Annotated in this window: 42 protein-coding genes and 1 tRNA gene (2 of these 43 running past the window's edge); 31 read left to right on the forward strand and 12 right to left on the reverse strand. The window is 63.9% G+C overall.

Annotated features, from left to right (window positions below):
• The 3 genes from cutA to ACYQ2I_RS01230 all read left to right on the forward strand — a co-directional run.
• Window positions 1-162, forward strand: partial view of a divalent-cation tolerance protein CutA gene (gene cutA, locus ACYQ2I_RS01220; protein ID WP_460165162.1) — the 3' end only. Its footprint begins 171 nt before the window's first position; only the last 162 of its 333 coding nucleotides appear in the window; the start codon falls outside the window, past its left edge; its stop codon occupies window positions 160-162.
• 346 nt (window positions 163-508) lie between these two features.
• Window positions 509-2,551, forward strand: a complete 2,043-nt coding sequence (gene tkt / locus ACYQ2I_RS01225) for a transketolase (protein WP_460168390.1) — start codon at window positions 509-511, stop codon at window positions 2,549-2,551.
• Window positions 2,552-2,779: 228 nt separating this feature from the next.
• The gene (locus tag ACYQ2I_RS01230; protein WP_460165163.1) at window positions 2,780-4,591 is read left to right on the forward strand and encodes a DUF5060 domain-containing protein; all 1,812 of its coding nucleotides are present in this window, start codon (window positions 2,780-2,782) and stop codon (window positions 4,589-4,591) included.
• Window positions 4,592-4,735: 144 nt separating this feature from the next.
• Here ACYQ2I_RS01230 and ACYQ2I_RS01235 read toward each other — a convergent pair whose 3' ends face one another.
• Window positions 4,736-5,602 (reverse strand): carbohydrate porin, encoded by an 867-nt coding sequence (locus tag ACYQ2I_RS01235; protein ID WP_460165164.1) that lies wholly within the window; start codon window positions 5,600-5,602, stop codon window positions 4,736-4,738.
• A gap of 1,065 nt (window positions 5,603-6,667) precedes the next feature.
• Between ACYQ2I_RS01235 and ACYQ2I_RS01240 the strand changes: the two genes are divergently transcribed.
• Window positions 6,668-8,593, forward strand: a complete 1,926-nt coding sequence (locus ACYQ2I_RS01240) for an ABC-F family ATP-binding cassette domain-containing protein (RefSeq protein ID WP_460165165.1) — start codon at window positions 6,668-6,670, stop codon at window positions 8,591-8,593.
• A gap of 170 nt (window positions 8,594-8,763) precedes the next feature.
• Window positions 8,764-12,363, forward strand: a complete 3,600-nt coding sequence (locus ACYQ2I_RS01245) for a mechanosensitive ion channel domain-containing protein (RefSeq protein WP_460165166.1) — start codon at window positions 8,764-8,766, stop codon at window positions 12,361-12,363.
• 27 nt (window positions 12,364-12,390) lie between these two features.
• Here ACYQ2I_RS01245 and ACYQ2I_RS01250 read toward each other — a convergent pair whose 3' ends face one another.
• Window positions 12,391-15,228 carry a DUF6259 domain-containing protein gene (locus tag ACYQ2I_RS01250; RefSeq protein WP_460165167.1) on the reverse strand — a complete coding sequence of 946 codons (2,838 nt, stop codon included), beginning with the start codon at window positions 15,226-15,228 and terminating at the stop codon, window positions 12,391-12,393.
• Between the two features lie 140 nt (window positions 15,229-15,368).
• Between ACYQ2I_RS01250 and ACYQ2I_RS01255 the strand changes: the two genes are divergently transcribed.
• Window positions 15,369-16,319 (forward strand): alpha/beta hydrolase, encoded by a 951-nt coding sequence (locus ACYQ2I_RS01255; RefSeq protein ID WP_460165168.1) that lies wholly within the window; start codon window positions 15,369-15,371, stop codon window positions 16,317-16,319.
• Window positions 16,320-16,590: 271 nt separating this feature from the next.
• The gene (locus tag ACYQ2I_RS01260; protein WP_460165169.1) at window positions 16,591-20,628 is read left to right on the forward strand and encodes a family 10 glycosylhydrolase; all 4,038 of its coding nucleotides are present in this window, start codon (window positions 16,591-16,593) and stop codon (window positions 20,626-20,628) included.
• 61 nt (window positions 20,629-20,689) lie between these two features.
• Here the strand turns inward: ACYQ2I_RS01260 and ACYQ2I_RS01265 are convergent, their stop codons facing one another.
• The 4 genes from ACYQ2I_RS01265 to ACYQ2I_RS01280 form a co-directional block, all read right to left on the reverse strand.
• Window positions 20,690-23,725 (reverse strand): GH116 family glycosyl hydrolase, encoded by a 3,036-nt coding sequence (locus ACYQ2I_RS01265; RefSeq protein WP_460165170.1) that lies wholly within the window; start codon window positions 23,723-23,725, stop codon window positions 20,690-20,692.
• 292 nt (window positions 23,726-24,017) lie between these two features.
• On the reverse strand, window positions 24,018-25,070 hold the full coding sequence (locus ACYQ2I_RS01270; RefSeq protein ID WP_460165171.1) for an aldo/keto reductase: 1,053 nt from the start codon (window positions 25,068-25,070) through the stop codon (window positions 24,018-24,020).
• A gap of 212 nt (window positions 25,071-25,282) precedes the next feature.
• Window positions 25,283-26,662, reverse strand: coding sequence for a sigma-54-dependent transcriptional regulator (locus ACYQ2I_RS01275; RefSeq protein ID WP_460168391.1), 1,380 nt, complete (start codon window positions 26,660-26,662; stop codon window positions 25,283-25,285).
• 4 nt (window positions 26,663-26,666) lie between these two features.
• Complete coding sequence (locus ACYQ2I_RS01280; RefSeq protein WP_460165172.1) at window positions 26,667-28,292, reverse strand: sensor histidine kinase; 1,626 nt, start codon at window positions 28,290-28,292, stop codon at window positions 26,667-26,669.
• A 341-nt stretch (window positions 28,293-28,633) separates the two neighbouring features.
• Between ACYQ2I_RS01280 and ACYQ2I_RS01285 the strand changes: the two genes are divergently transcribed.
• From ACYQ2I_RS01285 to ACYQ2I_RS01300, 4 genes are all read left to right on the forward strand, one after another.
• A complete protein-coding gene (locus ACYQ2I_RS01285) occupies window positions 28,634-30,010 on the forward strand; it encodes a S41 family peptidase (protein WP_460165173.1) in 1,377 nt (458 codons plus the stop codon).
• A 422-nt stretch (window positions 30,011-30,432) separates the two neighbouring features.
• A tRNA-Gly gene (locus ACYQ2I_RS01290) sits at window positions 30,433-30,505 on the forward strand.
• A gap of 50 nt (window positions 30,506-30,555) precedes the next feature.
• Window positions 30,556-32,145, forward strand: coding sequence for a trigger factor (gene tig / locus ACYQ2I_RS01295; RefSeq protein ID WP_460165174.1), 1,590 nt, complete (start codon window positions 30,556-30,558; stop codon window positions 32,143-32,145).
• 561 nt (window positions 32,146-32,706) lie between these two features.
• Entirely contained in the window at window positions 32,707-33,876 is a 1,170-nt protein-coding gene (locus ACYQ2I_RS01300; protein ID WP_460165175.1) for a hypothetical protein, read from the forward strand.
• 45 nt (window positions 33,877-33,921) lie between these two features.
• Here ACYQ2I_RS01300 and ACYQ2I_RS01305 read toward each other — a convergent pair whose 3' ends face one another.
• The gene (locus ACYQ2I_RS01305) at window positions 33,922-35,190 is read right to left on the reverse strand and encodes a glycoside hydrolase family 117 protein (RefSeq protein WP_460165176.1); all 1,269 of its coding nucleotides are present in this window, start codon (window positions 35,188-35,190) and stop codon (window positions 33,922-33,924) included.
• A gap of 723 nt (window positions 35,191-35,913) precedes the next feature.
• On the opposite strand from ACYQ2I_RS01305, the gene ACYQ2I_RS01310 reads away from it, so the two are divergent.
• From ACYQ2I_RS01310 to ACYQ2I_RS01400, 19 genes are all read left to right on the forward strand, one after another.
• Complete coding sequence (locus ACYQ2I_RS01310) at window positions 35,914-36,378, forward strand: hypothetical protein (RefSeq protein WP_460165177.1); 465 nt, start codon at window positions 35,914-35,916, stop codon at window positions 36,376-36,378.
• Complete coding sequence (locus ACYQ2I_RS01315; RefSeq protein WP_460165178.1) at window positions 36,375-37,025, forward strand: hypothetical protein; 651 nt, start codon at window positions 36,375-36,377, stop codon at window positions 37,023-37,025. Before ACYQ2I_RS01310 ends, ACYQ2I_RS01315 begins: the two co-directional genes overlap by 4 nt.
• A 36-nt stretch (window positions 37,026-37,061) precedes the next feature.
• Window positions 37,062-38,312: a S1 family peptidase gene (locus ACYQ2I_RS01320; RefSeq protein ID WP_460165179.1), complete on the forward strand. Its 1,251-nt coding sequence runs from the start codon at window positions 37,062-37,064 to the stop codon at window positions 38,310-38,312.
• Window positions 38,309-38,569 (forward strand): hypothetical protein, encoded by a 261-nt coding sequence (locus ACYQ2I_RS01325; RefSeq protein ID WP_460165180.1) that lies wholly within the window; start codon window positions 38,309-38,311, stop codon window positions 38,567-38,569. Before ACYQ2I_RS01320 ends, ACYQ2I_RS01325 begins: the two co-directional genes overlap by 4 nt.
• Window positions 38,570-38,595: 26 nt before the next feature.
• Window positions 38,596-39,036, forward strand: coding sequence for a ParB N-terminal domain-containing protein (locus ACYQ2I_RS01330; RefSeq protein WP_460165181.1), 441 nt, complete (start codon window positions 38,596-38,598; stop codon window positions 39,034-39,036).
• Window positions 39,015-40,229, forward strand: coding sequence for a GNAT family N-acetyltransferase (locus tag ACYQ2I_RS01335; protein ID WP_460165182.1), 1,215 nt, complete (start codon window positions 39,015-39,017; stop codon window positions 40,227-40,229). Before ACYQ2I_RS01330 ends, ACYQ2I_RS01335 begins: the two co-directional genes overlap by 22 nt.
• Before the next feature lie 2 nt (window positions 40,230-40,231).
• The gene (locus tag ACYQ2I_RS01340; RefSeq protein WP_460165183.1) at window positions 40,232-40,690 is read left to right on the forward strand and encodes a hypothetical protein; all 459 of its coding nucleotides are present in this window, start codon (window positions 40,232-40,234) and stop codon (window positions 40,688-40,690) included.
• A 61-nt stretch (window positions 40,691-40,751) separates the two neighbouring features.
• Window positions 40,752-42,335 (forward strand): phage terminase large subunit family protein, encoded by a 1,584-nt coding sequence (locus ACYQ2I_RS01345; RefSeq protein WP_460165184.1) that lies wholly within the window; start codon window positions 40,752-40,754, stop codon window positions 42,333-42,335.
• 49 nt (window positions 42,336-42,384) lie between these two features.
• On the forward strand, window positions 42,385-43,662 hold the full coding sequence (locus ACYQ2I_RS01350; protein WP_460165185.1) for a phage portal protein: 1,278 nt from the start codon (window positions 42,385-42,387) through the stop codon (window positions 43,660-43,662).
• A 45-nt stretch (window positions 43,663-43,707) separates the two neighbouring features.
• Window positions 43,708-44,358: a hypothetical protein gene (locus tag ACYQ2I_RS01355; RefSeq protein WP_460165186.1), complete on the forward strand. Its 651-nt coding sequence runs from the start codon at window positions 43,708-43,710 to the stop codon at window positions 44,356-44,358.
• Between the two features lie 62 nt (window positions 44,359-44,420).
• On the forward strand, window positions 44,421-44,882 hold the full coding sequence (locus tag ACYQ2I_RS01360; RefSeq protein ID WP_460165187.1) for a capsid cement protein: 462 nt from the start codon (window positions 44,421-44,423) through the stop codon (window positions 44,880-44,882).
• Between the two features lie 56 nt (window positions 44,883-44,938).
• Window positions 44,939-46,105, forward strand: coding sequence for a phage major capsid protein (locus ACYQ2I_RS01365; RefSeq protein ID WP_460165188.1), 1,167 nt, complete (start codon window positions 44,939-44,941; stop codon window positions 46,103-46,105).
• Window positions 46,106-46,140: 35 nt separating this feature from the next.
• Window positions 46,141-46,959 carry a LamG domain-containing protein gene (locus ACYQ2I_RS01370; RefSeq protein WP_460165189.1) on the forward strand — a complete coding sequence of 273 codons (819 nt, stop codon included), beginning with the start codon at window positions 46,141-46,143 and terminating at the stop codon, window positions 46,957-46,959.
• Window positions 46,960-46,986: 27 nt separating this feature from the next.
• Window positions 46,987-47,385, forward strand: coding sequence for a hypothetical protein (locus tag ACYQ2I_RS01375; RefSeq protein ID WP_460165190.1), 399 nt, complete (start codon window positions 46,987-46,989; stop codon window positions 47,383-47,385).
• A gap of 33 nt (window positions 47,386-47,418) precedes the next feature.
• Window positions 47,419-47,631: an OTU domain-containing protein gene (locus ACYQ2I_RS01380; RefSeq protein ID WP_460165191.1), complete on the forward strand. Its 213-nt coding sequence runs from the start codon at window positions 47,419-47,421 to the stop codon at window positions 47,629-47,631.
• A 13-nt stretch (window positions 47,632-47,644) separates the two neighbouring features.
• Window positions 47,645-48,277 (forward strand): hypothetical protein, encoded by a 633-nt coding sequence (locus ACYQ2I_RS01385; protein WP_460165192.1) that lies wholly within the window; start codon window positions 47,645-47,647, stop codon window positions 48,275-48,277.
• Window positions 48,278-48,340: 63 nt separating this feature from the next.
• The gene (locus ACYQ2I_RS01390) at window positions 48,341-48,739 is read left to right on the forward strand and encodes a hypothetical protein (protein WP_460165193.1); all 399 of its coding nucleotides are present in this window, start codon (window positions 48,341-48,343) and stop codon (window positions 48,737-48,739) included.
• 11 nt (window positions 48,740-48,750) lie between these two features.
• Window positions 48,751-49,260 (forward strand): hypothetical protein, encoded by a 510-nt coding sequence (locus ACYQ2I_RS01395; protein WP_460165194.1) that lies wholly within the window; start codon window positions 48,751-48,753, stop codon window positions 49,258-49,260.
• A 27-nt stretch (window positions 49,261-49,287) separates the two neighbouring features.
• Window positions 49,288-50,130, forward strand: a complete 843-nt coding sequence (locus ACYQ2I_RS01400; RefSeq protein ID WP_460165195.1) for a hypothetical protein — start codon at window positions 49,288-49,290, stop codon at window positions 50,128-50,130.
• 4 nt (window positions 50,131-50,134) lie between these two features.
• Here ACYQ2I_RS01400 and ACYQ2I_RS01405 read toward each other — a convergent pair whose 3' ends face one another.
• Window positions 50,135-50,983, reverse strand: a complete 849-nt coding sequence (locus tag ACYQ2I_RS01405; protein WP_460165196.1) for a PEGA domain-containing protein — start codon at window positions 50,981-50,983, stop codon at window positions 50,135-50,137.
• 469 nt (window positions 50,984-51,452) lie between these two features.
• Here ACYQ2I_RS01405 and ACYQ2I_RS01410 point away from each other — a divergent pair, with 469 nt between their 5' ends.
• Window positions 51,453-52,730 (forward strand): PP2C family protein-serine/threonine phosphatase, encoded by a 1,278-nt coding sequence (locus ACYQ2I_RS01410; RefSeq protein WP_460165197.1) that lies wholly within the window; start codon window positions 51,453-51,455, stop codon window positions 52,728-52,730.
• 44 nt (window positions 52,731-52,774) lie between these two features.
• On the opposite strand, the gene ACYQ2I_RS01415 is transcribed toward ACYQ2I_RS01410, so the two are convergent.
• From ACYQ2I_RS01415 to ACYQ2I_RS01430, 4 genes are all read right to left on the reverse strand, one after another.
• The gene (locus tag ACYQ2I_RS01415; RefSeq protein ID WP_460165198.1) at window positions 52,775-54,748 is read right to left on the reverse strand and encodes a VWA domain-containing protein; all 1,974 of its coding nucleotides are present in this window, start codon (window positions 54,746-54,748) and stop codon (window positions 52,775-52,777) included.
• Entirely contained in the window at window positions 54,748-55,632 is an 885-nt protein-coding gene (locus ACYQ2I_RS01420; RefSeq protein WP_460165199.1) for a DUF58 domain-containing protein, read from the reverse strand. Before ACYQ2I_RS01420 ends, ACYQ2I_RS01415 begins: the two co-directional genes overlap by 1 nt.
• A 73-nt stretch (window positions 55,633-55,705) precedes the next feature.
• Window positions 55,706-56,704 (reverse strand): AAA family ATPase, encoded by a 999-nt coding sequence (locus tag ACYQ2I_RS01425; protein ID WP_460165200.1) that lies wholly within the window; start codon window positions 56,702-56,704, stop codon window positions 55,706-55,708.
• Window positions 56,705-56,766: 62 nt separating this feature from the next.
• Window positions 56,767-57,671: the 3' end of a VWA domain-containing protein gene (locus tag ACYQ2I_RS01430; RefSeq protein WP_460165201.1), read on the reverse strand. The gene runs 2,125 nt beyond the window's last position; only the last 905 of its 3,030 coding nucleotides appear in the window; its start codon lies off the right edge, out of view — the gene reads right to left on this strand; its stop codon occupies window positions 56,767-56,769.

Consider the following 57,671-nt stretch of genomic DNA (forward strand, 5'->3'; position numbering starts at 1 on the left):
CTGATCAAGACGCAAAAGGCCCTTTACCCGGCGCTGGAGGCATTCGTGCGGGAACACCATGCTTACGAGGTTCCCGAGGTGATTCTCTTGGACATTGCGGCGGGTCTCCCGGATTATCTTTCCTGGATTTCCCAGCATACCCAAGCTCCTAGGGACGATTGACGGGCTCGGCCGCCCGCGCTACATTGAACGATTCCGTTATCGTGCGCAAGGGGTATGCGCAGCCGCCGCCTTCGGTTCCGGGAGGATGCACCGCGGAGGGACTTCGTGGTACGGCTGCGTTCGATCGGCCGTTTGCGATTCGCGCGGCCGTCAAGGATCGCCTCCGCCGTAGCGCTGCGCCGAAACCGTCTTTCGATCCCGACATACGGCGACCGTCTCGGGAGGGAACACGGGGGCCGAAAGATCGACGGAACTGCTAGGCAGTCGATGAGTTGACGAAAACCGTCGCCGTTCGCAAGACACACCCGTTCCAAAGCATGCAGGAGAGACAACCGTGGCACTGAACATGACCGACATCGAACGTCTGGCCGTCGACACGATTCGCACGCTGTCGATGGATGCCGTCCAGGCGGCCAACAGCGGGCATCCGGGCACGCCGATGGCCCTCGCTCCGGTCGCCTACAGCCTGTTCCAAAAGCAGATGCGCTACGCGCCGACGCAACCCGCCTGGCCGAATCGCGACCGCTTCATTCTTTCGTGCGGCCACGCCTCGATGTTGCTCTATTCGATCCTGCATTTGGCCCAGGTGAAGCAGCTCGATGCGCAAGGCAATCCGACCGATGAACCGGCCGTTCCGTTGGAACACATCAAGCTGTTCCGGCAGTTGGAAAGCCGGTGCCCCGGGCATCCCGAGTATCGCCACACCAGCGGCGTCGAGATGACCACCGGGCCGTTGGGCCAAGGCGTGGCGACCAGCGTGGGCATGGCGATCGCCGGCAAGTGGCTGGCCGCTCGGTACAATCGTCCCGGCTTCGACCTGTTCGATTATCGCGTGTTCGTGCTGTGCAGCGACGGCGACCTGATGGAAGGCGTCAGCGCCGAAGCGGCCTCGCTGGTCGGGCATCTCAAGCTCGACAACCTGTGCTGGATCTACGACGACAACAAGATCACCATCGAAGGCGACACGAACCTGGCCTTCAGCGAGGATGTCCGCAAACGCTTCGAGGCCTGCGGGTGGAACGTGCTCGAAGTGGACGACGTGAACGACCTGCCCGCTTTGAACGCGGCGATCGAATCGTCCCGCTCGGCCGACCGGCCCACGTTGGTGATCGTTCACAGCGTCATCGCCTGGGGCGCGCCGAATAAACAGAACACGCACGGCGCGCACGGTGCACCGTTGGGCGAGGACGAAATTCGGCTGACGAAAGAAGCCTACGGCTGGCCTGCCGACGAGAAGTTCCGCGTGCCGGAGGAAGTCGTCGCCCACTTCCGAGAAGGCGTCGTCGCTCGCGGTGAAGCGCTCTTCGCCGAGTGGCGATCGCTGCGGGAAGAATACGCGAAACAGTATCCGCAGGAAGCCGCCGAACTGGACGCGATCGCGCAAGGCGGTCTGCCGGAAGGTTGGGACGCCGAGATCCCCGAATTTCCCGCCGATGCCAAGGGGATGGCGACCCGCGCGTCTTCGGGCAAGGTACTCAATGCGATCGCCAAGAACCTGCCGTGGCTGGTGGGCGGTTCGGCCGATTTGGCGCCTTCGAACAACACCGAGCTGAAGTTCGAAGAGGCCGGGCACTTCTCGGCCGAAAACCGCGCCGGACGCAACCTGCACTTCGGCATCCGCGAACACGTGATGGGCTCGATCGCCAACGGGATGGCCTTGTGCGGCTTGAAGGCGTACACCGGCACGTTCTTTGTCTTCAGCGACTACATGCGTCCGCCGATGCGACTGGCGGCCCTGATGGAATTGCCGGTCGTCTACATCTTCACGCACGATTCGATCGGCGTCGGGGAAGACGGTCCCACGCATCAGCCGGTCGAACATCTGGCGGCGTTGCGGGCGATTCCGAACCTGACGGTCATCCGACCTGCCGATGCCAACGAGGTCGCCGAGGCCTATCGTGTCGCGATTCGCTCGACCCGAACGCCGACCGCCCTGGTGCTCACGCGTCAGGCGTTACCCACGGTCGATCGCGGAGAACTCGCCCCGGCTTCGGAGTTGGCCAAGGGTGCCTACGTGCTGAAAGACGCCCCCGACGGCAACCCGGCGGTCGTGCTCATCGGCACCGGAAGCGAGGTCGCCGCCTGCCTGGCCGCCCAAGAGCAGCTTGCCGGCAAAGGGATTGCGGCGCGAGTCGTCAGTATGCCCAGCTGGGAATTGTTCGACGCACAGGATGCCGCCTATAAAGCGTCGGTGCTTCCGCCGGAGGTTCCCCGCGTGGCCGTCGAAGCGGGGATCGACCAAGGTTGGCACAAGTACATCGGCGAGCATGGCGCGTTTGTCGGCATGCAGGGCTTCGGAGCCTCGGCCCCGGCCGCCGAATTGTTCGCCCATTTCGGCATCACGGCCGAACGCATCGCCGCCGAGGCCGAACGCTTGCTCGGCAAGTGATCGTGCCGTCGCCCCGAGGCGAGACCTCGGCTCGATCGGCGCTTGATGCCCTTGCGTAGACCCGTTCCGGGAAAATCGGGTGGCCTTTCTTGACAACGCACAAATGAAAGGCCACCCTCTAAGGGCCGGGTTATACCGGTTATGCGCGGGGGCAGGCGATATTCTCCCCCAATCGGAACCGAATTCTTCCCGCTTTGTGCTTCACAACTCCCGTCGAGGAGAACGATCATGCGCGTGCGTCGGCTGTTGCTTGCCGGAGTGGCTGCGGCCTGGTGCTTGCTTTACTCGCCCGTTTGGGCGACCGAAGCGAAGCTGTCGGGCGAATTGAAGAAGTGGCACTGCGTGACGCTGTCGGTCGAAGGGCCCCAGGCGTCGGAAACGGGAGATCCGAACCCGTTCCGCGATTACCGGATGGAGGTCCTCTTCACGCACGGCGACCGCGAGATCGTCGTTCCCGGCTTTTTTGCCGCCGACGGCAACGCCGCCGAAACGAGTGCGACCGAGGGTAACTGCTGGCAAGCTCGATTCACGCCCGACGCCGAAGGGGAATGGACGTACCATGTTCGTTTTCGGGCGGGTACGAACGTGGCGATCAGCGACGATCCCCACGCGGGCAAGGCGATTTCGCCCGACGGGCTGGAAGGTTCCTTCCGCATCGGCCCCAGCGACAAGCAGGCCCCCGACTTTCGTGCGACCGGCATGTTGCAATACGTGGGCGAGCGTTACCTCAAGTTCGCCGAGACGGGCACGTACTTTCTCAAGTGCGGTGCCGACAGCCCGGAGAACTTCCTCGCGTACTACGAGTTCGACGGCCAGCCTTCCGAAGTCGCCGTCGCACGCAAACGACGCGAAGGCGAAGCCCGTTCGACCAGGCCCCATCGCTATCAACCGCACGTCGCCGACTGGCAGCCCGGTGATCCGACCTGGCAAGGCGGCAAGGGCAAAGGCATCATCGGCGGATTGAACTATCTGGCTTCTGCGGGCGTGAACAGCGTGTACTTTCTGACGATGAACGTCGCCGGCGACGGGAACGACGTGTGGCCGTGGGTCGATCCCGACACCCGCGACCGCTTCGACGTCTCGAAGCTCGACCAGTGGGAGATCGTCTTCTCGCACATGACCGCCAAGGGCATTCAGTTGCACGTGATCCTCCAAGAGACCGAGAACGACCAGCTTCTCGACGGCGGGGCATTGGGCGAGCTGCGCAAGCTGTATCTTCGCGAATTGATCGCCCGTTTTGCGCATCATCCGGCGCTCATGTGGAACCTCGGCGAGGAGAACACGAACACCGACGCCCAGCGAAAAGAATTCGCCGAATACATCGTGTCGCTCGATCCGTGGGATCATCCGGTTGTGGTACACACCTTCCCGAACAAGCAGGAGGAGGTCTATCGACCGCTGTTGGGCTTCCCCTATCTGCACGGGGTGTCGTTGCAATTGCCGCCGGAACGAACGCACGAGGAAACGAAGAAGTGGGTTCTCGAATCGACCAAGGCCGGCCATCGATGGGTGGTTGATCTGGACGAGATCGGTCCGGCCGATACGGGGGTCAAGCCCGATGCCGACGACCCCACGCACGACTTCGTCCGCAGCCGCGTGCTGTGGGCGAACCTGTGCGGCGGAGGCGGCGGGTGCGAGTGGTACTTCGGCTACAAGTACGCCCACAACGACTTGAACTGCGAAGACTGGCGCAGTCGGGCGAACATGTGGAAGCAAACGCGGTTGGCCGTCGACTTCTTCCAAGAGTACGTTCCCTTCCACGAGATGCTCCCCGCCGACGAGCTGATCGGCGATGCCGACGCCTACTGTTTCGCGTCGCCCGGCAAGGTGTACGTCGTCTACATGCCGCCGGGCAGCGGCGAGATCGAGATTCGCCTGGCCGACGGCCGGTATACCGTCGCCTGGTTCAATCCGCGCGAAGGCGGCGGGTTGCAGCAAGGCAGCGTTCCGGCGGTCACAGGGCCCGGTCCGCGGGCGTTGGGGATGCCGCCCCGCGATCCGAAGGCCGATTGGGTCGTCCTGCTGCGGCGCGAACATTGAGCGGCTTCGAGCGCGAGCCGTGTTCGCCCTGACGGATCGGTATCGTGCGGGCCGAAACGAACGAAGCGCATCGTCCGAAGGAGGCTTGTCGGGCGATGCGCTTTCTTTCGGCAGGTACGTTTCTCGACCGCCTGCGTCGCGTCGTCACAAGACGAGTTCGAACCGCAGTCCGGCCACGAAGGCATCGTCATATTCACCGCTGGGGGCGATGATGTATTGCAGGTCGGGTTGCACGGCGATGTACGATCCGATGCGGGCCTTGTAGAACAGTTCCAACGCGGTTTCGGCCGAGCGGGTGGTCGTGCCGTCGGCGAACTCGGCGTAGGCAGCGCCGAAGCCGAGCGTGTCTTCGTCGCGTCCTTCGAACAGGCCCTTGTACACGACTCCGGCCCCGATGTAGTTGGGCACTTCGTTCACGTCTTCCGCCGCCCAACTGTACTGGAAGAAGGCCGCCAGTCCCTGCACGTCTTCCGTCTCCCAGGGCTCACGGTAGATTTGTTGCTCGAAGCCCATGTACACGCCGTGTGTTCCCTCGTGTGCGCCGGGGGCCAATGTTCGGAAGGGACTCGGACGGCTCCAGCTTTGCAGGAACTGGAAGACCGGATTCCCACCGGACGGTGCCAAGGGCGGCTCGAATTCGCCGTTGTGATACCACAAACCCACGTGGGCATCGCCGGGCAGACCGCCGCACAACTCCCAGGTTCGCTTGAACTCGAAGATCGAGAACAACGTGCCGGTGTTCGAAACGCCCCAGGTTCGCCCGTCGGCCGCACCGTCGAACAGGCCGAACTTGAACGACAATTGATCGGTGATGTTGAAAAAGGCGATCAAGCCGAGTGATGGATCGGGATAGGTCGGCATCGGAATGTTCGTCGGAAGGCCGAACGAGCTGTTGATGAAATCGCCGCCCACGTCGACCACGGCGAACTCGGCGTTCGCGTCCTGCTTCCCCAATCGAACGGTGAGGAAATCGTCCCACAACGAGCGCTCCCACCAGTACTCGCTCACCATGCATATTGTTTCGCCCGGTGTCGATGTTGCTGAGTGTCTGGTAGTCGCCGACGAAGTCTTCGGTGATGCCGCGGCCGTGAAAATCCTCGGCCAACAGGAAGAACGTACCGCCCGGCAGACAGCCGAACCGACTCAAGTCGGCCGTCAACGCCAGATCGAACACACCGAAGTAGCGGGTGGCGTCGTTCGTGTCCATTCCGCCCCGCATATTGGTGAATACCTCGCCCGTGTAGACGTACTCGGCCGAGAGCCAATCGTTGCCGTGGAGGCGGTAACCGAACAATCCCGGCGGTTCGTCGGTTTCGCATCCGCAGGCCGGGTCTTCGGGCACGGCGCACGCAGGTTCGTCACATGCCGGTGCTTCGCAGGCGGGGGCACACGGTCCGCAGGCGTCGGGCTCGCTTTCGCCGAACACCATGGCGGTCGGTCGAACAGCATCCGCAGCCGCCATCGCCGCTGCCAACTCGCGACGCGATTGTTCCAAGTCGGGGAAGAGAGGACGCGATTGGGAAGCGACCGTCTCGGGCAACGGTGCAGGTTCGGCAGCCGCGACGAGGGCGGTCGGCCTGCCCCACAGCAAGACCACCACGCCACAAACGATACAGGTCAGTTTTCGCATCAGTTCCTCCTCGGCATTCCGAGACTGCGCGCGATTCCCCACCCTGTAAGGGGGGCACGCGGTGACGACACGCGGGCTCTCATTTCTTTTCTTTCGCCCGGCGAATCGCCCCGCACACACGAAACTCGACCGTCGCGAAGCACTTTCCGCCGACTTCGCGCGCAAAGAATCGATCCCGAAAAACCTTTTTGTCCTGCCGGTTGAATCGCACCGCGAAACTCTTTGCCGAAACCGGCTTATGTTGATTGTGCAGGCGGCGCCGAAAGTGCCGGACGGACGCATCCCGCCACTGCCCCCTCGGCGTTTTCACCCGCGGACAACCCGAGTATCATGAAAAGTTCGCCGCGCCTTCGGGGGGAGGCTTCCGACTACGAGGTTTTTCTGTCGAAGGCTTCCCTTCGGTGAATGCCCTTCGAATCGCCCAATCGGTCTTTCGTGCGAGTGCCATGTTGATCCTGCGTGCCGTCGAACTGAAGAAACGCTACGCCGTCGAGCCGATCCTCGACGGGGCATCGTTCGACGTGTACGCCGGCGACCGCATCGGTCTGGTCGGTCCGAACGGGACGGGCAAGACGACGTTGTTGAAGATCGTCGCCGGCATGCTCGAGGCCGATGCCGGAACCCTCGAATGGGGCGGTGATATCCGCATCGGCTACCTGGAACAGCATCCCACCTTCGCGGCGAACCGAACCGTCCGCGACGAGGCCCGGTCGGCCCTTGCCCGCTTCATCGAGATGCAGCACGAGGCCGAGGAGACGGCCGCGGCGCTGGCCGCCTGTCGCGATCCGAAGGAGCAGGCCCGGCTGAGCGAACGGCTCGATCGCCTTCATCACGAACTTCAGCTTCACGATGCCTATCACCTCGATCACAAGGTCGAGCGCGTGTTGGAGGGGTTGGGCTTTCCTGCGGCGATGTTCGACGCGCAGGTGCGCACGCTCAGCGGCGGCGAGCAAAACCGGCTGATCTTGGCGAAGCTGTTGCTTTCCGACCCCGACTTGATGTTGCTCGACGAACCGTCGAACCATCTCGACGTCGATGCCACCGCCTGGCTCGAGGAGTTCTTGGCGAATCATCGGGCGGCGATGTTGATCGTCAGCCACGATCGGTACTTTCTCGATCGCGTGACGAACCGCACGTTCGAGCTGTTCCGCGGCACGATCGACGCGTACCGCGGCAACTTCACGGTGTACACAAAGCAAAAAGAAGAACGGCTTCTGGTCGAGCGGCGAACCTACGAAAAGCAGCAGGAAGAAATCGCCAAGGCCGAGGAGTTCATCCGCCGTCATCATTACGGCCAAAAGGCGGCCCAAGCCGAAGATCGACGGAAGAAGCTGGCGCGGATCGAGCTTGTTCCGCCGCCCCGCGAAATCGTGCCGCCGCCGATGGCCTTTCCGCCCGCCGAACGATCGGGCGACGTCGTTCTCCGGGTCGAAGGACTGACGAAAGCGTACGACAAGCCGCTGTTCACCGACGTCACCTTCGACCTGGCGCGCGGCGAACGCTGGGGCATTCTCGGCCCCAACGGTTGCGGCAAGACGACGTTCTTGCGATGCCTGCTGGGAGACGAATCTCCCGACAGGGGAACGGTCGTCCGCGGCCACAACGTGAGTGTGGGCTATTTCGACCAGCACTTGATCACGTTGGAGGAATCCCGTCGCGCCTGCGATGCGGTCTTGCCGGGGCACATCATCTCGGAAGACATGATCGAGGAAAAACGCCGCGATCTGCTGGCGCGGTTCGGATTGGTCGGCGACCGGGCGCTGCAACCGGTGAAAAGCCTCAGCGGCGGCGAACGATGCCGCGTGGCCCTGGCCCGCCTGGCGGCCGCCGGCGCGAACTTTCTCGTGCTCGACGAACCGACGAACCACCTCGATTTGTGGGCACGGGACGCGTTGGAAAAGGCCCTCCGCGAATTCGACGGTACGATCCTGTTCGTCAGCCACGACCGGTACTTCATCGACCAGGTGGCCGATCATCTGATCGTCTTCGAGCCGGGCGCCGAAGGTTCGCCGCGCGTGCGGATCGTGTACGGAAACTTCACCACGTACCGCAACCTGCGTGAACAAGAGGCGGTCGCCGCACCGCCTGCCGCCCCCGAGTCGAAGACGACCGAAGCCTCCAAGCCGTCGCGCCGCAAGAAAGAGTCGCCGCCCAAACGGAAACGACGTTTTCCGTACCGCAAGGTCGAAGACCTCGAACACGATATTCAAGCCAAAGAAGCCGAAATCGAGTCGCTGCACGCCGAATTGGCCTTACCCGAAACGCAAAAAGACGGTAACCGCGTGCGCACTCTCACGGCGCAATTGGATCAGTGCCAAAAGGAACTCGAACAGCTTTACGCCCATTGGGAAGAAGCGATCGAACTGAACTGATCGGCGGCGGCAAGGACGACCCGATTGCTTGTCTTTTCTATTTCCTCTCGACAGCGTCCCTTCTTTTCGGCAAGATGCGCGAATTGGGAGAAATCCCACTTCGGACAATCGCTTGGCATTCGATCGTTTGCGAGATCACGCATCGCGCGAGCGCAGCAAAGGTGAATCAGATGGCGACCTCTTCGATTCGACGCGGTACACAACGCAGCGGAAACGGCACGGAGTGCCGGTTCGGCCGCAACGTCGTTTTGCGACTTGTGCTGACTGCGGTGGTGTGTTGCCTGTCGTCCGGCGTTTTCGGGCAATCGACCGAGATTCCGCTGGCACCGATCGCGCCTCCGACGAACGCCGAACCGGAACCGGGCACAACGCCGGCCAATGCCGTCGCAGCTTCGCCCGACGCGACGATTTCGCGCGACGCGATTCAGCGCGAAATGGAATCCGTGCTGGCGACGCTGGAGAGCGATCCTGCCCGCAGGTCACAGGTCGAAACGCTGTACCGCCAAGCCCTCGGGCAATTGGAACTGGCCGACAAATTCCGCAGCGATGCCGAGCGGTATCGCGCGCTGACGGCATCGATCCCGCAAGACGAAGAAGCCGCCAAACAGGAGTTGGCCTCGTTGACCGAGGCGCTCGAGGAGGAGCCGGGTGCAGCCGACTCAATCGAGGAGTTGGAGCGGCAGCTCGACGAGAAGCAAAAGGCGCTGGACGAGGCCAGAAAACTCCGCGACGCGCTCGAGGCCGAAGCGGCCCGCCGGATGTCCGCCCGCGGCGACCTGCCCAAACGGGCCGAAGCCGCCCGACAGCGTCGCCAAGAGATCGAAGCCCGTATGAAGGCGTTCACGCCCGGAGACGATCCCGTCGTCACGCGTGCGCAGGTCGTCGTGTTGCAGGCCCAATGGGCGGCGGCGTTCCTGGAAGAAGAAGCGTGCACGGCCGAACTGGAGTACTACCGGGCCTCGGCCGAAAGCCTCTTTCCCTTGCAGCGGCGCGTGGCGGAACAACGTCTGATCGTGGCCGGACAGTTGGTCGAACGTTGGCGCCGCTACGTCGCGCGGCGTACCCAACAAGTCGCCGAACAGGCCGCGCAATTGGCCCAGGAACGGTTGGACGAAATTCCCGAACAGCTACGTCCCTTGGCCGAAACGACCAGCAAGTTGGCCGCCGACATTGCCGAAGTGACGAACAAACTGCAAATCGCCGACGACGAGTTCGCCGCGGCCTCGGCCAAGCTGGAAGACATTCGCCGCAGCTTCGAGAAGATGCAAGAGCGGCTGCAAACGGTGGGGATGAATCGGTCGTTGGGGCTCCTTCTGCGTACGCAAAAGGCGTCGCTTCCCGACACCCGCCGGCTGGAAGCCGATACGCGAAAACGCCAGGAACAGATCCGCGAGCTGCAATGGACGATTTTGGATCTGAACGACCGCCACGTGCAGCTTCCGCCGTGGGATCAAGAGGTCGACCAGTGGCTGGCGCGGTTGCCCGAAGATCTTTCTTATTCCGAGCAACTCGAATTGGAACGGACGGTGACCGAGTTGCTCCGCGAACGAAACGAGCTCTACGACCGCCAGCTTCGCGCGTACAACGATTACCTGGAAAAGCTGGTCGAGCTGGACAACACGCGGCGCGAAATGTTGCGGTTGGTCGAAGAATACAACGACTTCATCGACGAACACGTATTTTGGATCCGCAGTGCCCCGCCGTTGACGCCGAATGAATTGCTGGCGGCCGCGCGGCTGACCCTGGGTGTCGCGGCGCACGCCGTGTCGCCGAAGTTCGTGGGCGATTTGTCGGCCGCGTTGCGATCCGAGATCGTCGGCTACTTGCCGCTTTGGGCCTTGGCGGCGGTCGTCTTCTTGGCCTGGGGCGTATTCTTGCCGCGCATTCGCGCGCGACTTTCCAAGCTGGGTGATTTGGCGAAAGCGTCGACCTGCCGCAAATACCGTTACACGCTCGAAGCCCTCTTGTGGACGGTGGTCGAGGCCCTGTTCGTTCCCGCGGTCTGTGCGTTTGTCGGCTGGAGACTTCTCGAGGCCGCCGATGCCACGTCGGCCGCCACGTCGGTGGGAACGGCGCTGCTGCAAGTCGCGCGTTTCGTGGCATTGTATAGTCTGATCTTGGGGTTGGTCCGCGTGAACGGGCTGGGAGAAGCCCATTTTCAATGGCCGCAGACGGCGATCGTGGTTGCCCGACGGCAGTTGCGGTGGTTTATTCCGGCGGGCGCCGTGACGATCTACTTGTATTACTGGATCGAGCAATACGGTGACGAGCGCTGGATCGGTGCAGCCGGCCGATTCTTGTTCTTGATCTACTTCGTCTTCTTCGCGTATGCGGCGCATCGCATTTTCTACCCGAACGGTCGGTTCATGCGCGCCTTGCGGGCCGAGACGCCCGGGGCTTCGCTGGTGCGATTTCGGCACACGATCTACTTCTTGGTGATCGCCGGACCGATCGCTTTCATGACGTTGGCTGCCGCCGGCTACCTGTATACCGCGGCTCAGCTTTCCGTTCAGTTTCGCTATACGCTGTTCTTGCCGATCGCCTTGGGCGTGTTGGGGGCCCTGTTTTCGCGTTGGGTTCTCCTGCGACGCCGCACGTTGGCCATCACACGTGCCCAGCAAAAGCGGGAAGAGATGGAAAAAGAGAAGGAAAAAGAAACCGACAGCGGCGACGGCTCGTTGTTGGATCAGTTCATTCTCAAACCGCTGCCCGAACTCGATCTGGCACTCATCGGCGAACAGACCCAACGCTTGGTCCACAGCTTGTTGATCGTGTTGGGCTGCCTCGGGTTGTGGTGGATTTGGAGCGAGGCCTTCCCGGCGCTCGGCATCCTTTATCAGATCAAGTTGTGGCAGGTGACGACAACCGTCACGCAGACGGTGATGGGCGGCGGCGGCGAACCGATCAGCGTGCCGGTCACGCAGGCCGTGGCGGTCACCCTGGCCGACTTGGGCCTGGCGATCATCATTGGGATCGTGACCTGGATCGCCGCCCGAAACATGTCCGGTGTCGTCGAAATCGTCATTCCCCGCGGCGTGCGGCTCGATCCCGGCGTGCGTTACGCAATCGCCATGGTCGCCAATTACGCCGTCGTTACGATCGGCGGCATCCTGGCGTTTGCGCAACTGGGCATCGGCTGGTCGCAGGTGCAATGGCTGGTCGCCGCCGTCGGTGTGGGCTTGGGCTTCGGGTTGCAGGAAATCTTCGCCAATTTCGTTTCGGGCTTGATCATCCTGTTCGAGCGACCGATTCGCGTGGGCGACGTCGTGACCGTCAACGGCGAAACCGGCATCGTCTCGAAAATCCACATCCGCGCGACGACCATTCTCAACTGGGAGCGCCGGGAACTCATCGTCCCGAACAAATCGTTCATTACCAGCGACGTGCTGAACTGGACGCTCTCCGACGCGCTCAACCGCCTGACGTTCAACGTCGGCGTCGCCTACGGTAGTGATACCGATCGCGTGACCGAGCTATTGCACGAGATCGTGCGGTCGAATCCGAACGTGCTCGACGACCCGGCGCCGATCATCACGTTCGACAGCTTCGGCGACAGCACGTTGAACTTTACCGTCCGCTGCTACCTGCCGAATCTCGACAACCGGCTGAGCACGACGCACCAGTTGCACAGCGAAATCCATCGCCGCTTCCACGAGGAAGGCATCGAGATCGCCTTTCCGCAACAAGACTTGCACGTTCGCTCGCTGCCGAAAGAAGTCGTCGAGCTGCTCCGGATCAGCCGGCAAGAGGACCGCAAGCCGAATCCGTGATCGGCAACACGGGTGTTGCGTTGTTCGTCAGCGGGCTTCGTCGCGCACCCGCACGACCCATTCGCCGGGCGAGGCGAGATCCTTCCCCCGATCGCGGACGAGGTACCCGACTTCGACGCGGGGGGAGTGTGCCCAAAAACCGTCGGGGGCGATCGTCGTCTCGGCGTCGACGGGTCGCGGTTCCGCCGAAAGATCGGCGATGATTTCCAAGTCGCCCCACACGCTGCGCAACACGTCGGGGGCGAGGTATTCGAAGTGATCCAACCGGCGCCCGACCAACTCGGGACCGATCGCTTGTTGCACGCGGCACAGTACTTCCAACCAGGCCCGGTCGCGTTCCGAGGGGTTTGCCGAGTGCAGCCACCAGCTCAGCCCGTACCCGAAAACCAGGCTGATCGACACGTCCCGCGGATCGCGGGTGAAGCCGCCCAGGTCGTGATGGAAGAACAGCGCCTTGTCGTGCGCGAGGTAGATCGCCAGCGGTTCCAGTCGCCACGATTCGCGCGGCCACACGTCTTCGTACAGCACCATTCGGCCGTCGGGACGGTTCGGCAACCAGGGCCAACTCAGCCCGCAAAAGAGCAACTCGTAGTTGATCAGTCGATCATGACCGTCTTCGGTGCCCAACGGAACGAACGCCGAATCGGTCTTCGCGATGCGATGCAGTCCTTCGAGGTACGCCGCCGGATCGGGGGCTGCGGGGTTCGTATCCCAAATGCTTCGCCGCGCACCGATTTGGTCCTGGAACAGAATATCGACGGGAAACTCCTCGGTGAATTGTCGGCGGATCCGCGCGTTCACCTCACGCACGATCGGGTGCCAATGACAAATCGCGTACCCTTGGGTATACGCCTCGCCGTAGCGCTCGGGGTAGATGTTTCCATCGAGGTCGCGGGCCAAGACCACGTCGCCGTAGCGTTCGAACGTCGGTCCCTTGGGATTGACACACCACCACGTGGGGTTCGTGTACGGCATGAACAAGTGTCCGTTGCGGCGGACGGTTTCGATCAGCAAACGCAGGTCGTCGGCCGTGCCGACCTTCGGGTTCGGCGGCAGATGGTCGGGATACTGACGATCGAATCCGCCGTGCAGGTATTCGGCGACATGGAAGATGACCGGCCCCGGCAGCGTGCCGCTCAGTTCCGCCGATCGCCGCAGACTGCCGGTGGTCACCTTCAGCAAGATGCTGCGTTGCAACTGCGCGAGCAATTGCGGTGAAACCTTGTCTTGCAGCGTTCGCGTGTAGGCGTTCGCTTCGGCGTAACGCGAAAGCGCCTTGCGGTAGGGAAGGCCGACGGTCATCTGCACGCTCGGCACCTCGGCCGATTCGCCCTCGGGGATGTAAATGCGAAATGCGTGCGCGACGCGCCCCAAGCGGCGTTCCTCGCGGTCGAAGGCGGCGATCTCGACCGTCGGTGCGCGATAGATCGACTCGGGCGACTGAACACCGAAGAGCGACCACATTCCGTGTTTCGTATCGAGCGCCGCGAAGTCGCAGAAATGCCGGTTCGCCGAAGCGAACGTCATGTCGCGGGCGGGCACGATCGCGTAATAGAAGGGATATCCTCCGCCCGCCTCGAACCAAATGCCGCCCCGCTGTACGTAGCCGCGAACGGCGTCGAGCATCGCTTCGGCTTGTGCGGGTGACTCGGCAGGAAAGCACTCGGCTTGCGTGTTGACGATCGCCGCCGGAGGCCGTGCGCTGCGAAGCGCCTTGCGCAGATCCTCGGCACTACGCAATGTCACGAGGTCGATTCCGGCTTCGCGCACCCACGGGAGCCGCGAAAGCCATCCCGCCAGCACGCCCGGCAACGGGCTGCGGCGAATCCCCGGGCGTCCCGACTCGCGGCCGACCAGTACCGCGACTTGTGCCGGCTCCGTGCGCAAAAGAAGGGGTGAACCGTCTTCCTGCCGCGCGGTGTCCTTTTTGTCGAAGGTACCGCGAGAGGCGGCCTCGAGGACGGCGACGACACCGGCCGCTTGAAGCCGCACGAGTGCGGCGTCTTGGGCGACCATTCTTCCGGCGTAGCGGACGAACAAGCCGCGTCCGCCCAATCGATCGGCTTCCAGCCAGGGACCGTTTTCCGTCTCCAGCAGCGAAAACGCCGTTCCCGGCGCGGTCGTAGGCCGATCGGCGGTCACTTCGTATGTTTTTGAGGCGATCTCGTTTCGGAACCATGCGGGCAGAAGTGCCGCGTCTTTTCCCGGGACGAGTCTTCGAGGCGGATCGGTTTCGGGCCGGATCTCGCAGCGCCGGTCGGCGACCCGGCGGTATCCTTCGCCGTGCAAGGGATGCCGCTCGACGCCCGCCCCGCCCGGCTCGAAGAAGCGGCGCGTGAACGCAAGCCCGATGTTGTCGGGAAAGATGAACTCTTCGACGGCCGGCACATCGAATTCGAGTCCGGCCGGAAAGTTCCACGCCAAAGCCGTACCTTCTTTCATCGACACGACCGCCGAGAAGAGCGGCCCTTGCGGCAGGTTCCGACAGCGGATCCGCACGTCGGCCGCCTCGTGCGTGAAGTCGAGCAGCAAGACGTTCTCGGTCTCGTACCATGTCGCTTGCACGCGACAGTCCGACGCGCGAACGACCGACCCGTCGCGGCGGGTGATCGTCCACAGGTCGGGCTCTCCCGCCAGAAGCGGCGCTTCGGCGTCGCGCTCTCGAATTTCGTTCACCGCGCCGGTGGCCGCATCGAAGACGATCGACCAGCGATCGTGGCCCAGGCGGATCGTTTCATCGTCGATCGTGCACCACGGTCCTGCGGCATGTGCCGTTCCGGCGGCAAGAAGCGCTCCCACCAGCATGCCGACGAGCCCTGCGGAGGCAAAGAGGCGTTCAGCTGCCCGTTGGTGGATGATGTGCATCGCATCGATCTCCACGAAAAAATGTTTGCCCCGCGCCGTTCGTTTTTGTGTACGATACAGAGAATCGCGGTTTCGGGGGTTGCTGCGACGAGTCCATTGTCATTTCGTGTGCATCCGTTTCGCAAGCGTGGAGGTTCACCATGCGTCGATTCCCCCCGACGATCGTTGTTCTCGCGGCGATGCTGTTGCTTGCCGTTGCCGCCGTGCCTGCCGCGGCGCAAAAAGCACGGCAAAAGGCGAAATCCGCCGATGCGGCGGTCGACCGGCGGGCGCCCGAGCCGGAAGGTTACGACCAAAGCTTCGTGTACAAGACGGTCGGCGACGTTGCCTTGCGGCTGTACGTGTACCGGCCCGCCGATCTCAAGCCCGGCGACAAGCGACCGGCGATCGTGTTCTTTTTCGGGGGCGGTTACAACGGCGGCTCACCGGAGCAGTTCGCACCGCATTGCCGTTACTTCGCCGAACGCGGCATGGTGGCGGTCACCGTCGACTACCGCGTCAAATCGCGTCACAACACGTTGCCGGCCGACTCGATTTCCGACGGCAAGTCGGCCATCCGCTGGATTCGCACGCATGCCGAGAAGTTGGGTGTCGATCCGCAACGAATCGCGGCTTCGGGCGGTTCGGCGGGCGGGAACCTGGCCTGCTGCTGCGGCGTCGTTCCCGGATGCAACGACCCGCAAGATCCGCAAGACGTTTCGGCCGTCCCGAACGCGCTGGTCCTGTTCAATCCGGCCTACCTGGGGACCGATAAGGCACACGCCGTGACCGAAGAACGCTTTCCCGCGGAGATTCGCGCCGATACGCACATCCGCAAGGGATTGCCGCCGAGCATCATGTTCTTCGGAACCGCAGACCCCTTCCTGCCCGGCGCGCAGCAATTCCATGATGCGATGGTCAAAGCCGGCAACCGCTGCGAATTGATGACCTGGGAAGGTCAAGCACACGGCTTCTTCAACTTCGGCAAGGCCGACAATCGTTACTTCATCGCGACGGTGGAAGCGGCCGACCGATTCCTGGCCTCGCTCGGATTCCTCGAAGGCGAGCCGCGGGTGAAGGCCTTCGTCGCCGAATACGAGACCGCCGAATGAGTCGGTGTGCGCCCGGCGCGCATGCCGCCTCGACGCCTCCGAATGGAAACCCGACAGGTAAACGGCATCGCAGCGAGGCTGCCGTTTGCCTGTTTTTTCTATATCGCCCGGTTTTGCAAACAATCGGTCTAGGTTCGTTGCGCGCGTCTACGATATAATGCCCGGCGCAAAATCGTTTCGCCGGACGGTCTTCCGGCGATTGTCGGCATGCGCCCGAGCCGATCGTCATTCCATCGGCCGGTAGTCGAAACATCACGGCGAAAGCGACTCGATGCTTGGACAAGGAGGTCCGAGAACGGAACAGCATCGAGGGATCGTCCGCACCAAGGAAGGTGCTCGGTCCCAGAGGCTCTTCGCCTGCGCGTACGCGGCGATCTTCTTGGTCGTGGCCGCGGCTTCGGCGGTGCATGCCGAGCGACGAGGAGTCCGGCTGTCGTGGGGCGGCGGGACACCGACGGCCTGGCAAATCGGTGTCTCTCTCGAGGGCGGACGCGTCGTCGCCTTCGAACCGCTAGGCACCGAGCCGGATGAGCCCGGTTCGATGGTGCTTCAGAACGGGCGGTTGATCGTCCTCTCGCCCGCTCCCCGTGCGTTCGACGCCGTGGACCTCGAAATCGAAGCGCCTGCCGATGCCGTCTTGCAGGTCGATGCCCGCAATGGATCCAATCCGCAGGTCGTGCACCGGGTCGTTCTAGGCCGGCTCGACCAGGAAGATTTCCAACAGAATCTCGACGAGTCGGGCAATCGGCTGTACGTCCAGCGAATCCCCGGCGATCGGTTGCATATTTCGACCGACCGGCCGTTGATCTTTCGGCCCGGCGAGACTGCGCAGTTCACCATCGAGCCGCGCGGTTTGAACGTTCCGGCGACCGAGCGAATTCGGATCCAGATCGACGTTTTCCCCGCCCGCAGCCGAATAAAGACTTCGTCCCGCGGGCTGGAACGCCTCTCGGAAGTGGACCTGGGCAACCTTTCGCTGCCGCAGGTGAAACTGGGAGAGATGGGCTTGATACGGCCCAAGAACGCGGGCCCCCTCAACAGCGTGCAATACGAGATCGTGCCGGCGCAGACGCCGTCGCTTCCCGTCCAGATTCCGCTGCCTTCGGCCGAAGGGGCTTACGACTTGCGAATCACGGCGCAGCGCAAGCGCGGCCCGTTGGCCGAGGCCGTCGGCCAGCCGCTGGCACGCGGCAGTCTGCCGGCCGAGCGCATCGTCCAGGTTTTGGTATTAGGTGATGAATTCGTCACGGATCAGGCGGCAGGCGGTGCACTGAGCCTGGTCGGTGAGCCGATCGACGCCGCCTCGCCCGACTTTTGGCAGCGGCTGGCGAAGTTGCCGGAAGAACTGCAAGCGTGGAAGTTCCTTCGCAACGAGAGCCTGCCTTCGGGCAGTCGGCGCACGCGGAAACATCCCCTCGGCGAACTGGTCGAGCTGCCGCCCAGCCCGAGCGACGACTACGCCTGGGAAGCGTACTCGTTGCCCGTCCGCGAACCGGGCAAGCCGCATATCGTCGAGATTGCCTATCCCAGTGATGTCGAACAGACCTTGGCGTACAGCGTGTTGGAGCCGAACGCAGCCGGGGCGATTCATCCGTTGGGCGTGGACGGCGGCATCACCGTTCGACGCGAGCCGGGAGATACCTCTCCGCCGGCGTGGAAGCGTCACCGATTCGTCTTCTGGCCGAAAACGACCAAGCCCGTGCTGCTATTGGTGAACCAGCGGCGCGACGTCCCGGCGGTGTACGGACGGATCAGCGTGTACGCCGGTTGGGAGCATCTGCCGCCTGCGTTTCCGCGGCAAGGACCGGCGCCCGAGCGATTCCACGGGGTGTACCTGCATCGGCCGCTGTTCGCCGAAATCTTCAATGCCGAGGACGCCCCGGGACCGTTTTCGACGCAAGGGATCGACGATTGGGTCACGTTCTACCAAGGCGGTACGCGTCTGGTCGAATACCTGCGGTTCGCCGGTTACAACGGGGCGGTGGTCACCGTCTTTTCGGAAGGCAGTACGTTGTACCCGAGCGAGTTGCTCGAACCGGCACCGCGATACGATACGGGCGTGTTTTGTGAGACGGGTTGTGATCCGGTCCGGAAGGACGTCTTGGAGATGCTCTTGCGGCTGTTCGACCGGGAAGGCCTGCAAATGATCCCGGCGATGGATTTCTCGACGCCGCTTCCGGCGTTGGAGGAAGCGATCCGACGAGAAGGCCGACCCGATTCGCCGCTGCGGTGGATCGGCCCGCACGGCAAACCGCTGACCGCCGGAATCACACCGACGCACGGCATGGCGCCGTATTACAACATTCTCGATCCGCGGGTGCAGGAGGCCGTGTTGGCGGTCGTCCACGAACTGGTCGATCGGTACGGCAGCCATCCGTCGTTTCGCGGTTTGGCGGTGCAACTGACCTCGCAAGGTTACCTCGTGCTGCCGGGGCCGGAATGGGGCCTGGACGACGAAACGGTCGCCCGCTTCAGCGAAGAAACCGGCATTCGGATCCCCGATTCCGGCGGTCCCGACCGCTTCGCGCAACGGGCGCATCTCTTGCTGGGCGAATATCGCCAGGCGTGGCTGCGCTGGCGGGCGCAACGCGTCCACAGCCTGTTGACGCGGATTCATCACGAGATGACCGCCGCACGCCCCGACGGCAAGCTGCTGGTGCTGGGCGGCACATTGTTCTCGGCAAGTGAATGGAGCAACCGGCTGCGACCCTCGTTGGAAGATGCCCCCTCGGCCGATGAAGTCTTTCTCGAATTGGGGCTCGACGCTCAGACGATGGCCACCCAACCGGGTATCGTCTTTCTGCGGCCCAAGCGGCTGTTCGAAGATCGGCCGGGACTCGATCCGGTCGAATTTGAAATCGAGCGATTGTTCGGCCGGTTCGATTGGCGGCAGCAATCGTCGACGCCGGGTTTCCTGTTCTTCCACCTGCCCAACGAATTTCACGTGGCCTCGTTCGATCGGCGGAGCCCCGTCCAACCGACGTTCACCTGGCTCTTGACGCAACCGTTGCCCGCCGACTACCGCAACCGACGGCGCTTCGTGCAGGCCTTGGCCGAACTGGACGCCCACTGGTTGTGCGACGGCGGTTGGCGCGTGCCCATCGGCGAAGAAGAGGCCCTGCGTCCGCTCGTCGCTGCGTACCGCCAATTGCCGGGAATCCCCTTCCGCACGTTCGTTCCTGCTTCGGGAACGACGCAACCGGTCGTCCTGCGCTATGCACGCCACGGAAATCACACCTACGCTTACATTGTGAACGAAGCGCCGTTTCCGGTCACCTTTTCGATCGCTTTGCGCGCGCCGCCTGCGGTGCGGGTGGAAGAGTTGACCGGCACGCGGACGATTGCGGATCTCGAGCGGGCGGGCGAGGCCGTCCGCTGGCAAGTCACGCTCGACGCTTACGACCTGCTCGCCGTTCGCTTCGATTCGCCGCTGATCGATTTCGCCGATCCGCGCGTGCGCTGGTCGGAAGACGTCGACGCCGACCTGCGCCGCCGAATCGCCGAGATCAGCGACCGGGCGGCAACCCTCCGGTCGCCCCCGTTGTTGGACGCCCCGGTAAATGCCGGGTTCGACCAGGTTCCCGGACCGGAAGGCAACTTGCCCGGCTGGGAGATCTACACCAGCCGCAACACGCGGGTGACGCTCGATGCCGAACAAAAGCGAGCCGGTGCCTACGCGCTCAAACTGGAAAGCAACGGCGACCCCGTGGCCGTCCTCTCGGGCGAAATTCCCGCGCCCAAAACCGGCCGATTGACCATCTCGATGTGGCTGCGAACGGCCGATCCGTCGGGACGTGTTCCCCTGCGGGTGTTCATCGAGGGGCGACACGGCGATCGACCGCTGGTCCGTTATGCCGAAATCGGCGTCTCCGACACGGGACGCCCGGTGCCCCAAATCGGTCCCGACTGGGCGCCGGTGATGGTCGAAGTCAAAGACCTGCCGGCAAACAACCTGTCGCCGCTGCGAATTCGCCTGGCCCTGGCGGGCAAGGGCGTCGTTTGGATCGACGACTTGCGATTGTGCGACCTGGCCTTCAGCAAGTCGGAACGGGTCGCCTTGTTCAAGCGGATCGCGCCCGCCGAAGCCAAGTATTCCGAGGGTGAAATCGCCGATTGCCTGCGCGTACTGGACGACTATTGGGCGCGGTACTTGATGGCGAACGTACCGCCCTCGGGATTGGTTTCGACGATTCCGCCGGAACCGAACAAACCGGCGACGCCCAAGGCCGAGGAGGAGCCGCCCGATCGGTCGGCCCGCTTGTGGGATCGCCTGCGCGGCGTCCTCCCCGATCGCCTGTTGCGATTCTGAACCGCGATGCGGCGGAATCACGCCGTCGGCAACACGCCTGTTGTTCTGACGACCGCTGACGTCACGCCGGAAAACGAACGCGCAGCGTTTCGCCGCGTTCGACGACGATCGGCTCGCGGAGTCGGACGTGGACCGTCGTCCCCTCGCGGACGACCGTCGCTTCGATCGGTCGATCACCGAGCGTCGCTTCAACGATCGTGCCCTCACCCGGTACGTCGAAGACGAGTTCGGTCAGCCGCAACCGGCCCCAGCGCACCTCGACGCTGTTCGTTTGCCCGGAAGGGTCGCGCGTCTGCGCGATCGAACCCCAACCTTCGGCCCCGGTGAACGCTGCTTGGAACCGGTCGCCGGGGAACTTCGGCGCAAAGCCCAAGACGCCTTTGGGCCCGTGATAGCGGAAGCCGCACAAGGCGAGGAACACCCCGTAGCTCGCCATGCCGCGGGCGTAGTGATCGCCGCATTCGACCTCGTTCCACGGGTTGTGGCTGCGAGGATGATACCGTTCGTGAATACCCCGGCAGATCGCCAGGGCCTCGGTGAGCATGCCGTCCCACACCATGTTTCCGGCCACCTGGTACTCGATACCCGTCCACACTTCGTTGCGATAGCGGACCGGTTTTCCGCCGCCGTAGGGTTTCTTCGGCCAGGTGCAGGTGAACAGACCGGCTTGTCCGGCGCGGGCGAACCAGCGCTCGGGTTTGTGTTCGGCGTTGTAGGGGCCGACGTCCGGCGTCCAGTTGTATTTCCAGATCGCCTCCAAGGCCGAACGGACGGTTTCGGGCGGATAGACGTATCCCAATCCCACTTGATGCGCCCAACCTTGGCCGAACAGTTGGTCTGAAAGACAGCCTTCGGCGTATTGGAAATCGGGATGCGCCGTGAGATCGACCTTTTGAATGAAGTATTCGCCGTCGAACAACTCGCGGACGGTCGCGTCGCGCCCGGCCCGATAGATGCGCTCACACGTTTCGGCAAACTCGCGGTCGCCGAGCTCCTCGGCCATCGCCTTGGCGGCCAGACACGCCGCCAAATACAACGATCCGATCATCGTGTTCGGGCCGAAGAAGTTGATGTCGTAAGTGTTGTGCTGCGAGCCTTCCAACAGCCCGTTCGCGTCGCCGTCTTGAGTGAAAAGGAATTCGAGCGTTTTGCGGATGCGCGGCCAATTGCGGCGGAGGAAGGCGTCGTCGGGCGAGCATTGATGTTCGCGGTAGGCCTTGAGGACCGTTCCTCCCTGCGAATCGCCCGCCCACAATTTCCAATCTTCACCGCGAAAGCGAACGGCGCCGGTGGCTTCGTCGAAGCCGGCCTCGGGATTGAAGTCCTGCATTTCGCGGACGGACCGTTCCAGCTCGGGGAACAGCCGGGCCATCGCGTGCTCGTAGTTCCACACGTGCGCGCAGGTGCCGCGGCAGCAGCCGACGCCTTCCCACGCCCAAAACCGCCCGTTCGCCCACCATTGGCACGTGCCCGTCGCCAACGTCGATACGGTCGAAAACAGCCGGTCGAGCAGCCAATGAGGCAGGGTCGAATCGTACCACGTGTCGTGCCAAAGCTGCGTTTCGCCCACCAAGCGATCGAAGTGTTCGCGGACGTACTCCACGACCGCGGCGGCGTCGGCGAAGCGATTCGCGTAATAATTCCCGTGCTGCGGCCGATTCGGAAAATGCCAGGCGACGACCACCGAGAGGACGGCTTCTTCGCCCGGCGCCAAATCGAAGCTTCCGCCTGCCGCACCCACCAAGGCGTTGCCGAACGACGCTTCGGCGTGGGCCGCCGGCTCGTCGAGCGATGCGAACATTGCGTCAAGTTCGCCGGAAACAACCGCGGTGGCGAAGGCGGAGTCGTCGCTTTCGAGCACGGCCAGGGCCATCGTGCCGAAGTCGGCCTGGGCTTCGAGCGGCCCGGCAGGGGCCGAACGCGGCACGTCCCGCAGTTCGATCTGGTCGATGTTGATGTGTCCCCAGCCGCCGGAGGCTTCGTCGACGATTTCGATGCGGGCGCGTTTTCCTGCGAATTCCCGCACGTCCCAATTGTGCGGCATCAGGCGTTCGTTGTTTTGTCCGGCCGCGGTGCGGACGACCTTGCCGTCGACCAGCAGCCGAATGCACGTGCGCTCCGGATCGCTCCCTCCGCCGATCAAGAAACTGATGAATGCGCGATCGATGGTGAACTCGGGCGAAACGAGCTTCCCGTGCGGCTGGTCGCCGCCGAGGTACGTGTTGACCAATCCCTTGCCTTCGAAGCCGGAAACCTCTTGCTGGTTGGGCAATGTTCCCGTCGCCGGACGCTTGCCGAAGGCATCACCTTCAACCTGCCAATCGCCGTAGTCGTTGCCTTCAAAGTCGGCAAGGACGACCGGCGGGCGCGGCTCGGCCGCCGGCGGAGTCGCTTCGGCACGCGACAGCACCATGATGCTTTTCGGATCGTCTTTCCGTCGGAGCACACGATTGGTGCGCTTGCCTGCAAGCGTTTGGCCGCTGAAGCGGGCCACACCGTTTTCCAGTGCGACCGCCAACCGTCCGCTCAGTTGCGAGTCGCTTCGGTTTTTCACTCGGTATCGCAGAATCGTGCAGGGGATGGCCGAATCGGCCGCGTTCAGCGGAATGAACGGCGAGAACGCCGTGAGCACGATCGACAGCGGAAAATCGTCGCCGTAGTCGACCGTCGCGATCGGATATTCGCCGCAAAAACGAACGTTCGGAAACCCGTCGCGATCCAAGGTTCGCCGAAGCCGTTTTCCGTCGGGCAAGACGACCTCGACGGCCGCGCCCTGTTGCAGCGGGCAATGCGGCTTGGGAAACGACTGATAGTTCGTCGCCCCGTAGCCGGTGAAGTTCTTTTGGTTGAACACGTCCCAGTGGATCAACCGTCCGTCGCCGGTCAGGTAGACCTGTCCGGCACAGACACCGCCGATCGGCATCCCGATATTCGTCAGGTCGTCGCCTGCGTACCAGGTCGACTCGCCGCGCTCGTACAAGGCGGCGATCCAGTCGGGCGACAATTTCTTGTCGGCGGGAATCGGATGTTGCGTCTCGTCGGCCCGCGTGAAAGGACCGGCGGTGATCGCGCCCAAGGCCCCGGCGGCAGCACTCATTCGCAAGAATCCGCGACGATCGACCGAACCTAGGTCGTTCGCCCCATCGCAGTTTCCGCTTGGGCAGCAGGGTGGTTGTGTGGGGGAAGTTTGCGGAGAGAGGCCGGCGTCGCCGTTTTTCGGCGCAGAAGAAACCCGTTTGCGCGTCATGGTCCGCCTCCTGGAACATTCAAGGCAAGGTGTCGAAGGAAGGTATGTACGTGCGGCGCACAAACCGCGCGCAGCAATCCCGTCGCGGATCGCCGATCGACTCGGGCGAACGACCGAGACGACGGTCCGGCGAATCGCCGGGTCAGGCGAGCATTTCGCCTCCGCCGCAGCATTCGTGCGGACTGTCGGGCCACACGGGGTGGTCGATTGCGTCGGCGTGCGCGAATTGCTCGTGTTCGCGTTTGAACAGGGCGGGCGATTCCGCTGCGATCTTGCGGAGTTTGTCGACTTCTTCGTCGGTGATCGGCCGGTACGCTTTTGCCGCGGCGACCGACTTCTCAAACAGGTCGATGAACGACGGTGAGACGGCCGTCGTCACGCCCGGCAGCGACAGCGTGTACCGGATCGCCAGGTTGATTTCTTCTTCGGTTTCGGTGCAGCGGTACCACCACTTGCGGGTGCGTTCCATGCCTTGCGGCCAGGCACCGCGGCTCATCGCCTTGATCGCCAGGATGCCCATGTTCTTCTTGCCGGCCGCTTCGATCACCTGCTTGCCGAACCCCCAGGTGAGCATTTCGACGAAGTTGATGGGGAACATGACGGTGTCGAAGTCGAAGGCCTCGATGGCATCGACGGCCGCGTACCAGGTGTGGGCCGAGAAACCGATGTAACGGACTTTGCCTTCCTTTTGCGCCTCGAGGATCGTCTCCATTGCGCCGCCCGGTCCCAGGGCTTGCTTGACTTCGTCGCGCGAGCGGAGGCAATGCAACTGGTAGACGTCGAAGTGATCGGTTTTCAGTCGCTGGAGCGAGCGTTCCAGTTCTTGCCGGGCGCCTTCCTTGTCGCGCATTTTCGTCTTGCAGGCGAGGAAGTACCTGTCGCGAGGCACGTCTTGCAGGCCGATGCCCATTTTGATTTCGGCATCGCCGTTTCCGTAGGCGGGAGCCACGTCGAAGTAGTTCACGCCCTCGTCGAGCGCGCGGTGCATCGCCTTCGCCCCTTCTTCTTGCTCGGCGTGCACCAGGGCCAAGCCGGGAAAGATGACGGTCGAGATTTCCAGGCCCGTCTTCCCGAGGACGCGGCGCGGCATGCCTTCGGGCGATTTCTTGTCGGGTTCGGCTGCCCGCAACCCCGGTCCCAATACCGATGCGCCCGCCACGCTACCGGCGACATGCAAGAATGAGCGTCGTTTCATTACGTCGATCCCCCACGTAAAGGATGATGGTCCGGGTCGATCGTCTCGAAGTCGACGATCGAAGGCTTCGAGGGCCTCCTTCAAGACACCACCATCATTCGAATAGAGATCGACGAGGTCAAGAAAATTCCGTCGAAAACGCCGGACAAAAGGCGACCCGCGGGTAAACAAGCGTCGGTCATTACCGCCCCCGGTGCGAACGCCGTCGCGGATCAACCGGCAGCACGTTCGGCCTCGTATTGATTCAGCTTGTTGTAGAGCGTCTTGAGACTGATTCCTAATTCTTTCGCGGCCTCGGGCTTGTTGCCGTCGTGTCGATCGAGTGCCGCGTAGATGGCGTGCCGCTCGATCTCGCGCAACGAAAGTCCCTGCGCGATCGCTTTCGACGGGCCGGCGGGTTGCGTCGCCGGAACGGCGGTGGGCTTTTTCGTGCTGCTGAAACGTCCCGGCAGGTGGTCGATGTCGATCGGCGGTCGGTCGCAAAGAATCCACGCGTACTCGATCACGTTCGCCAGTTCACGCACATTCCCCGGCCAGTCGTGACGGCACAGTTCTTCGATCGCGGCATCGGTAAACAACGGTAGCGACTCGATCCGCGGACGCAACCGTCGCGCCAGATGCTCGGCAAGCAGGGGGATGTCTTCTCGACGCTCGCGTAACGGCGGCAAGTGCAGTTCGAACGTGTTGATGCGGTACCACAGGTCTTCGCGGAAGTCGCCTTCGGCCACCATCACGGGCAAATCGCGATGGGTCGCCGCGACGATGCGGACGTCGCAGGTGAACGACTTCGTATCGCCGATGCGTCGAACTTCGCCGCTTTCGAGCACCCGCAGCAGCTTCGCTTGCATCGGCTTCGGCAATTCGCCGATCTCGTCCAGGAACAACGTGCCGCCGTGCGCCACTTCGAACAACCCCGGCCGGTGCTCTTCCGCCCCGGTGAAAGCGCCCTTGCGATGGCCGAACAACTCGCTTTCGATCAGGTGTTCGGGCAACGCCCCGCAATTGATCGTGACCAACGGCATCTCGGCACGAGGACTTTGTTCGTGAATGCTGCGGGCGACGAGTTCCTTCCCCGTTCCCGTCTCCCCCAGAATCAAGACCGTCGAGTCGGTCGGCGCCACGCGGGCGATCAACCGGCGAACGGTTTCCATCGCCGCCGAACGGCCGATGAGTTCGATCGATCCTTCGAGTTTGCGGAGCCGTTGTCTTGCCGCGCGGTAACGCTGCGTGAGCTTGCGCTGCTCGGCGAATCGTTCCAGGACGGCCTTCAGTTCGACCAACTTACAGGGCTTGGTAAGGTAGTCGAACACGCCGTGCCGCAGGGCCGTGACCGCCGTTTGCATCGAGCCGTTGCCGGTGAGGATGACGACGCCGGTTTCGGGAGCGACGTCTTTCGCCTGGGCGATCAATTCCAGCCCCGACATGCCGGGCATGTTCAAGTCGACGATCATACAATCGAAGGTCGCCTCGTCGAGCGCCTTCAAGGCGGAAGCCCCGTCGGCGCAGTCGACGACCTCGTATCCGGCACGGCGCAACTCGCGGCAAAACGTCGTCCGCAAACCGTCTTCATCATCGACGAAAAGTAATTTCATAATCTCATGCGGCATGTCGATCACTCTCTTTCCGGCGGTGATTTCCATCGTTTTCGGGACGTTGCAGCGACTCGTCGGCGGGGACACGCAGCGGCAGGCGGACGGTGAACACGGCCCCTTTCCCCGGGCCCGCACTTTCGGCTTCGAGTTCCCCTTGGTGTTCCGAGACGATCCGATGCGTCAGCGACAATCCCAGGCCGGTCCCTTGGCCTCCGCGTTTGGTCGTGAAGAACGGCTCGAAGATTTTTTCGAGCGTTTCGGCGTCCATCCCGCAGCCGTCGTCGGCGACGGTCAACACGGCATGATCGGCATCGCGTCGTAGCGTTACCTTTACCGTTCCCTGTTCGTCGATGCTGTCGAGCGCATTCACGACCAGGTTGAGCAAAACCTGTTTCATTTGTTGGGGGCAAACCGGGGCCGTCACGGCACAGTCGAGCACCGTTTCGATGTTTTTTCCGCGGTACTTACCGACGTGACGGACCATGTCGACGACGGCTTCGACCAATTCGGCCAACACGGTGGGCTCACGGCGGGGCGATCCCGCCCGCGAAAAATCGAGCAACCGCTCGGTGATCTCCTTGCAGCGGAAGGCCTCTTGCTGGATCATCCGCAGGTAGTCGGCGACGACGGCGTCGTCCTCGTCGTCGGGGTTCAGCCGCTCGGCCAATCGTTCTTCGATGCTTTCGGCGCACACCGAGATGACCGCCAGCGGGTTGTTGATCTCGTGGGCGACCCCGGCCGCCAGAAAACCGATGCCGGCCAATTGTTCGCTGCGGACGGCTTGTCGCGTGCGACGCCGGACCTGTTCGTCGAGATCGCTGCGGATGGCCTGGAAGCGGGCGGTCATGTCGTTCATCGCCGCCGCCAGCTCGGCCATTTCGTCGCCGGTGTCCAATTCGATGCGATAGGCGAAGTCGCCCTCGGCAACCCGCCGCGACCCGCGAATCAACGTCTGCAACGGCCGGAAGATCCAACGATAGGCCGAGTACAAGAAGGCCACCAACAGGACGATCGCCAAAGCCCCTTCGGCCCACAAGATCAACACCAGCGCGCGGTACTCGCTGCGCACCGACGTGGCCAGCCCCTCGAGGCGGCGATGCAACCGGCTGGGCAGATCGGCGACCGACGCTTGCAATGATTCCAGCTCTTGGTCGAGCAGGATGGCCTTCCAGCCGTCTTCCATCCATTCGGGACTCTTGGCCGCCGCGCGAAGCGTCGTCAACTCGCGTTCGATGCGCTGGAGGGTTTCCCATTCGAACTGGGTGTCTTCCAATCGGGAGCCTTCGTTGCGACGTTCTTCGAGCCGGCGGCGATACTCCGCCAGCGTGCGATCGAATTCGTACAACTTGTAACGAAACCGATCCCGCAAATAGAGATTGCCCGTGGGGCGGCGCTCACCCGGAATTTCGACGACCTGCATTCCGCGCAGCTCGCCGAGCATGATCCGCAAATCGCCGACTTGCGAACTCATTTCGGCCGCCAGGGGCAATTCGACGGCGCGCCACGAAAGCGTCTTCACCAGGCGCCGATGCACGAACACCGCATACGAACCGCTGAGCACCAACGACACGACCAGGGCCAGCACCAGCCCCAGCGTGACGCCCATCTTTATCACGATGAGACGGCGCATCGGACGTCGTTTCATCCTCTTGCCCAATGCCGTCATGAGTCGTGTTCCTGCGAGAATCGCTTCTTTCGCGCGCCGCGGCGCAAAGAACTTTCCCCCGCAACCAAAGGCGGGCGGCGAAGTCTAGCAAGTTCCGCCCCGCATTCACAAGGACAATCCGAATCGTCCGATCATCCGGGCAAATAAACCATCTAGGTAAACAGGGAGGGTTGCGGCTTTTGGGGGTGCCGCATTGGATCACCGAAACGGCTATGCTATGGTGGACGAGAATTGTCGCGTCGAACTGCGGCGACGCAGCCGGCACGCGCTCCGAAACCACGTTTCAACCACAACGGAAGCCGAAGATGCCTCGTCGGAACATCGCCGTCTTGACGATTGCGTTGGTGGTTTGCCTGGCGTGCGCGATGCGGGCATCGCGCTCGGGCCAAATCATCCAGTTCGCCATGCTCGAAATCCAACGCAAGGCGCTCGAACCGAAGCCCGAAAAAGAACTCTTGGAAAACGCCTTGCACGGCATGGTCGAGTCGCTCGACCCTTACTCGGCTTACATCGATTCGAAACAGCTTCAGCGGTTCGAGGAGGATTTGGATCAGGAATTCGCCGGGATCGGGGTCGAAGTGTACTTGGATCCGGAAACCAAGCGGATCACGGTCGCGTGTCCGCTGGTGGGCACGCCCGCCTACGAGGCCGGAATCAAGCCCGGCGACCAAATCACCGCCATCGAAGGCGAATCGACCGAAGGCTGGACGCTCGAAGAGGCCTCGGAAAAGCTGCGGGGCGAACCGGGAACCCCCGTCCGAATCACGGTGTCGCGCGACGACAACGACGAACCGATCGAACTGACCATCGTCCGCGAGGTGATCCAGGTCGACACGGTGATCGGCGACACCCGCAAGGCCGACGGATCGTGGGAATACGTCCTCGAAGAATATCCCCAGATCGGTTACATCCGGCTGACGACCTTCGCCGACGCCACGGATGACCAGCTCGCCGAGGTGCTGATGGACCTCGATCAGCGCGGCATCGAAGGCCTGATCTTGGACCTTAGGAACAATCCCGGCGGTCGGTTGGACGTAGCCGTCGCCGTGGCCGATTTGTTCCTCGAATCGGGCGTGATCGTCACCACCCGCTACCGCGACGGTACGATCAAACAACAGTACGAAGCGACACCCGGCTCGCTCTGCAGCGACGTGCCGATGGTCGTCCTCGTCAACGGCGAAAGCGCCAGTGCTTCGGAGATCGTCGCCGCATGCTTGCAGGACCACGCCCGGGCGGTCGTGGCGGGCGAGCGGTCGTTCGGCAAGGGGACCGTGCAAGAGCTGATCCTGCTCCCGACCGGTTTGGGCGAAATCAAGCTGACCACGGCCAGCTACTGGCGTCCCAGCGGAAAGAACATCCACCGGCACGAAGGCGACGACGAATCGGCCGAATGGGGGGTTCTTCCCGAACCGGATCTGGAACGCAAGCTCGACGACGACGAATTCGAGCGATGGTATCGCAACCGGGCGCTGCGCGACTTCTATCGTGCCGAGGGGGCCCCGCTGCCGGAGGGATTCGAGGATGTTTCCGAAGCCCGCTACGATCCGCAATTGGATGTCGTCCTCCGCTACTTCGGCCTGCAACCGATCAGTAGCGAAACGGCGACGGCAGCCGAGCCTGAAACGCCTGAAACCGGCGACTCGCGCGACACCGATCCCGCTGGAGCACCGGCGAACGACTGAGCCGCACCGGAAAGCGACACTTCCCGCGTCGCGCCGCTCTTATCTTTTCCGAAACCTGGCGAAAACAAGGGGTTTGGGGAGACTGCGCGGTTCAGGCCGTTGTGCCGTTGAGAACGGCGCGGGCGAGGCGGCGGAGGGGCGTGGTGCCGTCTGCGACGGGTCGCCCGTCCGACGAGCAAATCGGTTTTGCGGGGGCTTGACGGCTGCCGAACCGACAGGTTAGATATGATGGATGTACGGCATCGCATGGGGAAGAATCCGTTGCGGTGCCCGCTCTTTGAAAACCGGAGTTCGTCCAAAAGGTGTCTCCCGGCGTATGGGGAAGGCTCCGCCGCCCCTTGAAGATGGGGCGAGTTCGCCTATAATCACATGCTTTCGATGGGCCTGTCACGGTTCGACCGGTGGGCTCTGCGAAGCGGTAAGCGGGTGTAGCTCAGGTGGTAGAGCACGACGTTGCCAACGTCGTTGTCGAGGGTTCGAGTCCCTTCACCCGCTCTCTTGCGGAAATTCTCATACGTACCTCTAGCGTTTGATTGGTGAAACGCATGGTGACACCGAATTCCGACTCGGACGAACTCCGTTCCGCTCCCGGTTCTGAAGAAGAGACCTCGGCCGCTGCCGAGAGCGCTTCGAGCGATACCGCCGACGCGGTCGCTACGGCCGATGATGCCGTCGAAACGCCCGACGTCGAAACCGCCGAAGCCGAAGAAGAACAGCCCCGGCAACGGCAACTCGACGTGCAAATCGAAAAGGTCTCGGACTGCGAACGGCACATCGTCGTCACGATCCCGGCCGATGAAGTCGAGCGCACGATCAAGGAACAGCTCGACGAACTTCAAGAGACGGCCGCGGTGCCCGGTTTTCGCCCCGGTCATGTGCCGCGCAAGGTCCTCGAAACGCGCTATCGTAAGGACAAAGGCTTCCAGGAGCAGGTTCGGAACCGACTGGTGCTGGAAAGCATCGACCAGGTGCTTTCGGGCGACGAGTTGACGCCGATCAGCGAGCCTGATTTCGATCTCGAAGCGATCGTCCTTCCCGACGATGCGCCTTTGCGGTTCGAGTTCGACATCGAGGTCCGCCCCGAGTTCGAACTTCCCGACTGGAAGAATATCACCCTCAAGCGGAAGAAGTACAACATCGACGACACCGCCGTGGATCGCATGATCGAGCGGTTGCTCGATTCGCGGGCGACGCTCGAGCCGGTCGACGGTCCCGCCGAATTGGGCGATTACATCGAGGCCGAGCTGACCATCCGCGACGGCGATACCGTTCTCAATTCGTCGGAGAACGAACGCATCCGCCTGCGGCCGGTGCTGACCTTCCACGACGGCCGCATCGAAGATTTCGGCAAGACCCTCGAAGGCGTCAAGGCCGGCGAAACGCGGACGTGCGAAGTCAAGCTCACCTCCGAAGACCGTACCGTGACCGCCGAGTTCAAAGTCAAGGCGGTCAAGCGGCTGAAGCTGCCCGAACTCACGCCGGAATTCGTCGCGTCCGAGTACGGCGTGAAGGACGAAGAAGAGCTTCGCGAGGTCGCCGCCGATCATCTCAAGTCACGCGCCGAGTACATGGCGCGCGCCGACTTGCGGGAACAGTTGACCGCGGCGTTGCTGCAAGGTGCCGATTGGCAACTACCGCCCAGCCTGTTGCGGCGGCAAGCCGAACGCGAAATCTATCGTCGGGCGCTGGAGCTTCAATCGTCCGGTTATTCGGCCGAAGAGGTTCGCAGCTACCTCAACGCGATGCGGCAGCGAATCTCGGAAGAGGTCGCTTCGTCGCTGCGTGAACACTTCATCCTCGAGCGGCTGGCCGAAGAATTCGGCATCGAGGTGACCGAGCAAGACTATCAAGTGGCCATCCTGCAACTGGCAATGCAGCAGAATCAGCCGCCGCGGCGGATTCGCGCCCAACTCGAGCGGGAAGGCCAAATGGATATCCTCCACAACCAAATCGTCGAAGAGAAGGTCATTCAGCAGTTGCTGGATGAGGTCGCCATCGAGGAAGTCGAAGCCTCGGTCGACGACATTCTGCGGGCGGCCGGCGACGAATCGGCCGTCGATTTGCCCGTCGTCAAGGCGGCGAAAAACGACGACGAAACCGCATCCGACGAACCGGAAGAATCGGCCGAAGAGTAATTTATCGGGTTGAACGCCTCCGGCGCCGCCGAGAGCCGCCGGACGTGTTTCAAGCCTCCCGCGATTTTCATCGCGGTCATTGCCGGAGGAAGAACGGACGGCCTTGTGTTGCGGGAACAAGGCCGTCCGTTTCGCGTTTCTTGCGGCGCCGTGCGGCCGCAAACGAACACTCCCGCCGATGCTAGCAGCGCAAGCACTACAAATTCCCGAAGTTCCGGAGAATTTCGCGGCAAATCGGTGTTTGCGAAATCCGCCTGCCGGGTTAGATTGAAGGCCACACGACGCGAAACCAAAGCCGCCTGAGCCGGTGGCCGTAGGGAAGCGGCAGAGGGAGAGCCCTTCGGTCCGGATGAAGGATTCCGGCGGAGCCGATTCCGAAGCCGACACGCCTCGTCGCGCATCGGAAACATATCCGACGATCAACCTCTTGGGCACGGAAGCCCGCCCGGCTCATTCGGCTCGATTCGGCACACGTGCGGACAACGGCGACACGGGACGTCGCCCGATCCGAAAGCCGAATCGCTCATCGGCCGCAAGGACCAAGGGAGTGGGAACGGGAGCATGGACGCTCGATTCTATCGTGCGGCATTGTGCGCGTCGCTTCTGCTTTGGTGCACGGGCGCCTCGTACGCCACCCGCAACTTCGTCGTCGAATCGCCCGATCCGCAATTCGCCCGGCAAATGGCCGAGGCCGCCGAGCAATACCGCCGCGACCTGGCCGTATTGTGGCTGGGCCACGAACTGCCGAACTGGTCGGAACCGTGCCCGATCACCGTCAAAGACGGACCGAACCTGGGCGCCGGCGGTGCCACCACGTTCGTTTTCGACCGCGGCGAAGTCTTCGGCTGGCAGATGACGATCCAGGGCTCGCGCGAGCGGCTGCTCGATTCCGTCTTGCCGCACGAGATCACGCACATGATCTTCGCCAGCCATTTTCGGCAACCGCTGCCCCGCTGGGCCGATGAAGGCGGCGCCACCTGCATCGAACACATCAGCGAGCGGCAAAAGCACCGGACGATGCTCGTCCGCTTTCTGAAGACCCGTCGCGGCATCCCCTTCAATCGGATGTTTGCGATGGAAGAGTATCCGCAAGACATCATGCCGCTGTATGCCCAAGGCTATTCGCTGGCCGAATATCTGATCGCGCAGCGCGGCCACCGCCATTACGTGGCGTTTCTCGAGGCGGGTTTGAAAACCGACGACTGGAACGCCGCCGTCCGCGACTATTACGGCTACGGGAGCCTGGGCGACTTGCAACTCAAGTGGGTCGACTGGGTCGCGCAAGGATGCCCCGACCCGTCGCAGCCGTCCGCGCCCGAGCAGCCCGATCGCCCGTTGCTGGCCGCCGCCCGCAACACATTGGATCGCGTCTTGGGCCGGGAGCCGAACGGTTCCATCTATAAACGTCTTGCCGATACTTCCGGTCGCGTGACGCCCACCGGCTACGCGACCCCGGAACCGCCTGTGCCGCAACCGGCCTCAAATACCGCAGTCGCGGCGGTTGCCGCACCTCCTTCGCATGCAGCCGACGGTTGGCTGCCGCTGGGTTCGTTGGTTCCGATCGCGCCTGCCCAATCGGCTTCCCTTGCGGCGCAAGGCCCGGCGGCGTCAGCGAGTGCCGAAGGCCCGCAGACGACGCAGCTTTCCCATCCGCAACCGGTGCAACAACCGCACCAGATCATCTTGCAATGGAGTCGGTTACCGTCGCCGGCAGGCACGGCCGTCCGGTAGCCGGGGATCGATCGACGTTAGAGGCGGAGACGTCGTTCGCGGCGGTCATTCGCTTTCGCGCAGTTTGCGGGTGGCCTCTTCGGCGCGGGCGCGTTGCGCGGCTGAAAGACGCTGCGTGAAGTAGACCTCCGGCCGAAGCCAGACGTGTGTTCCTTTCATCCACGGATCGTCGACATCGAGACTCAAATCGCAGTCGAACCGGGCCAAGATCGAGTGTTGCTTCCCCGGCCCTCCGGCGTTCGTGAAGTGACACAAGCCCCACGTGACGCCGCGCCCGTTTTTCGTATCGGTGAAGGCGTCGGGTACGAACGGCCCCGCGGCAATCGGCGGCAGCGACACGACCGAGGCGATCTCGAAATTCACGCCGTCTTCGGCATACTGGATCGTGCTGCGCTCGTTTCCGTCCTTGATCACCAATGCCGCCACGCCCGACTTGAAGGGGAAGAACATCGTCTCGTGTCCGGAATTGAGCACCGGATTCAACGGATGCTTGACGAACGGACCGAGCGGATCGTCGGCGATCGCCAGCCCCAGGCCCACCATGTACTTATCGCGCACGTCGGGCCACTTGTTGTACGCCGCCTTGTAGTACAGATAAATCTTGCCCCGGTAGACGATCGGATGCGGATCGTGGATAGCGTCTTGGTCCCAAGCCCCTTGCGGGCCGGTCGGCACGATCGTCCGCAGTGTGGGGCGCCACGGCCCGTCGGGTGAATCGGCCACCGAGGCCGAAACCGCGCACCAGTCGCCGCGCAGCCCGCTCGGCTCGACGAACGCCTGGTAGTACAGGTAGTACTTGCCCTTCCACACGAAGATTTCGGGCGTGGCCACCGAGCGCCAACCGGGATGCGGCTTCGGCGGTCGCGGTACGGCAACCCCTTTTTCTTCCCACGTGAAGCCGTCTTTGCTGACCGCGTGCCAAATTTCGCACAAGTCCCAGTCGGTGGAAGGCGTTTCGTCGTCCGCCTCGTCCGCCCGCGACGCGCCGATCGGCGGCGTCTTCGTTGCCCGCTTCGTGTACCACACGTGATACAGCCCGTCGACGAAGATCGGCCGCGAGGGATCCCGTCGCGACACGGTGCCGTCGCCGTCGTGATAATCGAAACCGACAAGCGGCGTGTAGCGAAATTGCGTGTACAGCTCGTTGTCTTGCGGTCGGGGAGCCGGATAACGATAGATGCGTTCCATCGCGGCGCTCAACGGCCGATCCGGCTTCGTCTTCGGAAAACGATGGGGAAAGAACTCCTGCGATTGAGCCGCGGCAAGCTGCCCGCTCCACACGATCACCGCCGAAACCACGATTTGCCGCCACATCACGACGCTCCCGCTTGAACGAATGTCACCGATGGAACAATGCTGCCGAGCCCTCGCCCCGCTATGTCCGTCGGGGCAGTGAACGCCTCGCTTGCCGTCAATTTCACACTCGCGTCGCCCGCAGTCAAGCATTTCGTTGATTGTATTCAGTGATATGCGGCATATCAGAAAATGGTATGTGTATTCGCGTCCCAGATGCACCGGTCCGGTCACGTGACAGATCCCGCAGCCCGTAGACGGGACCAAACTTGTGGGGCGAATATCGTCGGGGGGCCCAGTCCGGCGCAGAGCCACCATCAGGGGGAGAGACGTGCCCTGCGCGTTCACCGCGACACCATGGTTCAACCGTGCCGTGCCGGGCACGTGGCCGTTCTTCGGCCTGATCGAATGCGTGTGCCTGTGATGTCTCTGCGGCAAGGTATGTCGCCTCGTTGCATCGGTTGCGATGGGCCACAATTGCTATTTTTATGCGCGCATTGTGGTTGTAATTGCCGGATGGGTGGCCCAGAAACACTTGAAAACGCCTGATTGATGTCGTATCTTGGGCGTCGACGCGTGGGCGGGAGTCGCTCTCGGCGGTGCCGGGACGACGGGCCACCGTCCACCCGACGCTTGCACCCGACGGCTCGGTCGGGGCTCTTTTTCCCCTGGAATAGTGTACATACGTATATTTTCTGCGTCTGCCCACGCGTGTCCAGGCCCCGACTTTCGGAGGAAGCAACCGTGATCTCGGCCCAACTCGTCCGCGCCGTCGAAGCGCTTCTGCGTCGCGGCGACCTCAGTCATCGTCAAATCGCCAAGCGGTTGGGAACCAGTCGGCAGACGGTCGATCGGGTGGCGGCCGGTAAGCACCGCGCCTGCCGCGAGGAACTTCCCACCGAGCCCGTCGAACCGATCGCCGTGCGACGTTGCCCCGGCTGCGGGGCGATCGCAACGGTTCCGTGTCGGGTGTGTCGGTTGCGGGAGATGCTCGCAGCGGGCAGGCTGCCCAAGCCCGTTCCCGCACACGGCAAGCGACGTTCGCCCGGCCGCGGAACCGCGAGCGAACGCTGGGAACCGCTGGGCGTGAACCTCAAAGGCGAGCATCTGCGGCGATATCTCGAAGTCCGCGCCGCCGCCTTGGTTCGCGGAGAGCTGGAGGCCGAATCGGCCGACGAGCCGGCTTTCGAGGAAGAGGAGAAGGCATGATCCCTTTCGCGTTTTGGCATTGGACGACTTCCGCCGAAGACGAACCGATCGTCCCGATCACCTGGCCGCAAGCAGCGGGTGCGATCGGCGACGGCGACGTGTTGTTGTTCCGCAGCGACGGAGCGGTCGCCCGGGCGGGACGCGGGCGACACAGTCACGCCGCGCTGGCCGGATGGTGGGACGATACGCTGTTCTGTCTCGAAACCCGCCTTGTGCGCGGTGCGCGGGCGGTGTGCCTGGAAAACCTCGTCGCGCAGATGCCCGGCCGGATCGATTGGTTCCAAGCGACCGTCGGCGATCGTCGGGCGCGGCGCGCGGCCGTTCGCTGGATGGGACGGCTGACCGGAAAACCCTACGGCCTCGCACGATTGCTCGCCTTGGCGTCGGCACACGCACCGATCGTCCGCTGGCTGGTGCCGCCCCGAACGAACGATCGCCACCGGCGTGCCAAGCCGCCGGTTTGCAGTCAGGCGGTGGCGGAAGCCTGGCGGATCGGGGGCGGAATCGATCTGGTTCCCCATCTGGCCGATGCCTGGACCGAACCGGCCGATCTCGCCCGCAGCGCCTTTCTGCGTTACCGCGGCACATTGGTTTGGGATCCTCATGACCTGCCGGTCGACACGGCGGGGACCGCGGCCGTTGCATGACCGGCGACCCTGCACCCACACAAGGGGCACGTTTCTATGCAGCAATCGGAACAAAGAAGAATCCGACATGCCGAAGCAGCGGCGTTGTTCGCCGCCTTCGCGATCGCCTGCGCGGCGGCGTGGGGACGGTGCGATTCGGCCCGCGGGCAATGCGTCGGCGGAACGTGCCGTGTGCCGGCGGTTCAAGGCGAAAGCACGGCAGCGCCGCCGGTGTCGATCGACCGAAACGCGATCGTGCGTGTGGTGAACCGAACAGGGCCGTTTTCAAGTTACGGCTCGGGCGCCGTGGTGGGCGCGAGCGACGCCCACGCTTGGGTGCTCACCTGTGCGCACTTGTTCGCCGAAGGGATCGGCGAGACGAGCGTTTTGTTTCCCGACGGCAGCCGTCGGCTCGCCCGGGTGCGCCTGCTCGATCGGCAGTGGGATGTCGCCCTGCTCGAAACACCGCCGCTGGTCGTGACGCCTCTCTCGCTTGCCGAGCGTGCACCGCAGGCGGGTGAGGTGCTGTACACCTGCGGGTACGGCAGCGACGGACGACTTGTCTTTCGTTCGGGCAAAGCGTTGGGCTACGTGGGGCAGGGGACGCTTCCCGGCCGCGAAACATTGGCGGTTTCGGGGGCCGCGCGCGAGGGCGATTCGGGAGGCCCCGTCCTCGATGCGCGCGGTCGCGTGGTCGCCGTGCTGTGGGGCACCGACGGCAGCCGCTCGGTGGGAACGTACTGCGGCCGGTTGCGACGCTTGATCGGGCGCGTGCGGGATGCCGTCGCCGTCGTCTTGGATAGCGGGGCAAACGAGATTCCTGAATCCGACGGCCGACCGGGGCTTTCGCCCGATGCAGTCGGTGCACGCCTCGACGCCTTGGCTGCGCAGCTTCGCGAACGGGAACAAGAGGACGCGAATCGACAAGCCGCATTGGGAAAACGCCTCGAAACGATCGAGGCGGGGCTGGCCGCCGCGGCGCGATTGCAACAGCGGATCGAGACGGCCGAAGCCCGCTGGGGCGAAGACAACGTTCGTCAGGTCGTCCGGCAGGTTGCCGCCGACGTGCTCCGCGACCGCGGGGCGAACTGGCTCGACCGGTTGCTGCCCGCGTTGCTGACGGCGCTCGGCTGGAGCGGTCCGCCTTCGTTGGCGATCGTGCTGGCGGCGCGGCTGGCGTTGCGGCTGATCGAACGGCGTCTGCGTGAGCGGCTCGCCGAGGAAGGGCTGCGGTTGCGCGAGGATGCGGCGACGGATGAGCAGGGCGAAGTGGAATCCGACGAGTCGACACGAAGGCCGCAATCATGACCGCTCAAGAATGGGGAATCGTCATCGGCATGGCGGCCGCCGCGACGGCGGCGATCGTGCCCTGGATGTTGTTGGTGCAAGCGCGGTTGGCCGTCGTCGCCGATCGCCTCGAACGCCTGGAACGCAAGCTCGACGAGATGACGCATCACGAGCACGACTGCACGCAACGTTGTGTTCGGTTGGAAACCGAAATGCGGTATCAGCGCGACGAACTCGCGCGACTAGCCGAACAGGTTGCGGGCGATCCGTTGGGATGACGCGACGAAGTTCAGGGAGGCCGCCTATGCACATCCGCGACCGCATTCGCGAGTTGCGCCGCGTTCCGGCGAAGTTGTTGCAGCCGCATCCGCGGAACTGGCGAACGCATCCCGATTCGCAGCGCGACCGGCTGAAGGCCGTGCTGGCCGAGATCGGCTACGCCGACGCCTTGATCGCCCGCGAGCTGGAAGACGGCTCGCTCCAGTTGCTCGACGGCCATTTGCGGGCGGAGACGACGCCGGAAACCGAAGTGCCGGTGTTGATCGTCGATCTCGACGACGCCGAGGCCGAAACGTTCTTGGCGTTTTTCGATCCGCTGGCGGCCTTGGCCGAATCGGACGACGATCGGCTTCCGGCCGAAGGTATCTACCAATTGATCGTCGATTGCACCGACGAAGACCAGCAACAGGAACTCTACTCACGCCTGACCGACGAGGGATACACGTGCCGAGTGATCGTTCTGTGAAACACGGGGAACCGCCGCACGTGCGCGTCGTGCGAAGCGACACGGGCGAGCGAACGGTGCACGTGCGGTGCGCCTGCCCGGTAGCGCGGTCGTTTCGCGTGGAGCAAGCCGCAGGCATGTTCGGCCTGAAGCTGTCGAGCGAACACCGCGAAGAATTTCGCGTCGCCTTGCCTCGCGAGATCGGTCCGTGGCACGTCGGGTTGATCGTGGGGCCCTCGGGCAGCGGGAAGAGTACGTTGGCCGAAGCGCTTTTCGGCGACCGCGTGGTGCGAAAACACGAATGGCCTGCCGATCGGGCCGTGATCGACGCGTTCGACTTGCCTATCCGCCGCACGGTGCGGCTGCTGACGGCCGTCGGGTTCGGCTCGCCTCCGTCGTGGCTGAAGCCGTACCGCGTGTTATCGCAAGGCGAGCGGTTTCGCTGCGACCTGGCGCGGGCGTTCGCCCGGGCGTGGGACGATTCGCCCGAAGTACCGGAAAACGTCCTCGTTCCCGAGTTGCTTCCGGCGGACGAGCGACCGGTGATCGTGTTCGACGAGTACACCAGCGTGGTCGATCGGCACACGGCGAAGGTCGTTTCGGCGGCCTCGGCGCGGTGCCTGCGGCGAGGCGAGATTCCTTGCCGGTTCGTTGCGGTCACGTGTCATTACGATGTGGTCGACTGGTTGACGCCCGACTGGGTGATCGACATGCAGTCGGGTTCGTTTCACGGAGGGTGTCTTCGGCGACCGCCGATCGAGTTGGCGATCGTTCCTTGCGCGCGTGATGCGTGGCGGGCCTATCGCCGATTTCACTATCTAAACGGCAGTTTGCCGGCCGGGGCACGCTGTTACCTGGCGGTGTGGGAGAAGGAAGCGGTCGCCTTTTGCGCGACGGCGTCGGTGTTGGGCCGTCGCGGCAGGCGTCGCATCAGCCGGTTGGTCGTGCGGCCGGAATTTCAGGGGATCGGCATCGGCGGGGCCTTTCTCGATACGCTCGCCGCGTGGCACGTGCGGCGGGGAATTCCGATGCACATTACCGCCTCGCATCCGGCGGTGATCGCCCATTGTCGCCGATCGCCGCGATGGCGTGTCGTCGACGTGCGTCGCGCAGGAGCGGTGCGACGTTCGCACCTGGTGCCGGCGTATCGCGGAGTCGAAGGACGTGCGGCGGTCTCGTTTCGATACGTCGACACCAACCCGCAGGGAGCATGAGCATGGCGGCGGGCAACCGGGGGCTCGACGAGTTCGCCAAGCGCGAAATCTTGGCGATCGTGGGCGTGGGATGCAGTCGGCGGACGGCGGCGAAATACGTGGGCTGCGCGCCTTCGACCATCAGCCGTACCGCGCAACGCGATCCGCAGTTTGCCGCCGAACTGCGGAAGGCCGAGACGAAGGCCCAGATCATGTTCATGCGGAACATCGCCGCCGCGGCGCGCAAAGAGCAGTATTGGCGGGCGGCCGCCTGGGCGTTGGAACGCCTTTGCCCGCAACAGTTCGCGCCCCGCAAGGCCGACACCGTCACGATCGACGAGGTCCGTGAATTGTTGGGCGAATTCGCCCGCATCATCGTCGAAGAGGTCCCCGTGCCCAAGTACCGCAAGAAGATCCTCAAACGCTTGGCGAAGCTGAACGGCCGCACCGGTAAGAAGACAAAGGGGCCCAAGGCGTCCTGATTTCGGCGACAGGCGGTGCGCGGGAACCGAATCGAGTGTCACGTGCAAAGGGGCAATTTCGGTGGACGATCTATCACTCGACGCGACCGATTTCGACGAGAAGCTGGCGGCGTACTTCTTCGCCCAGTTGGTGCGACGGCACGCGCAGGCCCGACGCCGTTCGACGGCCGAGCGCGAGGGATTGCTCGATTGGGCGATGCGCTTTCTGCCCGAGTATTTTCGGCTGCCGCCGTCGAAGATGCATCACCGCCTGGCCGCCTTGCTCGAGCGGGCGACGTATCGGCGCGGTGCACGTTTGAACGTACTGGGGCCGCGCGGGTCGGCGAAGTCGACGGTCGCCTCGTTCGCCTATCCCCTTTGGGCGACGCTCGAACACGGCGAGCCCTACGTGTGGCTGGTTTCCGACACGCAGCACCAGGCCCGCGCGCACTTGGAAACGATTCGAAGCGAGCTGGAAAACAACACGTCGTTGCGGGCGGTTTACGGCGACCTGATCGACACGATGCGGGCGACGGGCGCGCGGATCGCGCTGGCCGGACGCACGATCGAAGCCTACGGCACGGGACAACGCATTCGCGGCAAACGACGCCTACGCCACCGACCGACGTTGATCATCGCCGACGACGTGCAAAACGACGAGCATATGCTGTCGCCGCGGTTGCGGGCGAAATCGCGGGATTGGTTCTTCGGCTCGCTGGTCGCCGCAGGCACGCCCGAAACGAACATCGTCCACCTGGCGACCGCACTGCACCATCAAGCGTTGGGCGTGGAGCTCACCCGTACGCCCGGCTGGCACAGTGAAACCTTCCGCGCGTTGATCCGCGAACCCGAGGCGCAGCACCTTTGGGCGCGGTGGCGCGAAATCTATACCGATGCCGACGATCCCCGCGCCGCCGAGAAAGCGAAACGTTTTTTCGCACGGCACCGGGTCGAGATGGAACGCGGGGCCGAAGTGTTGTGGCCCGAGCGGGAAGACTTGTACACGCTCATGTGTCTGGCCGCCGAAATGGGACCGGCCGCCTTCGCCCGCGAAAAGCAGAATCAGCCCGCTTCGCCCGAGGCCTGCGAGTGGCCCGACGAGTACTTCACCGATCGCATCTGGTGCAAGTCGCTTCCCGAGGAGGGCGTGCGCGTGATCGCCGTCGATCCCAGCAAAGGGGGCGACGCCCGCACGGGCGATTATTCGGCGATCGTGATCGCAATCGCCGACGAGGGACGCATCTACGTCGATGCCGACCTGGCCCGGCGGTCGGTCGATCACCTGGTCCACGATACGACGGCCTGGTGCGGACGCATCCGGCCGCATGCCCTGGGAATCGAGGCGAACCAATTCCAAGAATTGTTGGCCGAACCGCTGCAAGCGGAGCTGACCCGCCGCGGGCAATGGGGCGTTTCGCCCTGGCTGATCCGCAATCATGTCGACAAGCGCGTGCGGATTCGACGATTGGGGCCCTTGCTGGCGCGCGATCGGCTCCGCTTTGCAGTGTCGCCGGGAACACGGTTGTTGGTCGAGCAGTTGCGGGCCTTTCCCACGGCCGACCACGACGACGGTCCCGACGCCTTGGAGATGGCCGTGCGGTTGCTCGATGCGCTCGCTTCGCCTGTGCCCGGCGAGCGGGCCGGAGGCGTCCTCCGCGTCGCATGAATGCGTCCATCGACCGACGTTGCCCTTCCCGTAACTTGCGAGGTGATCGATGATCGACCGACCGAATACGCTGCTGCGACGCTTGCTCGACGACGTGCAGGCATGCTTCGACGATCCGTGGAACGACGACGGCGAATCGTGGCTACCCGCCTGCGCGACGCCGCAGGCTGCGATTCCCTTTTCGACCGAGGCCGAGCTGACGGCCTTGCGGAACGAGTGTCGCCGCCTGGCCTGCGAAAACGAATTCGCCCTGTGCGCGATCGAGAACCGCATCAGCTACGTGGTAGGAAGCGGCCACACGTACCGTGTCGTTCCCCGTGATGAAAGCGTGCCGGACGACGTGATCCGCCGCGCCGAGTCGGTATTGGAGCGATTCCTGCGCGAAAACCGCTGGCACCGCAGGCAAAGCGAAATGCAGCGACGGTTGGATCGCGACGGCGAAGTGTTCGTGCGGCTGTTCGATACCGGCGACGGTTTGTTGCGGCTGCGGTTCGTCGATCCCGAACAAGTGAGCGAGCCGGCGGATCGCGGTTCGCGGGCGAGTTTCGGCATCGAATGCGATTCGCACGACGTGGAAACGGTCCTCGCCTATTGGATCGACGGCCGCCGTGTTCCCGGGGCGTGCATCCAGCACCGCAAGGCGAACGTCGACGCAAACGTGAAGCGCGGGCTGTCGCTGTTTTACCCCGTCCGCAAGAACCTGAAGCGGGCGGAGAAGTTGCTGCGGAACATGAGCGTGGTGGCGGGCATCCAGTCGGCGGTGGCCCTCATCCGCAAACACGCCCGGCGCGACCGCGCCGAGGTCGAGCGATTCGTCGCCGCGCAGGCCGATCCGTCGGGCGCACCGGCGGCGACTTCGGTCGAGCGGTTTCCGCCGGGTACGATTCTCGATGCGACCGCGGGCATCGACTACGAGTTCCCCGTCGCCGCGATCGACGCGGGAAAGTACGTGACCTTGCTACAGGCCGAGCTGCGGGCGATCGCCAGCCGGTTGGTAATGCCCGAGTACATGCTCACCAGCGATGCCGGCAATGCAAACTACGCCTCGACCCTGGTGGCCGAAGGCCCGGCGGTGAAGATGTTCGCCCGCTTACAACAGGCGATGATCGAAGACGATCTCGTCCTTTTCGATGCGGCGTTTCAGGCGGCGGCCGCGGCGGGGGAGCTGCCCGCCGATTTCCGCGAGGCATTCACCGTGCAGGCCCATCCGCCGGGGTTGGTCGTCCGCGACCGGCTCAAAGAGGTGCAAGCCGATGCGCTTCTCGTGCGGTTGGGGGCGATGTCGCCGGAGACGATGGCCGCCCGGGCGGGTGTGTCTCGCACATGAATCGCCGACCGCCGGTTTCTTTGTCTTTCTCGAAGGAGGTGAACCATGCCGGAACGAATCGTGGAGTACGCGCCCTGGCGGGGGAACGCGCCGGCCGTCGATGCCGAATCGGGCGTCATCCGCGGGGTGAAGATCCTGGGCCTGCGGTCCCGCAACGGACGCATCTACCGGGCCGACGCCCTGCGCCGTGCGGTCGCGCTGTACGAAGAAGCCAAGGTGAACGTGAACCATCCCGCGGACCCGCACCGCGCCGCCCGCGATTACCGCGATCGACTGGGCCGCATCCGCAACGTGAGGTTCGTCGAAGAAGAAGGCCTGTTCGGCGACTTGCACTTCAATCCCAAGCACCCTGTGGCCGCGCAACTCGCCTGGGATGCCGAACACGCACCCGAAAACGTCGGGCTTTCGCACCATGTGAGCGCCGTCGTACGGCGCAAGGGTGAAACGGTCGAGGTCGAAGCGATCGAACAGGTGCTCAGCGTCGACCTGGTGGCCGATCCGGCGACGACGGACGGCCTGTTCGAACACGCTGCACGGCAGGAAGCGTTCGATCCGAAGACGCTGCGGCAACGCTTGGAGAACCTCGAAGCGAAGGTCGCACGGCTATCGGAAAACGCGCCGCAATCGCGCGATCCCCTTTCGCAGGCGGCGATCGTACGCGACGGACGCAGCTTGGCCAAATTGCTCAGGCAATGACCAAGCCGTGTGCAGGAAAGAAACCCTGAAGCTGTTTTTTCGCAAGCCGAGAGGAGGATGGGATGGTCGATCGAATGCGGTGGCGTTACGGCGATACGGACCCGGTCGTGGCGGCGGTCGATGCCGACACGGTGATCGAGATCGGCGACTTGCTGTTCCTGGACGGCGACGACGCCAAGCCGGCCTCGTACGTGCCCGACCAGGGTACCGAGCAAGCCAATCAAGAGTTCTTCGCGGGACGATTCTTGGGCGTGGCGATGCAACGCAGCCCGGCCGGATGTGATCGCCCGGTGCGCGTGGCCACGCGCGGCGTGTTCGAGTTCGAATGTCCGCCGGGCACGTTCGAGTTGGGCGACCTGGTCGGCGTCGACGAATCGGCCGACGGCGTCACGCTCTGTCCGCAGCAAGTCGACAAAGTGACCGAGGCCCGCTTTGCCCTGGGGCGGGCGGCACGGCGGGCACCGTCGCCCGAAAGCAGCGTTTACGTCGCCGTGTGCTCCACGGTCATGCACGGCGGCGTGTAACGGCCTGAGCGGCAACCGAAGTCGTTTCAGTCATCGGCAAGCAGAAGGAGACCCACATGACCATTCGTTACGCGGAACTCAAACGCCGGCTCGAACTCGACGGCGCCTCGGCGACCGTGCGGCACCTGCGCGAAGCGCTCGAGGAAGGCCATCTGAAACCCGAAGACTTCAGCCTTCGCCGCCTGGCGGAAACGCTCGTCCCCGGCGGCACCGAGTGGGTTCGCTCGCTCGATCCGCAGGCACAGGGACACGTGCTGCTGGAAGCCGGAGACGGCATCGACGCAACCGCCTTCTTGAACGTGACCGGGGCGATCGTCTCGGCGAAGATCCTCGAAGCCTATCGGAGCGAGGCCTTCGTCGCCTCGCGCTTGGTGGCGACCGTGCCGACTCGGTTGGACGGGGAACGCATTCCCGGGGCGGGACGCATCGCCGAAACGAACCTCGAAGTCCATCCCGGCATGCCCTATCCGCACGTCGGCTTCGGCGAAGACTACATCGAAACGCCGCACACGACCAAGCACGGGCTGATCGTGCCCGTCACGCGCGAGGCCATCTTCTTCGATCGCACGCACGTCGTGTTGCAACGGGCGGCTCAGGTGGGTGAAATCCTCGGCCTGCAAAAAGAAAAACGCATCCTCGATTGCATCATCGGCGCCGTCCGCTGCTACAAACACAACGGCATCGAGTACGACACCTACTATGCCGAAAGCGACGGCGGCCCTTGGGTGAACGCCCTCTCGGGCAACGAGCTGGTCGACTGGACCAACGTCGATCGTGCCGAACGCCTGTTCGCCGAAATGATCGATCCGACGACGGGCGATCCGATCGTCATCCGGCCGAACACGGTGTTGGTTCCTTCGACCATGCGGCATGCGGCACGGCGGGTGTTCGCGGCGACGCAAATCACCTTCCAGGCGAGCGGTTCGCCCACCGCCGTCAGCGCGCCGAATCCGCTGGCCGATTACCGCGTGTTCGACAGTCGTTTGCTGGTACAGCGGGCGACGGCTTCGGGTGTCTCGGCCGAGGAAGCGGCGAAGTGGTGGTTCTTGGGCGATTTCCGCCGCGCGTTCGCTTACATGGAAAACTGGCCGATCACCGTCACGCGCAGCCTGCCCGGCAGTGAAGCCGACTTCACGCAGGACATCGTCGTTCGCTTCAAGGCCGGCGAGCGCGGCGCGCCCGCGGTACTCGATCCGCGGTACGTCGTCCGTTGCACCGCCTGACGACGCACTCACGGAACCGATGACGAGGCAGGGCGATGGCACGACACTTCGACGGGCAGACGCAATACCTCACACGCGGAGAAAGTCCCGCGACGACCGTACCGCTCACGCTGGCGGCCTGGGTGTTTGCCGAGCGACTGGACGTGTACGGCGACGTGCTCGGGCTTTGCCGTGCCGCGGGTGAAAGCAACGGCTGGTTTCTTCAAGTCCGCGGCCCCGACGGTGCCCGCGCCGCTGCGGTCGCCTGCGCCGGAGGAACCTTTGCCGTCGCCCCCTCGACCGGTTCCTGTACGGCGAGTCGCTGGCATCATGTTGCGGGCGTGTTTTCAAGTCATGCGGCGCGGCGGGTGTACCTCGACGGTACGCCGGGTACGACGGAAACGACGAACCTGGTGCCTTCGGGCGTCGATACGATCACCGTCGGCGCGTGGCAGCGGTTGGGATCGCCGACCGTCTTCTTTCCCGGCGGCGTCGCCGAGGCCGCCGTATGGACGGCCGCGCTCGACGCGGGGGAGATCGCCGCCTTGGCCGCGGGGACCTCGCCGCTTGCGATTCGACGTGACGCCCTCGCCGCCTATTGGCCCTTCGGCGGAACCTATCCGCAAAACGATTCCGACGTTGCCTCGGGCCGGTACGTGTTGACGCCGATCGGTTCGCCCACGTGGATTCCGCATCCGGCGGGGCTGGTGCCGCACGAAGGGGCCGACGAACCCTCGTTGCCCGCGACCGTCGAGCACGGCACGATCGGCGCCGCGTTCATTGCCGGGGCACGAGCCGGCGGCGCATTTCTGCCGGGAGCACGCGACGGCGGGGCGTTTACGCCGACCGCCCAAGCAGGCGCGGCGCGCACCTGACGACGAAGGTTTTCACGAGGACCGACCATGCAACAAGCACGCGAGTTTCCCGGCGTCGTCTTCGCCGAGGGAAGCTGTCAATTGTTGGCGAGGGTGTTGGGCGAGGACGCCGAGCCGCTCGATCCGGCCCGGGTGGTCGCCGCCGAGTACACGATCGAGCGGTTGCAGCCGGCCGATCCCTTCGCCGCCGAGACGGTATCGGGGCACGATCATGTCCCGCTGGCGCCCGGCGATGTGCTTTTCGATACGTTACAAGTCGATGCCCGGTGGGAACTCGATGCGCAGGGGTACAACTTTCGGCACGCAATTCCCACGGCCGCGGGCGATCCGTTCCCCGTGCCCGAAGCGGACTACCGCGTGACCTACCGGCTGACGACCGTTTCGGGAACGCCGATCATCCTTCGCTTTCGCCTGCGCGCGTTGTAACCGTTCGACATCGAAGCACCAAGGAGACCGTTCGTGAACGACCTGGAAACCGTGAAGACGATCCGCTCGCAGGCCTTGGAAATCCTGCGGCGACTGACCGAAAACCCCAAGCCCAGCTACACGATCGACGGACAGCAGGTGTCGTGGAGCGAGTACCTGAACCGCATGACGGCCGTGGTCGATTGGTGCGATCGCCGATTGGCCGAGGCCGACCCGGTGCAGATCGTTTCTCGCGGCATCACGTGAAAGGAACCGCCTCATGACGATCGAGTGGTCGTGCGAAGACGATTTCGCCCTGGTGGTCGACGGGCTGGAGACGATCGAATGGCGGCCGCGGGGAAGAGTTCCCGGCGTGGTCGTCTCGGGGGCGCGGCATCGCCTGTTACCCGAACGCCGCGGTCGAACCGACGAAGCGAATCCGGCCGGTGAGGCCGTGTGGCTTGTGCCTGCCGAACCGGTCGCGAGCGTCGGCGTCGCACCGGGCGACGTTCTCGTCGATGGTCGGGGCACGCGTTGGAGCGTGCTCGAAATTTCACGCACGCACACGGGGTGTTGGCGCGTGCTCGCCCGCGACACGGCCGCCGTGTTCGGTCTGACCGATCGGGTGGACGTCGACCGGGCGGAATTTTCGAGGGATACCGCCGGGGCCGAACAGCTCGTGTGGCGGTTGCTGGTACCCGGTGTTCGCGCACGGTTCGTCGAGTTTCGCCGTAACGACTCGCCGTTCGACGCGGGCAAGTACACCGTGCAACTCGACTGGCAGCCCGACCCGAACGATGCCGCGCGTTTGCGCCTGCGCGATCGAGGCGGGAGCGTATTTCGGGTGATTTCTCTCGGCGGGCCGGTCGTCCCCGGCACACCGGCGACGGTGATCGTCGTCCCCGAGACGTAATCTTCGAGCCGGTGTTTGCGCAACCAAACGTTTCGAAATCTTCGACCGCGAGGAGCTTCGTTCGTGCGATTGGAAGAACTGATTCACACGCAATGGGCGGCTGATCCGCTCTTGGCCGAGGCGCTGCCGGTCGAGCGGGTGACGACCGGTTGGGGACATGTGCGCGAATTGCCGCGGGCGGTCGTCCAGGTGCGTCGCCGCGCCCGGGCGTGGCTCGACAATACGTTTCGCTGCGCCGAACGCGTCGTCCTCCGCATCCGCATCGATGCGGCACGATGCGACGAGGCGCTCGATCTTCTCGATCGCGCCGTGCGATCGTTTCACGGCAAGGAATTCGACCTGGGCGAAGGAATGCGCGTGGTGCGACTGTATGAACGCCGGCGGCATGCAGCCCGCGCCAAAGACGGTACCTGGCGGGCCGAAACCGATCTGGCGGCCCTGGTCGTCGAAAGTGAAACGTAAAGGATGCGAACATGACCCTCGAACTGAAAAGCTTCGTTCAGGCGGCCGTCGGCTGGCAATGGCGCGACTCGAGCGATGCGGGCGCGACGGCCGATTCGGGCACGGTTCCCTTTCGCTTCAATTTTGCCGCCGGAACCGACCCCGGTTGCACCGATTTGTTGTGGCGGCAACTGGGCAGGTCGCTCGCCGCGGGCGAAAGCGACGTGTGGGACTTGACCGACTTGCCGTTTGCCGTGTTGGGCGGCGAACTGCGATTCGCCTTCACTTCGGTGCGGGCCGTGTTGCTGGTCAATCGCGGCGAAAGCACCGGCGATCTGTATCTTTCCGGCGCGGAGCCGTCGCCCTGGTTGGGACCGGCGGCCGATCCCTCGCAAACGTTGATCGTCGCCCCGGGATCGCCGTTGTTGTGGGGGCAGGTGAACGAAGGGTGGCCCGTCGAGGCCCCGCACCATCTGCTGCGGGTGGAAGCCTACGGCGGTGATGTCACTTACGACCTGGTTTTGTCGGGCGTTCGCGCCTGATCGCAACGGCACAAGGAGCTGCCTTCCGTGAGTGTTCCGTTTACCGAGTTGGCCGGTTCGCCGCGCGAAGAATACACCCTGAACGGGTTTCGCGCGCGGCGTACGTTCTTGGTTCGCTGGGAGGATCGCCGCGCGTTTGCGGCCGAGTTGTTGGGCAGCGCCGACGGCGTGACCGGCCGTCCCTGGTCGCCCTATCCGGGCACATCGGGTGTGTTCGCGGTAGCCGTTCGCTTCGAGCCCGTCGAACCCGAAACGCTGCGTCCGCAAGAACTGCTCGATGCGACCTCGGAGCTGAATGATTACAGCGGCAGCTTTGCAAAGGCGATCGTCGAGTATCGCACGATCTTGCCGCAGGATCGGCACGACGGTCCGGCGCCGCCGGACGGCACGCACATCACGTATCGCATGGAATGCACGACCGAGACGATGGCGGTCGATCGCGCCGGTTGGTACGCCGCCGATCGCCCCGGCGAACCGCTTCCCGGCGACGCACCCTGGATGCGCATCGTGCCGACGACCGACCATCGTCTCACCTGGCGGCAGGTGGTCGATCCGCCCTGGACGGCGATCCGCGCGTTGCAAGGCAAGGTAAACGCCTCGGAGTTCCTCGGCTGCACGCCGGGCACCTTACTGTTCGCAGGTGCGACGGCGAACAAGCTGTACCGCGGCTCGTTCGAAGAGGGGGCCTCGTCGTTTTGCTGGGAGATCGACTACCTGTTTCGCGAGCGGGCGATCAAGCAAGGCGGGCAAGTGTGGGGCTGGAATTACGTCTATCGGGCCGACCCGCCCGGTTGGGTCGAGTTGCGAAACGACGCCGGCCCGTTCTACGAGGCGGGCGATTTCTCGGCCTTGTTCGCGCCCGAGCCGTAAATGTTCATCGCCGCGGTGCCCGCAACATCGGGGCCGTGCCGCTGGGATACGCGCTTCCGGCGTTCGGCTGTCCCAAGGCCGGGCCGTAACCTTCGGCGCTCGGCGTCGAGGGATACGCCGGCGCCGGGACGCTCGGTGCAATGGGGGCCGTGCTTTGCGGCGGCGCGGCGGCAGCGGGCGGCAGCGTCCACGGGGCGGGAACCGCTTGCGGTGCCGGGGTGGGCGAAGCCGGAACGTTCGGCATCGTTCCCGGCGCGTTCGACGCGGGAGGCGCGATCGTCGGTCCCGCCGGTGCCGAAGGCGGCAGAGAACTCGGCGGGGCGGGAAGATTCTCCAGCGGGGCCCCGCGCGAAGCCGGGCCGGAATCGGTCGCCGGAATCGGTTCCACCGGCGAGGGCATCCCCAACGAACCCGACGTTTGATACGTACTTTGCCGCAACGTCTCTCCCCGATCCAACAGGGCGTCCGTCGGCGTGACGAGCTGCGGCGTCAATTGATATTCCAGCGTGTGCCGATCGTAGATCGTTTGCGGCACGAGGTTTTCGGCAAAGAAGTCGATACCCGGCACCTCGTACCACGGCGCCGGAATGTTCTGATACACCGTCAGTGTCTGGTAGCCGTCCTTGACGAGCTTGATCTTGCGCGTGCCGTAGTAGGTGAAGTCGTGGGCGACGGGCGTCGTGCCGATCTGGTAATCGTCGACGTACACCATCGCGCCCGGCGGATTGCTGCGGATAAGCATCCGACGCCGTACGCAGCCGGTCAGAACCAGTGCGATCAGCAGTCCCGCCGCCAGACGGCGACGAAAGGCAATCGTGCGGTGCGTGTGATCGGTGGTGTGTGCAGCGTCCATGAACGGGCGATGATTCTTGTCCGGCGGCGAGGCCGTCGAGGTTTCGATGAGGACGAGCTCTTTTCGTCCGAAGCGGGCGCGAAGCCTTTGACGGGCAGGAGGCCCGGTTCGGGCGTCGCGGGAGTATAGCGAGGCCGGGTTTCTCCCGCCAGAGCGAAATTCGGTCGAACCGGTCTTCGCACGATCCGGCGGTGTCGGTATACTCCGCCGGCTTTGTCGGCGGCGAACGACCGCTTGACCCGACAAATGCCCGACTTCCCGCCCGTTCGATCGACGTGGTATCCCCCATCGGCCAACGGTACAATGGGAGGTGAACGCTATTCTGGAAGAATAGGAAGCCTGAAAAAACGAGGAAAGTTCTCAGCCTCGGGGGGAGGAGTCGTCACGCGAGCGATTCGAGTACGCGTGCCGAGCGCGGATACGAACCGGCTCTCGAAGCTGAGGCACCCCTGCGGCGAATGCCGGGACGATGGCCGACTCACTGGAGCACATTTGGGCCCACTGTTTGAAGGTCGCTGCGCGAACCGATGTCGGTCTGCGCCGATCGAACAACCAGGATTCGTACGCCGTCGACATCGCACCCGGCCAACAGGCCTTCGAGCAACGGGGCCATCTGTTTGTCGTCGCCGATGGGATGGGCGCGCACGCCGCGGGCGAGTTGGCCAGCAAGATCGCCACCGACTCGGTCGCCTTGGCGTACCGCAAGCTCAAGGATCTCTCGCCGCCGGAAGCCCTCCTTGCCGCCGTCCGCGAGGCGAACACCAAGATCCACACCAAGGGCCAAACCAGCGACGATTTTCGCGGCATGGGGACGACCATCAGCGCCCTGGCCGTCTTGCCGCAAGGGGCCGTGATCGCCCAGGTCGGCGACAGTCGCGTGTACCGGTACCGCAACCACAAGATCGAGCAATTGACGTTCGATCACAGCATGGTGTGGGAGTTGCGGGCGGCGAACCAGTTTCCCGACGGGAAGGTGCCCGACTTCATCCCCAAGAACGTCATCACCCGCTCGCTGGGACCGAACCCCGACGTCCAGGTCGACCTGGAAGGGCCGTTTCCGATCCAGGCGGGCGACATCTTCTTGTTGTGCAGCGACGGTCTTTCGAACCAGTTCGACGATGCCGAGCTGGGACAAATCCTCGGCGCGCTGCCGCCGGAAGAAGCCGTCGAGGCGCTCGTCGATTTGGCGAACCTCCGCGGCGGCCCCGACAACATCACGGTGATCGTCGTCCAGGTGCTCGGTCCGCAGCAGGCCCACGAGGACAAGTCGCAGCCCGCCCCTCCGACCGGCCGACGCATGTCGCTGCGACGCCTGCTCGGCTGGGCGATCGCGTTGGTCCTGGTGATCGCGGCCGGTTTCTTGTATCTGGAACCGTATCCCTTTGCGGCGCTGGCGTGCCTGGTCGTCGCCGTGGGGCTGGCCGTGTTGTCGAGCTTCCGTGAACACGTCCACGGATCGACCTTCGGCCTGCGCCGCTTGGGCAAAGGACCGTACACGGCCGCCGAATGTCGGCCCGGTGAAGACCTGGTTCGCAATCTTCAGGGCGTCATGCGCGACTTGCGTCGCGCGGCAGTCGAAGAAAACTGGGAGATCGACTGGTCTCGCTTCGATGCCCACGATGAGGCCGGCGGAAAGGCGTTTTCCGAAGGCAACTTCGCAACCGCGATCGCCGAATATTGCCGCGCGATCTCCGACTTGATGCGTCAGTTGAAAGGTCGGCGCGAACGCACGGAAACGATCTTTTGATCCGCCGAGAACCGGTATCGGCGACCGCTTGTCGTCCCGCCTATCTACACCGGCGATACGCGACGGCCGTAGACGATCCACTCGACGCCCAAGGCAATCAGGCAGCACACCACGAGCCATTTCCAGAATTCGCGTCGTTGGGTTTCGACGCCCGAGCGTCCCTCGACCGTTTCGTATCCGATGTCGAGCGACTCGCGGACGGCGATGTCGCTTTCGGCCTCGTCGATCGCGTTGACGGCGAAGCGGGCCGCCTCGGCGTCGCCGCGCGATGCCCGCACGGTGTACACGCCCGGAAGATCCGTCTCTTGAAACCGAAGCGTCGAACCGTCGCGGACGTCGATCTCGCGCTGCGTTCCGTCGGGCAGCGTCACCACGGCCGAGTCGATTTCCTGCGGAAGCGGCAGCACGACCGCTTCGCCGGTGCGCACAAGCTGCGAGCCGCCGCGAACGGTCAGCCGCCCGAAGTATTCCACCGCGGCGTGAACGAACACGGGGAAGCTGGGGCGCAACCACCAGTTCGTGATCGGTTGTGAGCCTTCGGGTGCGTCGTCAAGCAGCGGGAAGGCGACCACGCAATCTTCGTAGGCGTCGCGCGGTGCCGCAGCGATCAGGGGCCCGCGGTCGCTGTCGACCAAGACCGTCGCACCCGGCGGCGGCTTCAGCGGTGTCGCCGCGACGATCAAGACATCATCCAATTGCAAGCCGCCGGAAGCGGGATGTTGCGAGTCGATATCGACGACTTGCGGCAGCTCGACGGGCGATTCCGTCTGCCAGCGGCCGTCGGGCGGCAACGCGCCCCAAAACCACGTATTCGTCTGCGGCATCACCGGCGGTGCGCAGCGATCGAAGATGATCAAATCGGCCTCGTCGGGACGCAATGCGGCGTAGGCCTCGGCATCTTGCAACACTTGCGGAAATTCGACCTGCACGTCGACGTATCGTCGGATGGCCGACGTGCTCAAGGCGGTCGTCAGCGGCTCGTTTCCCGGCGTGAACAGCAACACACGAATGCGGCGCGGCGGGCGGACGACCGCATAGGCCACGTCGTCGACGGGGTACTGGTCGCCGGTGTTCGCGCGCAGTTCGAGAACCCCCGATTCGGTCGTCGCCCGAAATGTGACGCCGGATTCCTTTTCGGCGGGGACGAGGGTTCGCGCGGCGTCGATCAATTCGCCGTCGAGCCGCAATTCGAGTTCGACGTTTGCGTCCTGCTTGCCGAAGTTCCGCACGCGGGTCAGCACCTCGTAGGTGCCCGGCTCGTCCATGGCCGGTTCGAGCGAAAAGGCGGTAATGCCGATATTGACCGGCGAGTCGGTTCCGATCACGCGATAGACGGGCGTCAGGTTTCCCAGCCGAAAATCTTCCGGCGGGTCGAACTTGCCGTCGCTGAAGATGACGACCGTCGCCGGCAGCGGTTCGGCGACCATGAAGTCGGTCACGTCGGACGCACTGCGACCGGGGTTCGCCAGCCCGGCCGCCACCCGCAGCGCCTCGTCGATCGATGTCCGGCGGTACGTCGGCTCGATCCGCTCCACGGCGGCGCGGAGCCGCCGGCGGTTGTCGGTGAACGGTTGCTCGACGCGGGCGACGTCGGAAAACGACACCACCATCACGACGGCGTCGTCGTCCAACGAATCGAGAAACGCCCGAGCCTGCCGCTTCGCTTCCGCCAGTCGCGAGGGGGAGACGTCGGTCGCCTGCATCCCGGCCGAATTGTCGATCAGCAGGATGAACCGATCGCCGACCGGTCGTTCCGAATCGATACCCGGCCGCAGCAACGCGAGCAGCATCAAGAACACGGCCGCCAGTTGCAGGTACAACAGCAGGTTGTTTTTCAACCGCTGCCACAAGGCGTTGACGTGCAGGTCTTCGAGCATGCGGAACCACAAGTACGTGCTGGGGACTTCGACCGGCCGCCGACGCAGCTTGAGGAAGTAGAGCAACACGATCAGCGCGGGCACGGCCGCCGCCGGCACCCACTGCCACGCCGAAAGCATGTTCAAGAAGCGAAATCCCATCAGCGCACCAGCCCTCGTTGTCGCAAATAGCCGCCGATGAGCCGATCGACCGGCATGTCGTTTCGCGCAGGCACGTACACGATGTTTCGTCGCGTGCAGTACTCGCGGACGGCGTGGATGAACGCCTCGGCCGTCCGCCGGTACCGTCGCAGCAGCGCCGCGTTGGCCGAGATTTCCCGCACGTCGCCGTCTTCCGAGTCGACCAACCGCACATCGCCCTGCAACTGGGGATCGACATCTTCTTCGGCGAGCATGTGCACGACGTAGATATCCCACGGGCGGGCCAACAGGTATCGCAAGGCCGACTCGAACCCGCCTTTGTCCAACAGGTCGGAGATCAAGATCACGATTCCTTGGCCCGATTCCCGCACGGCGAACCGCTTGAGCGATTCGGCCAACACGACCGGTTCATCCGGGGTGATTCCCGCGAGATAGTCCAGCATTCGCGGAAGACTGCGTCTGCCGCGGAAGACCGGCACCGGTCCGCGCGCACCGAGCGTCGCGATCTTCACGCGGTCGCCGCGAACCAGCCCGATGAACCCCAACGCCGCGGCCAGTCGTCGGGCGGCCTGGAACTTCGTCGGCTCGCCGAAATCCATCGAACGGCTGGCATCGACAAGTGGATAGACGTGCAGATCCTCTTCTTCGAGGAACAATTTCAAAAACAAGCGATCGAGGCGGGCATACGAATTCCAATCGACGAAACGAATGTCGTCCCCCGGAACGTAGTCGCGGTAGTCGGCCAGCTCGACTCCCTGTCCGCGCCGAAGGCTGCGCCGTTCGCCCTTCATGCGGCCGCGGAACATCTTCCGGCTGACCAGCTCCATGCGTTCGAGCTTGGCCAGCAAGTCGGGCGTCAAGATCGGTTCGGTGTCGGCAGCCATGATCGGGGGTTCTCGTGTGAATGCGGATCCGTGCGAAGCGAGCCTGCGAGGCGATCCCGTGTGTCGGAAGAGCTCAGAGCTTCTCCGGCGTTTCTTCGAGGATGTCCAACAACACGCGGTCGGTGGTCACGTCTTCGGCCTGGGCCTCGAAGTTGAGGATGATTCGGTGCCGCATCGCGGGGAGGACGGCGCGTCGGACATCCTCGAAGCTCACGTTGTAACGGCCGTTCAACAATGCCCTGACCTTGGCGGCTAAGACCAGCGCCTGAGCCGCCCGGGGACTGGCTCCCCATCGCACGTGCTTGTTGGTCGTCTCGGCGGCATATTCCCCGCCGGGATGCGTCGCCAGCACGAGACGCACCACGTAATCTTGTACGTGCGGCGCGACGACCACCTCGCGGACGACCTTCTGCCAGCCGATGATTTCGTCGCCGTCCATCACCTTTTGCGGCTCGGGCTGGGTGCCGCGGGTGGTGCGCTCGATGATCTCGGTCAGCTCGGCGCGATTCGAGTAACCGACCGTCAATTTGAACAGGAACCGGTCGAGCTGCGCCTCGGGCAGCGGATAGGTGCCTTCCTGTTCGATCGGGTTTTGCGTGGCCATCACGAAGAAGGGTTGTTTGAGCGGATAGCGCGTGCCCGCGGCGGTCGCCGCTCCTTCTTGCATCGTTTCGAGCATGGCCGATTGCGTCTTCGGCGTGGCACGGTTGATTTCGTCGGCCAGGCAAATCTGCGTGAAGATCGGCCCCTTTTGGAACTGGAAGAAGCGTTTGCCCGACTCGTCCTCCATGACCATGTTTGTTCCCAGGATGTCGGCGGGCATCAAGTCGGGCGTGAACTGGATGCGGGAAAAATCAAGGTTCAACACGGAGGCCAACGTTCGCACCAACAACGTCTTCCCCAGGCCCGGCACGCCTTCGAGCAGACAATGGCCTCCCACGAACAGGCACGTCAGCACGCCGTGGACGACGTCTTCGTGGCCCACGATCACGCGGGCGATTTGTTCGCGGACGGCCTCGTAACGCTCGGCAAACCGTTCGGCCTGCTGTTCCATCGATTCGGCGGTACTCATGGGCTACTCCTTCGTGGGAACACGGCGTCGTTCCACCGGCGGACGAACGCGGTTCGGCTCGATTACGTGTTCGATTCGTTTTCGTTCGGCTTCTCTTGCGGCGCGGCGGACGATTGACGCTTCCACACGCGACGTTTCGTTTCCAGCAATCGACGGGTGTACGTGTCTTCGTCGGACGGCGCTTGTTCGGGTTCGGTTTCGGGGCGCGGTTTCGGCGCGGCGGTCGGTGAGGGACGGTCGGCGGGTTCGACCGGCAATTCCCCCGGTTCGAAGCGTTCGCCCGCGCGCTCTTGCAGTTCGCGCCGCACGCGTTCTTTGCGGCTGCGCAGACGTTCCAGCAGGACGACCTCGGCAGCGGGTTCTTCTCCGCCGAAACGCGCCCGCACGAGGCGAACGAGCCTCTGCACGGCTGCGACCGGATCGAGCTGCACACGGCGGATGAATACATCGGCCAGCAACAGCCAGGCCGCCGCCAGCAACAGCCAATGCCAGGCGGGTTGCCGGCTGCGGGCCTTGGGTAAATCACGGCGATAGTGATCGACCGGGGGCGTTGCGGCATCGTCGAGAATCGAAAACGACGCATCGACGCGCTGCAATACGCCGGGCGAACCGCCCTTGGGCGTCATGCCGGCCAGGTGTTTCAAGAGCGGTTCGTTCGCCGGTCGGTAACGAAATTCTTCGGAATACGGCAACGTCACTCCGGCGATCAGCGGTGCGGCTTCGGTGTCGGGCAGGATCGTCAGCAGGTAGTCGCCCGCCCCGCCCAGCGGCACCTCGCCCTCGTAACGGCCCGGTGCCGTCTGTTTGAGGACCAAGGTGCTTGCCTCGAGGTCGGGCGCGACGACCGAAGCGACCATCTCGGCGAAGTTGATGTAGCGGTTTTCTGCGTCCAAGGCATCGACGGTCACATGCAGTGTTCGGCCTTCGATCGTCGTGTTCACGGTGTAGTTGCCGGTGTCGTTCGTCG

The organism is Thermostilla marina (assembly GCF_054657455.1).

Coding starts and splice junctions, on each gene's coding strand:
- tig (WP_460165174.1), top strand. CDS start 30,556: ATGGTGACACCGAATTCCGACTCGGACGAACTCCGTTCCGCTCCCGGT.
- ACYQ2I_RS01330 (WP_460165181.1), top strand. CDS start 38,596: ATGCACATCCGCGACCGCATTCGCGAGTTGCGCCGCGTTCCGGCGAAG.
- ACYQ2I_RS01410 (WP_460165197.1), top strand. CDS start 51,453: ATGGCCGACTCACTGGAGCACATTTGGGCCCACTGTTTGAAGGTCGCT.
- ACYQ2I_RS01230 (WP_460165163.1), top strand. CDS start 2,780: ATGCGCGTGCGTCGGCTGTTGCTTGCCGGAGTGGCTGCGGCCTGGTGC.
- ACYQ2I_RS01275 (WP_460168391.1), bottom strand. CDS start 26,662: ATGAAATTACTTTTCGTCGATGATGAAGACGGTTTGCGGACGACGTTT.
- ACYQ2I_RS01240 (WP_460165165.1), top strand. CDS start 6,668: ATGTTGATCCTGCGTGCCGTCGAACTGAAGAAACGCTACGCCGTCGAG.
- ACYQ2I_RS01385 (WP_460165192.1), top strand. CDS start 47,645: ATGACGATCGAGTGGTCGTGCGAAGACGATTTCGCCCTGGTGGTCGAC.
- ACYQ2I_RS01280 (WP_460165172.1), bottom strand. CDS start 28,292: ATGCGCCGTCTCATCGTGATAAAGATGGGCGTCACGCTGGGGCTGGTG.
- ACYQ2I_RS01425 (WP_460165200.1), bottom strand. CDS start 56,704: ATGAGTACCGCCGAATCGATGGAACAGCAGGCCGAACGGTTTGCCGAG.
- ACYQ2I_RS01360 (WP_460165187.1), top strand. CDS start 44,421: ATGGTCGATCGAATGCGGTGGCGTTACGGCGATACGGACCCGGTCGTG.
- ACYQ2I_RS01245 (WP_460165166.1), top strand. CDS start 8,764: ATGGCGACCTCTTCGATTCGACGCGGTACACAACGCAGCGGAAACGGC.
- ACYQ2I_RS01405 (WP_460165196.1), bottom strand. CDS start 50,983: ATGGACGCTGCACACACCACCGATCACACGCACCGCACGATTGCCTTT.
- tkt (WP_460168390.1), top strand. CDS start 509: ATGACCGACATCGAACGTCTGGCCGTCGACACGATTCGCACGCTGTCG.
- ACYQ2I_RS01370 (WP_460165189.1), top strand. CDS start 46,141: ATGGCACGACACTTCGACGGGCAGACGCAATACCTCACACGCGGAGAA.
- ACYQ2I_RS01340 (WP_460165183.1), top strand. CDS start 40,232: ATGGCGGCGGGCAACCGGGGGCTCGACGAGTTCGCCAAGCGCGAAATC.
- ACYQ2I_RS01420 (WP_460165199.1), bottom strand. CDS start 55,632: ATGGCTGCCGACACCGAACCGATCTTGACGCCCGACTTGCTGGCCAAG.
- ACYQ2I_RS01395 (WP_460165194.1), top strand. CDS start 48,751: ATGACCCTCGAACTGAAAAGCTTCGTTCAGGCGGCCGTCGGCTGGCAA.
- ACYQ2I_RS01355 (WP_460165186.1), top strand. CDS start 43,708: ATGCCGGAACGAATCGTGGAGTACGCGCCCTGGCGGGGGAACGCGCCG.
- ACYQ2I_RS01350 (WP_460165185.1), top strand. CDS start 42,385: ATGATCGACCGACCGAATACGCTGCTGCGACGCTTGCTCGACGACGTG.
- ACYQ2I_RS01375 (WP_460165190.1), top strand. CDS start 46,987: ATGCAACAAGCACGCGAGTTTCCCGGCGTCGTCTTCGCCGAGGGAAGC.
- ACYQ2I_RS01260 (WP_460165169.1), top strand. CDS start 16,591: ATGCTTGGACAAGGAGGTCCGAGAACGGAACAGCATCGAGGGATCGTC.
- ACYQ2I_RS01235 (WP_460165164.1), bottom strand. CDS start 5,602: ATGGTGAGCGAGTACTGGTGGGAGCGCTCGTTGTGGGACGATTTCCTC.
- ACYQ2I_RS01315 (WP_460165178.1), top strand. CDS start 36,375: ATGATCCCTTTCGCGTTTTGGCATTGGACGACTTCCGCCGAAGACGAA.
- ACYQ2I_RS01305 (WP_460165176.1), bottom strand. CDS start 35,190: ATGTGGCGGCAAATCGTGGTTTCGGCGGTGATCGTGTGGAGCGGGCAG.
- ACYQ2I_RS01300 (WP_460165175.1), top strand. CDS start 32,707: ATGGACGCTCGATTCTATCGTGCGGCATTGTGCGCGTCGCTTCTGCTT.
- ACYQ2I_RS01365 (WP_460165188.1), top strand. CDS start 44,939: ATGACCATTCGTTACGCGGAACTCAAACGCCGGCTCGAACTCGACGGC.
- ACYQ2I_RS01325 (WP_460165180.1), top strand. CDS start 38,309: ATGACCGCTCAAGAATGGGGAATCGTCATCGGCATGGCGGCCGCCGCG.
- ACYQ2I_RS01265 (WP_460165170.1), bottom strand. CDS start 23,725: ATGAGTGCTGCCGCCGGGGCCTTGGGCGCGATCACCGCCGGTCCTTTC.
- ACYQ2I_RS01415 (WP_460165198.1), bottom strand. CDS start 54,748: ATGGGATTTCGCTTCTTGAACATGCTTTCGGCGTGGCAGTGGGTGCCG.
- ACYQ2I_RS01250 (WP_460165167.1), bottom strand. CDS start 15,228: ATGCACATCATCCACCAACGGGCAGCTGAACGCCTCTTTGCCTCCGCA.
- ACYQ2I_RS01320 (WP_460165179.1), top strand. CDS start 37,062: ATGCAGCAATCGGAACAAAGAAGAATCCGACATGCCGAAGCAGCGGCG.
- ACYQ2I_RS01270 (WP_460165171.1), bottom strand. CDS start 25,070: ATGAAACGACGCTCATTCTTGCATGTCGCCGGTAGCGTGGCGGGCGCA.
- ACYQ2I_RS01255 (WP_460165168.1), top strand. CDS start 15,369: ATGCGTCGATTCCCCCCGACGATCGTTGTTCTCGCGGCGATGCTGTTG.
- ACYQ2I_RS01285 (WP_460165173.1), top strand. CDS start 28,634: ATGCCTCGTCGGAACATCGCCGTCTTGACGATTGCGTTGGTGGTTTGC.